This window comes from Polaribacter porphyrae, assembly GCF_002954685.1.
In the GTDB taxonomy this organism is placed as follows: domain Bacteria; phylum Bacteroidota; class Bacteroidia; order Flavobacteriales; family Flavobacteriaceae; genus Polaribacter; species Polaribacter porphyrae.
Genome location: NZ_MSCN01000001.1, coordinates 1,599,456 through 1,657,126, shown reverse-complemented (window position 1 = coordinate 1,657,126; position 57,671 = coordinate 1,599,456). Strand labels below are relative to the sequence as shown.

Genomic DNA, 57,671 nt, shown 5'->3' with positions numbered 1-57,671 from the left:
GGGTGTTGAAATGGTTATGCCAGGTGATAACCTAACAATTACAGTTGATTTAATTCAGCCAATTGCATTGAATGTAGGTTTACGTTTTGCAATCCGTGAAGGAGGTAGAACAGTTGGTGCAGGTCAAGTAACTGAATTATTAGACTAATTTTAATTAGTTTATTAATTGATAAATAAAAAGGGTGTCCCGTTTTTGCGGGATGCCTTTATCAGTGAATAAACGGGTTTAGCTCAGTTGGTAGAGCACTAGTCTCCAAAACTAGGTGTCGGGAGTTCGAGCCTCTCAACCCGTGCAAAAATAAGTAAGATGAACTTTATTCAATATATAAAAGATTCTTTTGATGAACTTAATAATCACATGACGTGGATATCAAAAGAAGATGCTCAAAAGACAACAGTTACAGTAGCTGTTTTTACTATTATATTTGCTTTAGCTGTTGCTGGTATTGATTATGTTTTTCAAACTGGATTAGATAACTTTTTCGAAATGTTTAAATCTAATTAATTATGGCAACTGATTCAGTAATGAAATGGTATGTTGTAAGAGCCATTGGAGGACAAGAGAATAAAGTCAAAAACTATATAGAAACAGAAATTTCTAGAGTAGGATTATCTGATTATGTAAGTCAAGTAATTGTTCCAACTGAAAAAGTTGTTCAGATAAGAAACGGAAAAAAAGTTAATAGAGAAAGAGTGTATTTTCCAGGTTATATAATGGTTGAAGCTAATCTTTCAGGAGAAGTTCCTCACGTTATTAAGGCAATTACAGGAGTTATCGGTTTTTTAGGAGAAACAAAAGGAGGAGAACCTGTTCCAATGCGAAAATCAGAAGTAAATAGAATGCTAGGTAAAGTTGATGAGCTTTCTGTACAAGATGAAAATGTAGCTATTCCTTTTAATATTGGAGAAACTGTAAAAGTTGTTGATGGACCATTTAATGGTTTTGATGGGACTATAGAAAAAGTAAATGAAGAAAAACGTAAGCTTGAAGTAATGGTGAAAATCTTTGGAAGAAAAACCCCATTAGAATTAAGTTATATGCAAGTAGAAAAGATATAATTGTTACACAAATATATATCGATTTGTTTTTGTGCTTCCAACTATAAAACAAATCACTAAACATTTTTAAAATGGCAAAAGAAGTTAGTAAAGTAGTTAAGTTACAAGTAAGGGGAGGTGCAGCGAATCCGTCGCCACCAGTTGGACCCGCTTTAGGAGCTGCTGGTGTTAACATTATGGAGTTTTGTAAACAGTTTAATGCAAGAACGCAAGACAAACAAGGTAAAGTTTTACCTGTTGTCATTACTGTTTTCAAAGACAAATCGTTTGATTTTGTTGTAAAAACTCCTCCTGCAGCAGTTCAGTTACTAGAAGTGGCCAAAATTAAAAAGGGTTCTGGAGAGCCAAACAGAAAGAAAGTAGCATCAGTTACTTGGGATCAAATTAAAGTCATTGCAGAAGATAAGATGGTAGATTTAAATGCATTTGAAGTTTCTTCAGCAATGAGAATGATTGCAGGTACAGCACGTTCTATGGGATTAACAGTAAAAGGTGATGCACCAGCATAAACTTTATAAAAAGTAGTAAAATGGCAAAATTAACAAAAAAGCAAAAAGAAGCTTACAGTAAGGTTGATAAATCTCAATCTTATGATTTAGCAGCAGCTTCATCGCTAGTCAAAGAAATTACGAATGTGAAGTTTGATGCATCAGTAGATTTAGCTATACGTTTAGGAGTTGATCCTCGTAAAGCAAATCAGATGGTTAGAGGTGTAGTAACACTTCCTCATGGTACAGGTAAAGATGTAAAAGTTTTAGCATTAGTTACTCCAGATAAAGAAGCAGATGCAATAGCAGCAGGTGCTGATTATGTAGGTTTAGATGAATATCTTCAGAAAATTAAAGGAGGATGGACAGATGTAGATGTTATTATTACAATGCCTAGTGTAATGGGTAAATTAGGACCTTTAGGTAGAATTTTAGGACCAAGAGGTTTAATGCCTAACCCAAAGACTGGTACTGTAACAATGGACGTTGTAAAAGCAATTCAAGATGTAAAAGCTGGTAAAATTGACTTTAAGGTTGATAAAACAGGAATTGTACATGCTGCAATTGGAAAAGTATCTTTTGATGCTAAAAAGATTGAAGAGAATGCAAACGAATTAATACAAACAATTATTAAATTGAAACCAACTACAGCAAAAGGAACTTATGTAAAAAGTGTTTACATGTCTAGTACAATGAGTCCTTCTATTGAAGTTGATGTTAAAGCTGTTTAATAAGTTAAAACTTAACATTATGACAAGAGAAGAAAAATCACAAGTAATACAAGATTTAACAGCAACATTAGCAGATACTAATACAGTGTATTTAGCAGATATCTCTGGTTTAGATGCACAAACTACATCAAACTTACGTAGAGCTTGCTTTAAAGCTGGTGTTCAATTATCAGTTGTAAAAAATACATTACTTGCGAAAGCAATGGAAGCTTCAGATAAAGATTTTGGAGAGCTTCCTTCAGTATTAAAAGGTAATACTTCAATGATGATTTCTGAAGCGGCTAATGCTCCAGCTAAATTAATCAAAGAATTTAGAAAGAAAACTAAAGATAGACCTTTACTTAAAGGGGCTTTTGCAGAAGAGTCTGTTTATATTGGTGACGAACAATTAGATGCTTTAGTAGATATCAAATCTAGAGAAGAATTAATTGGAGAAATCATTGGATTATTACAATCACCAGCAAAGAATGTTATTTCAGCATTACAGTCTGGTGGACAAACACTTTCAGGTATTATAAAAACATTATCTGAAAAATAATAAAGCGCACAAATAAACTATAATAAAACAAAATTTTAAAAACAAATTAAAATGGCAGATTTAAAAGATTTCGCAGAACAATTAGTTAACTTAACAGTAAAAGAAGTTAACGAATTAGCTACTATCTTAAAAGACGAATATGGTATAGAACCAGCTGCAGCTGCAGTAGCAGTAGCAGGTCCAGCAGCAGGTGGTGAAGAAGCAGCTGAAGAGCAAACAGAATTTGATGTAATCTTAAAAGCAGCAGGTGGTTCTAAATTAGCTGTTGTAAAATTAGTTAAAGAATTAACTGGTTTAGGTTTAAAAGATGCTAAAGGTATCGTAGATAGTGCACCAGCTCCAATCAAAGAAGGTGTTTCTAAAGATGAGGCTGAAGGTCTTAAAAAATCTTTAGAAGAAGCAGGAGCAGAGGTAGAACTTAAGTAAGCTACAACTCCCGATTTTTTGTAAGAATCAAAAAACGGGAAAACAAAATTAGGGTTTAGGTACTAAAAATATTAATTTTTAGGCCTAAACCATTTTGTGTATATATTCGTTCTTTATTTTAATTCAGATTTTAATCAAAAATATATTCTCTTTTGGCAACGAAAAACACCACTAAAAGAATCAACTTCGCAACTTCTCAAATGATTAAAGAATATCCAGATTTCTTGGATATTCAGGTTAAATCTTTCCAAGATTTTTTCCAACTTCAGACTAAAGCAGAAGAAAGAGGTGAAGAAGGTTTGTACAAAACCTTCATGGATAACTTTCCTATCACAGATACAAGAAATCAATTCGTTTTAGAATTTTTAGATTACTTTGTTGATCCACCAAGATATTCAATACAAGAATGTATAGAAAGAGGTCTTACACACAGTGTTCCTCTAAAAGCACGTTTAAAACTGTATTGTACAGATCCTGAACACGAAGATTTTGAAACTATTGTTCAAGATGTGTATTTAGGCACAATTCCTTATATGACAAATTCTGGGACATTTGTTATTAATGGAGCAGAACGTGTTGTTGTATCTCAATTACACAGATCACCAGGTGTATTTTTTGGGCAATCTTTCCATGCAAATGGTACAAAATTATATTCTGCAAGAGTTATACCTTTTAAAGGATCTTGGATAGAATTCGCTACAGACATCAATCAAGTTATGTATGCTTACATTGATAGAAAGAAAAAATTACCAGTTACAACATTATTCAGAGCTATAGGTTTTGAAAGAGATAAAGATATTTTAGAAATTTTTGATCTTGCAGAAGAAGTAAAAGTTTCTAAAGCTGGATTAAAAAAAGTTTTAGGACGTAAATTAGCGGCAAGAGTATTAAAAACTTGGCATGAAGATTTCGTAGATGAAGATACAGGAGAAGTTGTATCAATTGAAAGAAATGAAATTATTTTTGATCGTGATACGATTCTAGAAAAAGAGCATATTGATGAAATAATAGAAGCAGGAGCTAAAACGATTTTACTTCATAAAGAAGATAATCAAATGGCTGATTATGCTATTATTCACAATACACTACAAAAAGATCCTACAAATTCAGAGAAAGAAGCAGTAGAGCATATCTATAGACAATTACGTAATGCAGAACCGCCAGATGAAGAAACCGCAAGAGGTATAATAGATAAGTTATTCTTTTCTGAACAACGTTATAATTTAGGTGAAGTTGGTCGTTTTAGAATGAATACTAAACTTCAGTTAGATGTTGATATGGATCAAAAAGTATTAACAAAACTAGATATTATTACAATCATCAAGTTTTTAATACAATTGATTAATTCAAAAGCTGAAGTTGATGATATTGATCACTTATCTAATAGACGTGTAAGAACAGTTGGCGAACAATTAGCAGGTCAATTTGGTGTTGGTCTAGCACGTATGGCTAGAACAATTCGTGAACGTATGAATGTGCGTGATAACGAAGTGTTTACACCAATTGATTTAATTAATGCGAAAACATTATCATCAGTAATTAACTCATTTTTTGGTACAAACCAGTTATCTCAATTTATGGATCAAACAAATCCATTAGCAGAGATTACTCACAAACGTAGATTATCTGCACTTGGGCCTGGAGGTTTGTCAAGAGAAAGAGCAGGTTTTGAGGTTCGTGATGTTCATTATACACATTATGGACGTCTTTGTCCAATTGAAACACCTGAAGGACCAAACATTGGTTTAATTTCTTCACTTTCTGTATTTGCTAAAGTGAATAATTTAGGATTCATTGAAACACCATATAGAAAAGTAAATGATGGAGTTGTTGCCCCAGAAGAACCAATTTATTTAAGTGCTGAAGAGGAGGAAGGTATGAAAATTGCCCAATCTAATTTAGAATTAAATGAAGATGGAAGTTTTATCTCTGATAGAGTAATTGCTCGTGAAGAAGGAGATTTCCCTGTGGTTACTCCACAAGACATTCAATATATGGATGTTGCACCAAATCAAATTGCATCAATATCTGCATCTTTAATTCCTTTCTTGGAGCATGATGATGCAAACCGTGCTTTGATGGGGTCTAACATGATGCGTCAAGCAGTTCCATTATTGAGACCAGAATCACCAATTGTAGGAACTGGTTTAGAACGTAGAGTAGCAAAAGATTCAAGAATTTTAATTAATTCTGAGGGAGAAGGAGAAGTTACTTATGTAGATGCAAATAAAATTACAATTAAGTATGATAGAAATGATCAAGAAAAACTAGTAAGTTTTGATTCAGATGAAGTTTCTTATAACTTAATTAAATTTAGAAAAACGAATCAAGGTACATCTATCAACTTAAAACCTATTGTAGAAAAAGGAGATAGAGTAGCTGAAGGTCAAGTACTTTGTGAAGGATATGCAACACAAAAAGGAGAATTAGCTTTAGGTAGAAACATGAAAGTAGCCTTTATGCCTTGGAAAGGGTATAACTTTGAGGATGCAATCGTAATTTCTGAAAAAGTTGTTCGTGAAGATATATTTACTTCTATTCATATAGATGAGTACTCTTTAGATGTTAGAGATACAAAATTAGGAACTGAAGAGTTAACTAATGACATTCCTAACGTTTCTGAAGAAGCTACTAAAGATTTAGATGAGAATGGAATGATAAGAATTGGAGCAGAAGTTAATCCTGGTGATATCTTAATAGGTAAAATTACACCAAAAGGAGAATCTGATCCAACTCCAGAAGAAAAATTACTGCGTGCCATTTTTGGTGATAAAGCAGGTGATGTAAAAGATGCTTCACTAAAAGCCTCACCATCATTAAGAGGTGTAGTAATTGATAAAAAATTATTTAAAAGAGCTGTAAAAGATAAGAATAAGAGATTGAGAGATAAAGAAGCAGTAGCTACTTTAGAACAGTCTTTTGTTTCTAAATTCGAAAACTTAAAAGACCAGTTAATTGAGAAATTATTTACTTTAATTAGTGGAAAAACTTCACAAGGAGTATTTAATGATTTAGGTGAAGAAGTATTGCCAAAAGGTAAAAAATATACACTTAAAATGTTAAATTCTGTTGACGATTATGTTCATTTATCTGGTTCTTGGACAACTGATACAGAATTAAACAAATTAGTTGGTGAATTAGTTCACAATTATAAAATTAAAGTAAACGATTTACAAGGTTCTTTACGTCGTCAAAAATTTACAATTTCAGTTGGGGATGAATTACCTGCAGGAATTTTAAAACTAGCTAAAGTTTATATTGCCAAAAAGCGTAAATTAAAAGTAGGTGATAAAATGGCTGGACGTCATGGAAACAAAGGTATTGTTGCAAGAATTGTAAGAGCAGAAGATATGCCTTTCTTAGAAGATGGAACTCCTGTAGATATTGTATTAAATCCATTAGGTGTACCATCGCGTATGAATATTGGTCAGATTTATGAAACTGTTCTTGGTTGGGCAGGTCAAAAATTAGACAGAAAATATGCAACACCAATTTTTGATGGAGCATCTTTAGATGAAATCAACAAATATACAGACGAAGCTGGTGTACCAAGATTTGGTCATACTTATCTGTATGATGGAGGTACAGGAAAACGATTTGATCAGCCTGCAACAGTAGGTGTAATTTACATGATTAAGTTAGGACACATGATTGAAGATAAGATGCATGCGCGTTCTATTGGACCTTACTCTTTAATTACGCAGCAGCCATTAGGAGGTAAAGCACAATTTGGAGGTCAGCGTTTTGGAGAGATGGAAGTTTGGGCACTTGAAGCGTATGGAGCATCAAGTATCTTAAGAGAAATCTTAACAGTAAAATCTGATGATGTTATGGGTAGAGCTAAAACTTATGAAAGTATTGTAAAAGGAGAAGCAATGCCTGAACCAGGGTTACCAGAATCGTTTAACGTATTGATGCACGAACTGAAAGGTTTAGGATTAGACGTTAGATTAGAAGAATAATTTTAATAGTAAGCAGTAAAGCAGTCTGCAGTTTGCAGTAATCTTTACAGAATTTTTGCAAACTGAAGACTGCTAACTGAAGACTGAAGACTATAAAAGAAACATGGCAAGAAGACAAGAAAAGTACACTGTAAAAAAGTTTAATAAAATTTCAATTGGTTTATCATCACCAGAAGCTATTTTAGAAGTTTCTAAAGGTGAAGTATTAAAACCAGAAACTATAAATTACAGAACCCACAAACCAGAAAGAGATGGTTTATTTTGTGAGCGTATTTTTGGTCCTGTAAAAGACTACGAATGTGCTTGTGGAAAATACAAAAGAATTCGTTACAAAGGAATTGTTTGTGATAGATGTGGTGTTGAAGTTACTGAAAAAAAAGTAAGAAGAGACAGAGTAGGTCACATTAATTTAGTGGTGCCTGTTGCTCATATTTGGTACTTTAGATCATTACCTAACAAAATGGGTTACCTTTTAGGTTTACCTTCTAAAAAGTTAGACATGATTATTTACTACGAACGTTACGTAGTAATACAACCAGGTATTGCAAAAAATCCAGAAGGAGAGCCATTACAGAAAATGGATTTCTTAACCGAAGAAGAATATTTAGATATTGTTGATGAGCTACCACAAGAGAATCAATATTTAGACGATTCAGACCCTAATAAGTTTATTGCTAAAATGGGTGCTGAATGTTTAATTGATTTATTAGCTCGTATCGATTTAGATGAGTTATCATTCCAATTAAGACACAAAGCAAATACTGAAACTTCTAAACAACGTAAAACTGAAGCATTAAAGCGTTTAAATGTAGTTGAAGCATTTAGAGATTCTCAAAAAAATAGAGAGAATAATCCTGAATGGATGATTATGAAGGCTGTGCCTGTAATTCCACCAGAATTACGTCCTTTAGTACCTTTAGATGGTGGTCGTTTTGCAACATCAGATTTGAATGATTTATACAGAAGAGTTATTATTAGAAATAATCGTTTAAAAAGATTAGTTGAAATAAAAGCTCCTGAAGTTATTTTACGTAATGAAAAACGTATGTTACAAGAATCTGTAGATTCATTATTTGATAACACGCGTAAATCATCAGCAGTAAAAACTGAATCTAACAGACCTTTAAAATCTTTATCAGATTCATTAAAAGGTAAGCAAGGTCGTTTCCGTCAAAACTTATTAGGGAAACGTGTTGATTATTCTGCACGTTCTGTAATTGTTGTTGGACCAGAAATGAAATTGTCTGAATGTGGATTGCCAAAAGATATGGCAGCTGAATTGTACAAACCTTTCGTAATCAGAAAGTTGATTGAAAGAGGAATTGTGAAAACAGTAAAATCTGCTAAAAAAATAATAGATAGAAAAGAACCAGTTGTTTGGGATATTTTAGAAAATGTAATTAAAGGACATCCTGTTTTATTAAACAGAGCTCCAACGTTACACAGATTAGGTATTCAAGCTTTCCAACCAAAATTAATTGAAGGAAAAGCAATACAGTTGCATCCATTATCTTGTTCTGCATTTAATGCGGATTTTGATGGGGATCAAATGGCAGTTCACTTGCCATTAGGACCAGAGGCAATTTTAGAAGCACAATTATTAATGTTGGCTTCTCATAATATTCTAAATCCTGCAAATGGTGCACCAGTAACTGTACCTTCTCAAGATATGGTACTTGGTCTTTATTACATGACTAAAGAAAGAAAGTCAACTAAAGATGTGCCAATTAAAGGTGAAGGATTAACATTCTATTCTCCAGAAGAAGTAACAATTGCTTTTAACGAAGGACAGGTTGACTTAAATGCAGGTATTAAAGTAAGAACTCAAGATTTAGATGAAAATGGAGAGCAAGTAACTAAAATCATTGAAACTACTGTTGGTAGAGTTCTATTTAATGAAAAAGTTCCTGCTGCTGCTGGATATATAAATGAAGTTTTAACTAAAAAGAACTTACGTGGAATTATTGGAGGAATTTTAAAAGCTACTGATATACCAACCACAGGAGAATTTTTAGATGAAATTAAAAATATGGGATATAAATATGCCTTTGAAGGTGGTTTATCATTCTCATTAGGAGATATTATTATTCCTGCTGAAAAGCAATCTATGATTGATGAAGCTAATAAAGAAGTTGACTTAATTGTAGGAAATTATAACATGGGTATGTTAACGCAAAAAGAGCGCTACAACCAGGTAATTGATATTTGGGGTAGAACCAATAATCAATTAACAGAATTATCTATGAAGCGTTTGCGTGAAGACCAACAAGGATTTAACTCTGTATATATGATGTTAGATTCTGGTGCAAGGGGTTCTAAAGAGCAAATTCGTCAGTTAACTGGTATGCGTGGATTAATGGCAAAGCCTAAAAAATCGACTGCAGGTGGTGGAGAAATTATTGAAAACCCAATTTTATCTAACTTTAAAGAAGGGTTATCAATTCTTGAATACTTTATCTCAACTCACGGTGCTCGTAAAGGTTTAGCAGATACCGCTTTAAAAACAGCAGATGCTGGTTACTTAACACGTAGATTAGTAGATGTTTCTCAAGATGTAATCATCAATGAAGAAGATTGTGGTACATTAAGAGGATTAGAAGTTACTCCATTAAAGAAAAATGATGAGATTGTAGAATCTATATCAGACAGAATTGAAGGTCGTATCTCTTTAAACAACGTTTACCATCCAATTACAGATGATTTAATTTTAGAAGCAAACCAACCAATTACATCTCAATTAGCTGAAGAAGTAGAAAAATCTGGTATTGATCGTTTAGAAGTTAGATCTCCATTAACTTGTGAGTCTGCTAGAGGTATTTGTGCAAAGTGTTATGGTCAGAGTTTATCTACTCGTAACAAAGTGCAAATTGGTGAAGCTGTTGGTGTAATAGCTGCACAATCAATTGGAGAACCAGGTACACAGTTAACATTACGTACATTCCACGTTGGTGGTGTTGCTGGTAACATATCCGAAGAAAATAAATTAATTGCCAAGTTTGATGGTAAGGTTTCTATAGAAGATTTACGTACTGTTAAAGGAAAAGATAATGATGGAAACGAAGTTGACATTGTAATTTCTAGAACTGCAGAAATCAAAATAAAAGATAAGAAAACAGATATTACTCAAAGTACTAATATAATTCCTTATGGTTCTATCATTTTTGATAAAGATAGAAAATCAATAAAAAAAGGAGATGTTATTGTACAATGGGATCCATTTAATGGTGTAATTGTTTCTGAATTCTCTGGTAAAGTGAAGTTTGACAATTTAGAACAAGGTATGAACTACTCTGTTGAGATTGATGAACAAACTGGTTTCCAAGAAAAAGTAATTACTGATTCTAAAAACAAAAAAATCATTGCTTCTTTAATTATTGAAGACAAAGATGGTAATGCTTTACGTTCTTATAGTTTACCTGTTGGTGCACACTTAATGGTAGATGATGGAGAAACTGTGGAAAGTGGAAAAACATTAGTAAAAATACCTAGAACATCTGGTAAAGCAGGTGATATTACAGGAGGTTTACCACGTGTAACAGAATTGTTTGAAGCACGTAACCCATCTAACCCATCTGTGGTTTCTGAAATTGATGGTGTCGTTTCTTTTGGTAAAATAAAAAGAGGTAATAGAGAAATTATTGTTGAGTCTAAAACAGGAGATATTAAAAAGTATTTAGTTAAACTTTCTAATCAGATTTTAGTACAAGAAAATGACTTTATCAAAGCTGGTATGCCATTATCTGATGGTGCTACAACACCTTCAGATATTTTAAGAATTAAAGGGCCATCTGCTGTTCAAGAGTATTTGGTTAATGAAATTCAAGAAGTATATCGTTTACAAGGTGTAAAGATTAATGACAAGCACTTTGAGGTTGTAGTTCGTCAAATGATGCGTAAAGTTAAGATTATTGACTCTGGTGATACATTATTTTTAGAGAATCAATTAATTCATAAAATTGATTTTATCAAAGAAAATGATGCTATCTATGGAATGAAAGTAATTGAAGACGCTGGAGATTCTGAAAACTTAAAAGCAGGTCAAATTATTTCTGCACGTCAATTAAGAGACGAAAACTCTTTATTACGTAGAAATGATAAAAATTTGGTTGTAGCAAGAGATGCACAACCAGCAACTGCAGAGCAAGTTTTACAAGGTATTACAAGAGCATCATTACAAACAAAATCATTTATATCTGCTGCTTCTTTCCAAGAAACAACAAAAGTGTTAAATGAGGCTGCTGTAAATGGTAAAATAGATACATTAGAAGGATTAAAAGAAAATGTAATTGTTGGTAAGAAAATTCCTGCTGGTACTGGTATGAGATCTTATGACAATGTTATTGTTGGTCCTAAAGATGAGATAGAAAGAAGTTTCTAATTATACAAACGTGTAAACGTTTAAAGTTTAAAAAGTTGAATTGTTTACTGTAATTGTTATTGCATTATCCAATTCAACTTTTTTATTTTAGACAATTGCACAATTCAAGAGTTTAAAAGTAAAACAATATAACTTATGGAAGAAAATCAAAATAAAGATGGTCAATTAAATATAGAATTAGATCAAGAAGTAGCAGAAGGAACTTATTCTAATTTGGCAATAATTAATCATTCAATGTCAGAATTTATTGTAGATTTTATAAATATAATGCCAGGTGTACCAAAAGCAAAAGTAAAATCTAGAATTATCCTTACTCCACAACATGCTAAAAGATTAACCAAAGCTTTAGCTGATAATGTTCGAAAATTTGAACAACAACATGGAGAAATTAAAGATTATGAACAACCACCAATCCCAATGAATTTCGGACCAACTGGTCAAGCTTAAAATATAAATCAAAAGGCGAAACAATATGTTTTGCCTTTTTTTATAAGATTGTTTATTATAAAAAATATTTATATAATACATTAAAAACATATATAAAAATATATGAATAGTATTTTAGATATTTGTATCAACTTAAAATAGGCAATCATGGAAAATATACAAGTACAAGAGCAATCAAAAAATAAAAAGCAACAAGAAGTTACAAAAGTAGCTGTAGCTTATGGTGATGGAATTGGCCCTGAAATTATGGAAGCCACTTTACGAATATTAGATGCAGCAGGTGCTAATATTCGACCAGAAAGAATTGAGGTTGGAGAAAAGGTATATGAATCTGGTAATTCAGCAGGAATAGAAAAAAGTGCTTGGGAAGTTATCAATAGAAATAAATTGATTTTAAAAGCTCCAATTACCACCCCACAAGGTAAAGGTTATAAAAGCTTAAACGTAACTTTACGTAAATCTTTAGGCTTGTTTGCAAATGTACGTCCTGTAACAGCTTATTCTCCTTATGTAGAAACTAATTTTGGAGGAATGGATGTCGTAATTGTTAGAGAAAATGAAGAAGATTTATATGCAGGTATAGAACATCAGCAAACACAAGATGTTGTACAGTGCTTAAAGTTAATTACAAGACCAGGTTGCGAAAAAATTGTACGATATGCTTTTGAATATGCAAAGGCTTATGGACGTAAGAAAGTAACTTGTATGGTAAAAGATAATATTATGAAATTAACAGATGGTTTGTTTCATAATGTGTTTAAAGAAATTGCGTTAGAATACCCAGAAATTGAGAGTAATTCACAAATTATAGATATAGGTTCAGCACGTTTGGCAGCAAGTCCAGAAAATTACGATGTTATTGTTACATCAAATTTATATGGAGATATTATTTCTGATATCGCAGCAGAAATAGCTGGTTCTGTTGGTATGTGTGGTTCAGCAAATATTGGTTCTAATGTGGCTATGTTCGAAGCTATTCATGGTTCTGCACCAGATATTGCTGGTCAAAAAATTGCAAATCCATCAGGTTTGATTAATGCTGCTATTATGATGTTATCTCATTTAGGCAAAACAGAAATTGCTGATACTATTAAAAATGCATGGCTAAAAACTATTGAAGATGGTTATCATACAGCTGATGTTTATCAAGAAGAAATTACTAAAGAAATTGTATCTACTAGTGAATTTGCAACAAGAATCATTGAAAACCTAGGGCAAGTGCCTACAAAATTACCAGTGAGTAAATTATCATCAGGCAATGGAGAGATTGTTATACCAGTATATAAGAGAAAAGAAGAAAAGCAAGTATTGGTTGGTGTTGATGTATTTATTAACTGGAAAGGGAATAATCCAAAAATTATTGGCGACGCTTTAGATAGTATTGATTCTTTTAAGATGAAGTTAAAAATGATTACAAACAGAGGTGTGAAAGTATATCCTGAAGGATTAGCAGAAACCTACTGCACAGATCATTGGAGATGTAGATTTGTGGATGTAAATTCTAAAACAGAAGGAAAATTAGTATACAATCCAGTAGATTTTGAAAAAGTAATAGCACTTTTATCAAAATTACACAATGAAGGATTTGAAGTAATAAAAACCGAAAACTTGTATGAGTTTGATGGTAAAAGAGCTTTCTCTCTTGGGCAAGGAGAGTAAGAATTTTGTTTAATTTGAGTTATTAAAAAGTGAAACCGAAGTTTCACTTTTTTTATGAAAATAGACTTAATTGATTTGTCTGTAAAGGATCAAAAATCTTAAAATTTAAAGAAGGTAATTTGCTATCTTTTAAATACATTTTTCTAGCCAATTTAAATTGAGTAGCAATCTGTTCAGCAATTTTTCCTTCTCCACGACTTCTTGTTCCAAATCTACTATCATTCAAATTTCCATTATGGCATTCTTTAATTTGATTTAGAATTTTATCAGCTCTATCTGGATAAGTTTTCTGAACCCAATTTGTGAAGATTTTTCCAATAGCACCATTTAATCTTACTACTGTAAAACCTACTGATTTAGCTCCTAATTCACTTACTTTTTTTACCAATTTAAAAATTTCGTGATTATTAATGGCAGGTATAATTGGAGCCATCATCACATTTACAGGAATTCCGTTTTCAGATAATACTTTTACAGTTTCTAACCTTTTCTTTATAGTAGTAGTTCTAGGCTCTAAAATTCTTCTAGTTTCTTCAGATAAAGAAGTGATAGAAATACTTACGTTTACCAAATGTAATTTTGCCATTTTTTTAAGGATATCTATATCACGTAAAATCAAAGCATTTTTTGTTATCATACTCACAGGATGTTTTAATTTTAGCAAAACTTGCAACATTTTACGTGTAATTTTTAACTTCTTTTCTATAGGTTGATAACAATCAGTATTGCCAGAAAACATGATATTTTCTACTTTCCAATTTTTATTTTTTAGTTTCTTTTCTAATAATTCAGCAGCATTTGCTTTATATAATATTTTACGCTCAAAATCTAAACCAGCAGAATAACCCCAGTATTCGTGAGTATTCCTAGCATAGCAATAGATACAGCCATGTTCACAACCTTGATAAGGATTCATAGAATACTTAAAACCAATATCTGGACTATCAACTTTGTTTAAAATGGTTTTTGGGTAAATTTCTAAATATGAAGTTTTGTTATTCTCTGCACTTTCTTGTTCAGCTTCACAATAATTTAAAAAATCATCTCTAATAACATGTTCTTCTTTAAAAAATCGATTATGGATATTTATTTGTGCACCACGTCCTTTGATGTAATTCATTGTAAAAATAATTGTGATAAAAGTAGTTTCATAATAGATTTTGAAACCACTTAAAATTACATCAGAAAAAAGGAAAAAGTGTTAAATGTTGATAAGTTTAAGATGAATTTTATCAACAAAATAAATCTAAAATTAGATCTTTCTAGTTTTATTTAATAACCAAAAATCTGCTAAAACTAAAGCAGTCATGGCTTCTATAATTGGCACAGCTCTAGGTACAACACAAGGATCATGTCTTCCTTTTCCCATAATTTCGGTTTCTTCTCCTTTAGAGTTTATAGTTTGTTGATTGGTCATTATTGTAGCAACAGGTTTAAACGCTACTCTAAAGTAAATATCCATACCATTACTTATTCCACCTTGTATACCACCAGATAAATTAGATTGAGTTGAACCATCCGCATTAAAAATATCATTATGTTCAGAGCCTTTCATTTTTGCACCACAAAAACCGCTTCCAAACTCAAATCCTTTAACTGCATTTATGGATAACATAGCTTTACCAAGCTCTGCATGTAATTTGTTAAAAATAGGTTCACCTAAACCCACAGGCATATTTTTCGCCACACAAGTAATTGTTCCACCAATTGTATCTCCAGCTTTTCTAATTTCTTTAATTTTTTCAATCATTTTTTCTGCTGATGATTCATCAGGACAACGTACAATATTAGATTCAGTTTTAGAAAAATCTAACTCTTGATATGGTTTGTCTATAAAAATATTACCTACAGAACTTGTAAATGCATTAATGTTAATACTAGCAATTAGCTGTTTAGCCAAAGCACCAGCTACCACCCAGTTTGCAGTTTCACGCGCAGAACTTCGTCCACCACCTCTATAATCACGTAAACCGTATTTTTGATCATAGGTGTAATCTGCATGAGAAGGTCTATATACATCTGTATTGTGGTTGTAGTCTTTACTTTTTTGATTAGTATTTTTAATAATAAAACCAATGGAAGTGCCAGTAGTTTTACCTTCGAAAATGCCAGATAAAAATTCCACAGTATCTGGTTCTTTACGTTGAGTAACAATTTTTGATTGCCCTGGTTTACGTCTGTTCAATTCTTCTTGAATAGCATCAAAATTAACTTTAAGACCAGCAGGAAACCCGTCTATAACTCCACCAATTGCAGTTCCATGAGATTCTCCATACGTTGTAACTCTTAATAAATTTCCAAAAGAATTGAAAGCCATAATCCAAACTATAAGTTAATTAACAAATATACTAAAGTAGTAGAAAGTAGTTTGCTGTATTTTTATTAAATACCGATTTCTAATTAATTAAATTTTTATATAGATACTGATAATTAATAAGATAGCATTAGAGTTTACATATATTCAAAAAAAAGAAATTTTAATTGTTTTTTGTTTCAGAAAATAAAAAAGCTTTCTATATTTGCATCCGCATTCAAGGAATACTTGATGAGACTCTTGGAGAAATGGCAGAGTGGTCGAATGCGGCAGTCTTGAAAACTGTTGACTGTAACAGGTCCGGGGGTTCGAATCCCTCTTTCTCCGCTCAGAGAATCACAATTCTCATAAAAAGCCCATAAACATTATGTTTTTGGGCTTTATTACTTTCTTAGATAATCAATCAAAATCATTAAAAAGTAATCAATAAGGTGCGTATTAGGTGTCACTTTTAGATAGATAAAAATCGACACCTAATTGATTTAAATTACTAATTATTAGTTGTTTATAATATGTTTTTTCATTTAATTTGTGTATATTTATTCAGTAATACCAACTGACACCTATGAAAAATTTATTCTCATTCATTTTTTATATCAAACGTAGTAAAGCAGATAGTAATGGTAAAGCCAATATTTATCTAAGAATTACCGTAAATGGTAAACGAGCAGAACTGAGCATATCAAGAAAGGTAGATGTATATAAATGGATTTCCTCATCAGGCAAAATGAAAGGAAATTCTATTGAAGCTCAACAATTAAATAGGTATATTGATAGTATAACTAATAAAATTTATAAAATTCATCAAAAATTAGTAGATGAAAATGAAACGATATCAGCAATAAGAATCAGAGACATTTATAATGGTAAAGAAGAAAACCATAAAATGTTGCTTAAAATATTTGAAGACCATAATATCCAAGTTGAGAAATTGGTAGGTAAAGATTTTGCTCCAGGAACATTAGAAAGATACAAAACAGCAAAAAAGCACTTAAAAGCCTTTATAAAACTAGAGTACAGGTTAAATGATATAAATATAAAAGAAGTAAATCATAAATTTATCAATGGTTTTGAGTACTATTTAAAAACGGTAAGAAATTGTAGTCACAATACGGCAATAAAGTACATCACTAATTTTAAGAAGATAATTAGAATAGCGTATGCGAATGATTGGATAAGTAAAGACCCTTTCTTTAATTGGAAAGCAAGACTTAAAACAGTAGATAGAGAATTTTTGTCAAAAGAAGAAATTCAAAAACTAATTGAAAAAGAGTTTTCAATAAAACGATTAGAACAAGTTAAAGATGTATTTGTTTTTTGTTGTTTTACAGGATTGGCATATGCAGATGTGAAAAAACTATCAAAAAATGACATTGTAATAGGTATTGATGGAGATAAATGGATAAAAACGAAAAGAACAAAAACAAATACGCGAAGTAATATTCCATTACTTAAAACTCCAGAAGCTATTATAGAAAAATACAATGAGTATTCAAACCTTGTTAATGGCGAGTACCTTTTACCAGTTTTAAGCAATCAGAAAACAAATGCTTATTTAAAAGAGATAGCAGATTTATGCGAAATAAATAAAAACCTAACTTTCCATTTAGCGCGTCACACTTTTGCTACTACTATCACACTAAGCAATGGGGTTCCGATAGAATCAGTAAGTAAAATGCTAGGTCATAAATCTTTAAAAACAACGCAGCATTACGCCAAAATTTTAGACAGAAAAGTAAGTGAAGACATGCTATTGTTGAGAAAAAAATTAAATATAAATAAAATAATCTCTTTAAAAGAGGTTGATTAGTAAGTTAGAGAACAAATAATTTTTCTTATCATATAGTAAGTTTTCTTTTATCAATTTTCAGATTTTAATAATCCATTTTGTTTATTTCAGAATTTCTCACACTCATCCTTCTATGTATTAAAATATTTTTAATTTTTAAAAACAGACTAGGGTTTTTTTTATTTTAAGTGTTATATAGATAACTAAAGAAATGATAAGCGCATAATGATATATGTTTTCTATTTAGTTATTTGAATTATTTAAAAGTTTTTAAGGGCGGTATCCCTTACAATCTTTGGAAGAATCCGTCTCATAATTAAATTTGAGGCGGTTTTTTATTTATAGCTTTTAAGATAGATTTGATGTAATTATTTTTTTATTTTAAAATTAGATGTTAATTTTTAGCATTATTATGCAATCATTTTCTTTAAATTATGAGCAAAAGCATGTAAACCAAATTCTAATGATGCTTTATCTATTCCTTTATGAGTAAATCTTTTAAAGTTTCTGTTTGATTTAATATGTGTAAAAACAGGTTCTACATCAGCAGTTCGTTGTCTTCTTTTTTGAGTTCCTAGTTCACTATTGAGTCGTCTTCGGGTAATTTCTTTGTAACGTTCAAGTTTGTGATTCCGCTGTACAATTCTATTACCTTTAGCTTTATGACATAAGGTTCTTAAAGAACAACCTTTACAGTTTTTTGCTTTGTAAACGCTAATTTTTTGTAGATATCCAGATGTGGTTTGCTGCTTCTTATCATACTTGTTTTCCATTTTTTGTCCCATAGGACATACATAGTAATCTTCCTTATCATTGTAGTGCAATGTATCTCTATGAAAATCTTCTTTACCGCTTTTCTTCTTCTTAGGTTTATATGTTTGGTTTTCCTTATCAAAAGTATTGTATTTCACATAAGCTTCAACATCGTTTTGTTCTAAGTATTCGTAGTTTTCTTCACTTCCATACCCTGCATCAGCAACAATTATTTCTGGTAGGGTTTTATATAATTTCTGATAGGAGACAAGATGTGGTTTTAAAGTATGATAATCTGTGGTTTGTTGATGTAATGAATAGTGAATTATAAATTGTGATTGTGAGCTAATTTGAACATTGTAGCCTGGTTTAAGCTGTCCATTTTTCATATGATCTTCTTTCATTCGCATAAAGGTAGCATCTGGGTCTGTTTTACTGTAACTATTACGATTGGCTAATATCTTTTCTTGTTCTGCATAACGATCTAAGTTGTTGGAGAAGTTCTTTTCTATGAAACGTAATTTTGCTTTTTGTTTACTGCCTGCTTTTGGATTATTGGAGAGTATCTTATTTATTTTTTGAGCAGTTTGTGCTACTTTTTCTTTACCTACCTTGGTGAAATCAGGTGGAGTAGGATCTTTATCTTCATGATCAGCAATACTTTGTGCGTATTGCCAAAGTTGTTCTAACTGAGTTGCCATTTTTTCTTTTCTAGTCTTAATAGCATTACCCCATACAAAGGTGTAACGTCCTGCTACAGATTCTATCTTTGTTCCATCTGTAAAGACTTCTTTTAAAGATACTAAGCCTTGATCTGCCAAAAACAAAACAACCTGCTTGAAGATGTCTTTGAAAATTGTTTTCAACTTTTTACTTCGAAACCTAGCAATGGTGTTATGGTCTGCAACCTGTTTGCCTGATAACCACATGTAGTTAATGTTCTCTCGCATTGCTTTTTCTATCTTACGAGTTGAGTAAGTATTATCCATATAAGCATAAACCATAACCTTTAGTAACATCTTTGGGTGATAACTTGGTTGTCCATTTTTTTTGTATTCTGAAAGTAATTGACTAAGGTCGAGTTGTTCTACAACTCCATTAACCAAACGAACTGGATGCTCAGAGGGAATCAACTCTTCTATACTTGGTGGAAATAGCCAATTCTGTTGTTGATTGTAATCTTTAAAATTAGTATTCATAGTGCTGATTATTAGTATGTAAAATACTAAAAAACTACAAGAATATCAAAATAAAATTAAAAAAACCGCCTCAAATTAATGAGACAGCTTCTTTTTAAATATTAGGTCTAATCTATACATTCTGTTTATTCAGAAATTTCAACTCTCTTTTTGTAGCTTTTAAATATTTCTTAATCTCATTAAGCTCTGCTTTAGTAGCTAACCTAAAGTCTTCCTGTAATCTACCTAATAAATTTTTACAATAGACTTTTCTCTCCTCATTAGAAAACTGGGAGACAGTTTCCCTATAAAAAGAATCTAATTCTACAAGAGTTTCATTTGGTTTTAACCAAGCTAAAAATTTATTTCGTTTTTTCATGGTTCTTTCTTAATTATTTTAAGCTTCATTTTTAGAAAATACCTAATACTTCAATCAACAACACAAAAAATATTTTTTTCATTGTAGAAATATTAAGTTAAATAAAATTAGTACCTAATGCATAGGCACAATACCCCAGCCAAAAAGGTGAGGTTTAAAAATGATAATATGTTTAACTTAACATTTGGGAGGTGGCAACGTTGGCTTTAAAATAATTGAAAGATAAGATTCTGAATAATGAAAAATTAGAGCGTATTTTACGAATCTTGTTGAAAGACTCGAAGAATTTATGTCGTTGTAATAGAGTGAATTATAAAAAGAAATAAGTTGATTTTCTTTTTGTGCTTTTTGTGGACTATCGTTGAAGAGATTTGTTACTAATTCTGTTAGTTCTCTGTTCAATCTTGTTTCTTCATGATCCCACCAGCACCAGTAGTGTATTATATTCCCAATTTTTTCAGTTTTAACAATGTCATACATTTCTCCTTTGTACTCAAATTCTTTTGAATGTTTCCATTTCAGCTCTTTCATGGCTTCTTCTTCTGAAAACTTTAATAGCACAAGCTCCTCTTTATCTATACCCCTCATTATCATGCGTTTTACTTGATGGCGAACAACAGACCTTTGATAGGTAAGCCAACAGAAAGTACTTATAGTAGGAATTATAAGTGCTAACAATAAGACAATGGATGTTATTTTTGCTTTCAACAGTATTGTAATAAGCTATAAATATACAGATTAATAAATATCATTTTATTTTTACAGTATTATATTACTGTATCAAAAAAGTCAAAGCTTGTATAATGACTAAATTGATGTTAAAATGTAAAGATTTTTTTATCCATGTAAGTATAAACATTGTAGTATAATAAACTGATATTTTTATATGTTCCTAAAGTTTACAATTTTATTTTCTTTTAGTAATAATAAACACAATAAATCTTATAGAGAAATTTTTGATAGAATAATCAATAGAGCAAGAGTAAAAAGCTAGTAATACTAACATTTTCCAATAAATTGTTAAAACAATGTTTTTATTATACTAAATCAAGAATATTTTATGATGTAGGCCATATTTAGGTTTTAATAATGAGATAGAATATAAAAAGGATAATGAAGATTTTAGCTTGTTAAATTGGAACAAATCGACAAAAAGAGATTATTCTACTTCAACAATGCCTGAAAACTGTTGTCTAAATTTAGTGAAGAATTCTTTTCTCAATTCTTTGTTATGTGTAGTGTCTTATTTTCAAAACATTCTCAAGTCCCCATTCACGCATTGCAATGATTAATGGTCGTAAACTTAAACCACGTTCGGTTATGGTATACTCAACTTTTGGCGGTACAACAGGAAACACCTTTCTATGTATGATTTTATCTGCTTCTAATTCTCGTAGTTGACTCGTAAGCATCTTTTTGCTAATTCCGTCAATCATTCTGTGCATTTCGCCAAATCGTTTCACATCGTGGCTAATTAAATATAAAATAATTGATTTCCATTTACCACCTATTACAGACATAGTTGCCGCTACAGGACAAGAATTATGCTCTAGGTATGTTTTTATCATTTTTTGATAGTCTTCAGATTTATTTTTCATTTATTATCATTATAACATGTTGATTATCAATAATTGTATCAAAATATAAACTACCTTACTTTAAAGTAACTACTTGACTTTTATAACTATTGTCCTCAAATTTGCATCATTAGTTTTAAAAAAGCAAATAAAAATGAAAAATCGAATTTTAGTAACAGGATCAAGCGGAAATATTGGAACCCAAATAGTAAAACAATTAGAAACATCGCAGGCAAATTTTTTGATAGGTGTTTCTTCTAACAAAGAAGACTTGAGTAGTAATCAAGTACACGTAGATTTTAATGACAAAGCATCATTAGTAAAAGCTTTTAAAGATATCGACACGCTATTTCTTTTATTCCCAATGATAGAACCGATGATTGATTTTGCTAAAAATGCAATAGAAGCTGCCAAAGAAGTAGGCGTTAAGCATATTGTACGCTCAAGTGGTGCTGGTGCAGATAGTTCTTCAACCTTTAAAATGCCAAAAGTACAAGGCACTATTGATGATTTAGTGAAGCAAAGCGGTATGAATTACACCATAACAAAGCCTACCAGTTTTATGCAAAACTTTGTCAATTTCTTTGCAAATGATATTAAAAACGGTACGCTCTATATGCCTGCAGGTCAAGGCAAATTAGGTTGGGTAGATGTAAGAGATATTGCTGCTGTAAATGCCGAAATTTTAAAAAATCCAAACGCGTATGTAAATCAAGAATTAACCATTACAGGCGCAGAAAATTTATCTTTTGAAGATGCTTTATCCATTGTTTCTTCTGTTTTAGATAAGAAAGTAAATTATGTAGATGTGCCAGAAAATGCTGCTATACAGGCAATGAAAGACTATGGTATGCCAGATTTTGTTATTGAAATGACCAGAAGTCTAAATCAAATTATAAAAGCTGGTTATGCAGAAGGCGTAACAGAAACTGTTGAAAAGATTACAGGAAAACAGCCCATTTCTTTTAGGCAGTTCGTAGAAGATTATAAAGAAAACTGGCAATAAATCTTAAAATTATTCAAGATGAAAAAAATAATAACTATTACTTTTCTGACGCTATGCATTCTATCGTGCAAAGACAAACAGGATGCTAGAAATGAAAAACAAGTTAAAGTTCAAGCTAAAAAAGAATTATCCATAGAGGATATTATAAAAGAGGATGCCGAAATAGAAGAACTAGCATCTGACTTTCAGTTTTTAGAAGGTCCTATTTGGGATAAAAACAACAATCGTTTAATCTTTAGTGAAGTGATGGCAAATAAATTACATCAATGGTCACCAAGCACAGGCGTAGAGCTGTTTTTAGAACCCAGTTGGTATGCAGGCGGCAATACATTTGATGCCTACGGAAACATCATTTCTTGTCAAGGTGGTGCAAGACAAATAGCAAGAATTAAACCCGATAAATCTTTTGAAGTCATTACCAATAATTATCAAGGCAAAAAGTTTAATAGCCCAAATGACGTTGTTGTAAAATCAGACGGAACCATTTGGTTTACAGACCCAGATTATGGTCTGTTGGCGACTTATGGTGATAAAGCCAATGATTACAAAGAATTAGATGCCTATCACATTTTTAAATACGACCCAAAAACCAACGAGACCGTTTCGGTAAATGCAATACTTTCAAAACCAAACGGATTGGTGTTTTCAAAAGACGAATCAAAGCTCTATGTGGGCAATTCAAACGAAGGCGACAGAAAATTAGTCGTGTTTGACGTTACTGCCGAAAATACACTTTTCGATATGAAAGTCTTAAATACCATTGATAGTAAAACTTGGGGAATAGATGGTTTAAAAATTGATAAAGAAAGTAATCTCTATGCTGCGTGTGGTGATGGTGTAACTATTTTCACTTCGGAAGGTAAATTAATAGGAAAAATTAAAACCAATTTTGAAGTCACCAATCTGTGCTTTGGTGGTACTGATAATAAGACGCTTTTTCTAACAAGTCACACAAGCCTATATTCAGTACCAGTTTTAATTGCTGGAAATTATTAGAAGATGTTAAAATCTTTATTCTTTCTACTTATAATTTGTTGTTCTAAACCTCTGCACGCACAAAATATAAGAGTTGAAACTTTTATTGGAACAGAAGCACCAGTTTTAGATGTCTTTTGGTTAAAACGGGTTGCCAAAAATTCACAATTCTTGTTTTTGAGTAGAAATACATATAGCATTCCAGAATACAAAGAAGGAACAGACCAATTTTCAACCTTAAATATTTTGGCTTATCAGATAAAAAAAACTGGTTTTGGTTTTGCAGTTGCTGCTACAGCAAGAACAAACTCATCTTTCCAGGCAAGGTCAGGTATTCAATTTTTAAAGGTTAAACCCAATGAATGGTTACTATACACAATTATTTCAAGCAAATTAGGAGAACAAGCAGATGTAAGATGGCTTACTATATTTCAATTTACGCCTAAAATAAATGAGAACTGGCAACTTTTTACAAGAGCAGAATGGGTTTCATCTGTCGGTTTTACCGATGCACATAGATTTAGTTCAGGTATGGTTAGAATAGGTTTGCAAAGAAGTAAATGGCAGTTTGGTTTGGGTAGTGATTTTCTTTGGTTAGGTAAAGATTTTAAAGGAACAGATACTAATTACGGAATATTTCTCACTCACTTATTTTGAAAATTGTCAGCATTCATAGGGTTTTCTGAATGTTATACACAACGCAGGATTATCCTCCAAAGACTGATAAGTTGTGTAGCCACGTTTTGGATTTTTTAACTCACACAATTTAATGCGTAAAAATTTATAAATACAGAGTAAACATGGACAGGTTGCATATAGCTGTTAATATGCACAGTTTACCCTCGATGAGCACCTAAAGGTGATAGTTAGCCACTGGCATTTCTTCTACGTTATGTTGTATGTCTGTTATTTTCAATTTTAACCAAGTCCATTTACCTTTTTCTAATTTCCAGCTTGCTTCGCATTCAATGGGTATTTTAATTCCATTTCGCTCTTCTGTTCTTGTTGAAATCACAGTCCACTCAGTAGGTTTAATTGCATTTGAATCTTGATAACGCATTGCTACGAATTTTTCAAAATTTCCATTTTGGTCAAAATGAAAAACGCCTGCACCTTTAGTCCCTTTAAATTCCATTGTTGCTCTGGCAGAATAGTCATCTATAGTCTCCCATTTTATATATTTACTTAAAGCGGCTGAAGGAAACCAAACTATTTCAGCTAAATATCTTTGTAAAGTTGCTTGATTTACCTTTTCGTTATTATTTGCGCCTGCAACTGGAATAAGTGAAAGTAGCTTAATTATCATTTCACCTTTACCATCTACAAATTTGTCTCTACCAACAATATTCAATAATGGGTTCATTTCAGTTTTGATATTCCAGTTGAAAGCTGGAGGGTCAACAGTAAAATATTGTTCTGTCATACCCTTGTTCCAGTTTGCTTGTTCAGGTTTTAATTTGAGCTGTAGTTTTTGAACCAAATACACATTAGAAACCCGTTGTTTTCCAATTAATCCACTCTTAGTCAACCATTTTTGCACAATTGGTGGTAAACCAATCCATTCTCCATCTGTAATGATGTCTTGGTTTTTTGCTTGCGCACCTTCAAACAGACTTATTTTTTCTGTTTTGACTTTCTGCTTGAAATTGAAACTTGAATAACCAATAATTATAGCGATGAGAATAATTATGTTAGCTATGGTGCCAAATTTAGCGTCAGACCAATAGTTAAGAATCAGCACCTCTGAAATAATCACAGCCAAAAATCCACTTAACAACCAATAATTAGAATGAATAAGAATTAAAATGACTGAAATAGTAAAAAGTATAAATGTAAAAAACCAAAATATTCCATGGGCTTTTGAAATCGCGTTGAATTCAGATATTCCGAGTGCTTTGAAAAACTCAAATAAATGGAGAATTCCGTGTATTACAATTAGTATGATTAAAGCTATTCGCATTGTTATTTTATGCTTGTGGCCAAAGGTTTTATGTATGATATCATTGCATGTGTTAGCGACTAATTTAGCAAATAAAAGCCGAATAGAATATTCTGTACGAATATTCGTATGTAAGCAAGTAATAGCAATCGCTTTATGCTGTTGTAACACGTTTTTATTGCGTTAAATTTTTCATTCTATTCAACTTCTTTTTTCAATTCCATATATCGTATCAATTTTCTGTCCGAATATTTTGCTCCAAAAATTTATCTTTATAAAGTCATATAAGTAGCTAAAATCCGAGTCAAATTAAGCAATATAAAGTTTCGATTTTAAGATTCTCTATATTTCACACACTATATTTTCATAAGTTTTACTGTCATCGCTAAAATCGTGCTGATAGAAATATTCTCCTCCCACATATTTATTATAACTTTTAATTTATCACATTTTTATATTATATGGTAGGATTAAAATTTTAAAGGTATTTTTATTTTTTAATGATTTTAATTGTTTTTGAATCCTCAATTCTTAAAAAATAAAATCCAGGATTATAGTTATACAAATTTAACGAAGCACTATTTCCTTTTTTAATAACTTGCCCCAAACTGTTCGTTAACACCCAGTTGTATTTTTTTGAAAGGTTTAGTATATCAGTTGTAGGATTTGGATAATAATTAAATTTAAAATACTCATCTGTTTCAATCGCCAAAACATTGTCTGATTTCCATAATGCCGTATTATTTGCATTTTGCGCTCCTGCTTTAGAAAAATTGCCCCCGGCAAATATGTTTTCTTTACCATTGACATGAGAAGAGAAACTTAAATCATTTATTTTGATATCAACACCTACTTGAGTATTTTTTCCTAAAGCTTCCCAACCCTTTGCAGCACTCCATCTGGCTATATGATTAACAATACTATTTTGGCTCGTATTAAAAGCGATACTAAAAGCACCACCCACATATAAATAGGTGCCATCATGTAACAATGCATTTACATTATTATTGACACCTTTGCCAAGAGTTGACCAAGATGAGGTAGTTTTATTCCATTTTGCGATTCTATTTACTGTTTTAGTACCTGCAATTGCAAAATTTCCACCCAAAAAAACATCTGTAGGAGTAGATACAATAGCATGTACAAAACCACTAGTTCCAGCTCCTAATGTACCCCAATTTTTTCCATTCCACGTAGCAATTCTACTGGCATTTTTATCACCTGCTTTGCTAAAATTACCTCCCACATACAAGATGCCATTACTATCAAGATGCAATGATCTTATTTCATTGTTTGTTCCTGCAGTTGATGTTGTGGCATCGGTTAAAGCACTCCATGCAGCACCATTCCAAAACCCAATATTTTTGACTGTAGTCCCATTAATCGTTTCAAAAACACCTGCGGCGTAAATTTTGTTATTTCCATCTGTTTCCAAAGCTAATACAGAACCCTCTATTCCTGTACCTAATGCTGTCCATGCAGTACCATTCCATACCGCAATGTTTTTTGCTGCAACTCCACCAATTTTTGTAAACGAGCCTGCTGCATACAAATAACCATTAGGTGTAATTTTTAGTGCATTTATTGTTCCATTTGCACCACTTCCTAAAGCACTCCATCCTGTTGTAGAATTCCAAACCGCTATGTTATTAGCTGTAATGTTCCCTGCTTTATTAAAAGTTCCGCCATGATATACATTACCGTTTGCTCCAGTGGCAATAGCGTTGACTTGACCGTTAATAACACCCTTATCAAGGGGTTGCCAATCCCCAATACCATTTACAGCAACACCTTGTGGAGGTGTAACACCATCTTCTAATTTATATAGTTGAGCATTGGGTTTATAATCGCTAAAATATATTTCTCCATCTTTGTCAACACCAAACGATGAGACATATTCTCCGTTTGTTTTAAAGAGTAATGTACGGCTTGCGGCTCCTTTAGAAGAATTATAATCTAATGCCCATACTCGTCCACTTATATAATCTCCAAAAATATATTTAGAATTTATACTTGGAGTAAGACTGGTTATTTTAGAACCTCTGTATACATAACCCCCCGTAATTGATTTATCGCCTTGGGTTTGATTGTAAAAGAATATGGGAGAAGTAATGGTTTCATTAATTACTATATTTGGATTGGCTACAGAATTTGCTTCAAATCTACTCCATCCATAATTTTTTCCATTTTCAATAAGGTTTATTTCTTCAAATGCATTTTGGCCAACATCTGCCCCCCAAAGTCTTCCTGTGGGATTATCAAATGAAAATTTCCAAGTATTTCTAATACCATAAGCATAGATTTCATCTAGACCAGTTTTTCCGACAAATGGGTTATCGCTAGGTATTTCATACCTACCATTAGGTAGAATTGGGTTGGTTTCAATAGGGTTACTTCCATCTAAGTCTACATCAATTCTACAGATACTTCCAAAGATGGTATTTTTATTTTGTCCATTTCCTTGCGGATCGTTTCCTCCACCTCCATCTCCAAATGAAATATATAAATACCCATCAGGACCAAATGCTATTTTACCACCATTGTGGTTTCCGTTATTTTGATTTTTATCAAATTGGAAAATGATGTACTCGCTATTAGCATCGGCTACATTATTGTTGTTCGAATGAATAGAAAAACGAGATAGTACCATTCTTACTTCTACTCCAGGAATAGGACTGTTAGTTGTATAATATACATAAAAGTAACCATTGTTTGCATAATCTGGATGAAAAGCTAAACCCAATAAACCTATTTCTTGACCATAATCTCCGTCATTATAGCTAACGCGATTTGAAATATTTAAAAATGTAGTTACGTTGGTAGAAGTAACATTGGGATCTCTAGGGAAAACTTTAATACGTCCAGGTTGCTCAACCACAAACATACGATCTGAGCCATCTGGTGGAGATAGTAACTCTACTGGAAATTCAAAATTTATGTTAGGAAATGCTGGCTTGTATGTAATTTGATTGTAAGTGGTGTGTGCTAATGCTAGAAAGAAAATAATTAGAAATGTTCTCATAAAATAACTTATTTATGTATTGTTGTAGTAGATATGAATGTAAAAAAATCTTTAAAATTTGAAAATCAATTCAAGTAAACTACTATTGTATTAAATGAGACTTTCCCTTTTACGGTTTTACATATAGCATTATAACAAGCTACTTTCAATTTACCCTAATTTTAAATAAAAATAAATGAGAGCATTTTTTGCTCTCATTTATAACTTTTCAATGAAGTAATTTTATTTTAAAATTGTGTAAGCAACAACGAGGTTTTCTAAAGTTACACTTCCTCCAGCTTTACCATCTTCTTCTTTAATAGTATTTTTGGTAAGCTTTCTTGTTAAATGTATTTTAGCTTTGCCAGCCTTTAAATCTTTCAAATCTTCTTTTTTAATGGTTATAGATGTAGCACCTATTTTACTGGTTGATGGAATTGCACTAGTTTTTCCACGTTGATAAACAATAACATAAACTTCTTCTCCAGCTTTAATGGGATTTCCCTTCCATATTATGGTATTATCTTTTTTGAGCTCTAGTTTATCATGTCCAGATTTAAATTCTATATTTGATATATCTTTTGAGCTAAAGGTGTTATTAAATTTTTTAGTTCCATTTTTAACATATGTAAATTTTGCATTTAATAGTCCTTTTTGATTTTTCCAGCTATAAAAATAACCATCAATCACAGCTGTACTAAAAGCATCTTGCTTTTTCCCATTAAGCATAATACTTGATTTCCCTTTAAGAACAAGTCTTGTACCTGTTTTATCAATTGTTCTAAAAGTTGCTTTGGCTTCAGTTTGTTTCGTGGTTAAATTATACTTCACAAAATAATTTTGAAAAATAGGGTTTTCTGGCAAAATCATGTCAGAATCTCTACTTTCGCATCCAGTAAAAATAGCACTTATAGCTATTATCGCAATTATTAAAAATCTTTTAATTGTTTTCATTTCTTTAAATTTAAAATTGTTATTAATGTTGTTATATCAATAACAGATTAAACTTTAAAAACCCTAATTTAAAAAGGAAAATACAAGAAATTAATAGTAATTTACTTAATAATCAATAAGTTGTGATTTTAAAATGTGTATATAGATAGTATTACTTTAAGTTGAAAATTTTTTAAAAACTAGCTCTAAAAACGAGGTTTGGTGTAATCCCTAGTCCAAATTGATTGTTTTCAATTAAATTAATATCTTGGGTATTAGGGTTCTGTGAGATTACGTAGGAGGTATGTAATCGATTTTTTTGATTATATAGATTCAGTAGAGATATCCCTATTTTTCCTCTCCAAGTATTAGATTTCGAAAACTGAAATTGGTAAGTTCCAGAAAAATCTAAGCGATGGTAAACAGGTTGCCTACTACCATTAATCTTATCATAACTGATAGTGTTATCTTTGTCTATATTTAACTTTGTATAGGGTTTTCCTGTTCTGTATTTCCAACCCAATGACAAGTTAAAGTTTTTTAGTTTTAGAGAATGTACCCAGTTAAAACTATGACGTATATCAAAATTTCCACTATACTTTTTTTGTTCGCCAGAAATATCAAAGTGTAAATCAGCATTTGCAAGTGTATAGGAAACCCAAGTATTATAATTGTTAATCCTTTTTTTTATAAGAAAATCGACACCATAAATATGGCTATCTCCAATTGAAAAACCTTCAATAGTATTAGAAAAGCCCCTTGTAAAAGTTGTAAGTCCTTTTAATTTTTTAAAATAATTATCTACATTTATGCTCCAATTATTTTTTTTAAACTGTAAGTCAAAGCTAATTTGCTGGTTGTTTAAGACTGGGAAATCTTTTCCGTCTGCTAACGCCCAAATTTGATTTTCTAATCCAAAATCTGAAGTTATAAATTCTATAATTTGACTTATAGGTTGATTCTTAATTTCACCAGAAATCCCTATACTTAAATTTTTATTTAAATAAGATTTTAAATTAATTCGTGGTTCAAAAAATAATTCTTTGGTTACAGAAAAATGATGAACTCGCATGCCTAAATCCAATAAAATTTTTTTAGAAGACTCATAAGTATATTCTGTATAAAATGCGTTAGAAATATTATTTAGATTTTCTGTAATTATATAATCAGATTCTGGATTATATGATGTCTTATTTTCAAATAAAAAAGACACATTATTTTTAGAATATTGGTACCCCATTTCCAAAAGGTGCTTTTCTCCAAGTTGTATAGTATTGGCTAATTTTACTTCCGTTTCTTTAATATGATTTTCTTTTTTTATAGTAAGCATACCCACTTGATCAAAAGAGTCTTGACTTGTGTAATTTAAATGATAATTAGAGGTACTCAAACTTATATTTTGAGAAAACTTCTCATTCCATTGCCTTTTCCATAAAGTCAAAAAACCTAAGTTGTTAATCTTTAAATTATCCTTCTCTCTATCTTTGTAGTCTTCATTCGAAAATAGGGCACTGTAATCTAATCTATTTTTTACACTAAGGTTGCTAAAAGTAAATTTATCTTTTGGGTTAGGCTTAACTATAACTTTAATATTATAATCTGTAAAGTAAAATTTATTGTTAATTTCAGAAGTTTTTAAAGAATAGATATTTTCTGAAGCATTAATTCTAGAATTTTGAAAAACTTTTTTTGTTAGATTTTGATAAGTAAATGTATTTATAAAATCCGTATAAGATTGCCTGAATGAAGTAATAAATCCAACTTTTTTATTAAAAAGAGGAACTTTTAAAAAAGCATCTGCATGTGTCATGTTAAAACCGAATCCCCCAGTAGCTTTCTTTGGAATATCTTTTTTAGTATGTATATCTATAACACCAGAAACTCTATTGCCGTATTTTGCTTTTGCACCATTTTTATAGATGTTTATTTCATCGGTAATATAGGGATTAAAAGATGATATCATTCCAAATAAATGACCAGTTTGATACACCTTAATACCATCCCAAAGAATTAAATTTTGATCTGGTGTACCTCCTCTAATATGCAATCCAGATGCGGTTTCATTCGGGCTCTCAATACCTGGTAGATATTGTAAAGTTTCTAGAACATCTGGTTCTGTTAATCCAGGTAGTACCTCAAGCCTTTCTGGAGATATTTTAATTGTACCATCATTTTTTTGTAAGAAACCTTGTGTTATATACTCCTTAAGTACAATTTCATGAAGTATTTCATCAAATGTATGTAATGCAATATATTTACACTTAGAAGAAGTAAAATATTTAACAGGTATTTTCTGAGTCAAATAACCCAAATAACTAATGGAAAGTGTATCAGAGGCAAACACATTTAATAAATTAAAGTATCCTTTTGCATCTGTATTAGTTCCAGTACCTTGATTTAGGTTAATTATAGTCGCATCTTTTAATTTATCATTTGTTAACTTATCCAACACAAACCCACAAATAGTTATGGGTAGTTTTTTGTTTTTTTTTATAATGTAGTACCTATCGTTAATTTTCTCAAAAACAAAACCAGTAATTTCTTGTATTTTGCCAAGTATTTTTTGCAGTGTAGTTTTTTTGCTTACAATCGTAATCTTTCTGTTTTTTATAAGGTTGTCTAGATAAGAAAAGCGTAAATCAAATTTTTTTTCTAACTTTTTTAAAACAGCAGGCAAAGGTTCATCTTCAAAATTTATAGCAATTGAATCTTGAGAATAAATTTGAGTCTGAATCGATAGGAGTAAAAAAAATACCCAACACTTATGTTTCATTAATCTTTTGTAAGAATAATAGATGTATTATTTTTAAATTGATATTGTATTTCCATAGATGAAAAAACGGTACGTAGAGCAATATCTAAATTTTTATGACTAAAACTACCAGTAAAGCGTTTATTAGTATCAACACGATTAAAATTAATGTTTACATTATATTGCTTTTCAATCGCTAAAATAACAAGATACAAAGGAGCACCTTTAAAAGTACTTTCTCCTCTTATCCACGTTGGGTTTGTTTCTGTAAAATTAAATTTTTCAATTTCTTTATTAAAATCTCTATAAGCCAATCCTTTTGTAAGAAAAACGCTATCATCTAAGTTTTTTACTTGTACTTTACCTTCAAAACAAAATACCTCGTAAATATTATTTAAAGCGTTAACACTAAATTCTGTACCTAATACTTTAACTTCTTTGTCCTTCGAAATCACATAAAAGGAAGAACCCTTTTTAACTTTAAAATAGGCTTCTCCTTCAAGATGCACTTTTCGGTTTTGTTCCCATTTCTTTTCATCATATGATAAAGTAGATTTGGCATTTAAAATTACTTCAGATCCGTCTGGGAGTAGCAAGCTTAATTGTTCACCAAAATTTGTAGAATGTGTAACAGATGGGTTCAAATAATAGAATATACCAAATAGTATCGCTATAGAGGCAGCAGCTGCATAACCCCAATAAGGTAAAAATTTCTTACGTTTTGAGATTTTAGCAGTTTTATTATTTATATTCTTATAAAGTTTTTCTTTATCAAAATCAGGTACAGAAAATCTATCCATAGCAGCTAAAATTTCCTTATATTCTTTACAAGCTTCAGAAAATTCAAATTGATTCCTTTCTTCTTCGGTAAGCTTACCATCGAGCCATCTAGCTAAAAAAGGGTCATCATCATTTTTTCTCATAAGTATCTTTTATAATATAACCATTAACTATTAATATACCCTAATTATATTTTAAAGTTTATTTTTTGGCGTAAACCTAGTAACGCTTTATGCATCCTATATTCTACAGTTTTTACAGAAATTCCTAAAATTTCAGCAATTTCATGATATTTTTTTTTATCAATTCTGTTGAGTAAAAACACTACTCTTTGAGAATCTGTTAAGCTATTTATAGCATCTTGTAGCTTCTGCATAAATTCTTTCTCTTCCATAATAAAATCTGGACTCTCATAATCGAAGTTTGTAGCACTACTTTTTTGATAATTTAAAACTACTTTTTTGTGAGCCACATCGTTAAAAAAAAGGTTTTTAACAACTTTAAATAAAAAAGACTTAGCTTTCTCATAAAATACCTTGCTACAATTTTTCCAAAGCTTAACAAATGCTTCTTGTGTTAAATCTTCAGCTTGCTCAAGATTTCCACATTTATAGTAAATAAAATTACGGACTGTTTCCACGTGTTCTTCATATATACTTTTAAAAGTTTCAGAATCACAAACAGAAAGTTTTTTTTCAGACATCAGCAAGATAATCTTTTTAGTATATCCAAAACTACCATATTTTTTTAAAATATAAAACTCTTAACTTTTACTTGCTAAGAACTTAAGTTTTTTAGATGTTAATTAAAATTTTCATGTTTTAGTAACCTGTATAAAAACCTCTAATTCTAGAGGTTTTTATACAAGAATTTTAGCTTCCATTTTTGTAAAATATTAATAAACACTTTAGGTAAGTTTATCTCTTTATAATAAACCAAATTTTCCTGTTTTTTGTGCTAGTTAATTTTACTTGTCTAGGATTAGCTATAGGGGTAGGTTCTGTTTTATAAGGTGCATTTTTTGCAATAATATCTACCATAGGTAACAAATGCGTATAAAAACGCCAATTAAAGAGTCCAAAAAGTTTTTCAATATGTAGTTGATCTGCTTTTCCAGGCACTCCTTGGTAACTAACTACAAATTGAGAAGGATATCCACCTGTAGCAGTATTAGATCTAAAATAAATTCCTGGTAATGCAACACCTCTTATTCTTGCTGTACCTATACGAATTTTTTCTGATAGTTTTTCTGTTGGGTAACGTGTAGTGTTTGCCGCTTTTACCTTGTTAAATTCTGCTAAAAAAAGAGGAGACACATTGGGGGCTTTGGCTTCTATTGTCCAAAGTAAATTCATGTTAATAGGGGGGGAGAGTATGTAAATTATAAATTTTCCATCTTCAGAAACGAGTTGCCTCTTGTCATTACTTAATTTAAATGTATGATACTGCTTTTCACCAACTTTAATACTAGGTTTAATTAAGATGCCAGTAGCAGAAAATCCAACAGCAAAATTATAGGCATTACTTTTATCTATATTTGTAGCAAATCTTCTAGCATTGTTATAAGAAAATTTATAGGTTTTGTCTTTTATAATAAAAGATAATGTTTCACCGCTAATAGCTTTTTGTATTTCTTTATGTTTACTTAAGTTCTTCCAATCATCTGCACTTGCTTTTTTAAAACGTAACTCTATAAAACTTCTATTAGTTCTAAATATTAAGTCTTCACCGTCTTTACCATAATATAAAAATTCAAAATCACCTTTATATCCCTGACCTATAAAATCACTATCTGGGTATAAATCTGAATCTGATAAATCATGGATAACGTTTTTGGTTGTAAAACTTAATTTAATTGTAGAACCAACAACAATATCATACTCACTTTTTTTAGCCGTAAGATTATTCTTAAAGTCAGATGCCATTTTTACAATTTTATCATCTTCAAAATCAAATAAAAAAGTATATCCTCCTAATTTTGTACTATCGGTAAAATAAGTAACTTTCCAACCATCTTTAGAAGCTTTTAATAAATTTCTTACTTCTTGTTCTTTGCTATTTAGTCTTTTTGTTGGAGGTTCTGTAAATAATTCTTCAGGCGTATTTTCTTGGCAAGAAAATACAAATGATACTAATATAATACAAAGCCATGCTTTTAATAAATTATTTTTAATGTGGTTTTTCATAATAATATTATTTAGTTAAGTACTCTTTCTATGTTTCTTGCAGCAACACTTTGTAATTCGTATATGTCTATATCAAATTCTGTTTTAAAATAACTAGCTACAATAGCTTCTTTTTTTCGTATGGCTTCTTTTGCCTTTTTACTTTTAATAGCGTCTATAATAGCATTATAGTCTGTATTATTGTAAGATAAAATAGTGGTAAGCATTTCTGCAAAGTCTTCTATAACATTTGCTCTAGCATAATCTGTAATAAATCCTAACTCTCTTGCATCCGGAATACTGGTTTCATACCATTGTGCCGTATAACCAGAAGGGGTAATTTTTCGTATCGCTTCTTCGTCAAAGGGTACAGTTTGGTTTATAATGTGGCAGTATTCATGTTGAATCGTACTAACAAAACGTATCAAATTAGGTCTGTTTTTAATATTTAAAGTGTTTGTATTAAAAAATGTTATTCTTTTACCACCTTCTGCCAAGCCTAAAGTTACAGTTCCAGATGCATTTCTATTCACTCCACCAACAAGCAGTATTTCTCTAGGGGCTATCCTTTTAACAAAATTTGGTCCAGCAACTTCATTATACGTTTCTAGCCAAATGGTCTTTATAGCTTCCATAGCTACCTTTACAGAATCTTTAATAGGCGGATGCAAATACCTATTTAAATCTACTCTATTTTCATTCCAATGGTAAGACACTTCTATATTATAAGGATTAGTATAGTTTTCTCTTAACCATGTATCTAAAGCACTTAATGTAGGTTTTTTAATATCTAATTCACTTTGTGTTAAGGGAGATTCATTATCAGAACAGGCAAATACTAACAGAAGTACACCCAATACAATAAAAATTATTTTTTTCATAATAAACTTGTTTTTTAATAGTTATAATTATTTCGGATTTTGTTGCAGGCCAAATTGTATAGCAGAGGCGGGTATTTGAAGAACTCTTCTATTATCATCTTTATTAAGAGTAAGCGTACCACTGCCTTCTAACTCATGCTCTACTTTTAAATTAAATCGCTTTACATCAAACCAACGTAACCCTTCATGATAGAACTCTCTTCTTTTGTATTCGGCAATTCCTTTAATATAAGAGGTCTGGGTAGCATCAATAGTATAAAATGGGGTAAATTCATCTGCCACAACAGGATACTTGTTTTTTACTATAGTTTCTGTAAGATTATCTGTGGCTGCATTATAACCTCTTGTTTTAAAACTTAAAAATATATTTAAATCGCTTAATGCGCCAGCATAATTCTTCTTCATAACGTAGGCCTCAGCTCTATTTAATAAAGCTTCATCTTTAGTAAACAATACAATTCCTAAAAATGGTAGCCCAATACCTGCACTAGCATTGGTAACTTTAAAATATTCTAAAAACTTAGCTCTAAAACGTACACCATTAGAATTATACCTAAAAGTAGGATAACTCCATCTTTTATTAAAAGGATTTGCAGTTTCAGAACTACCAAAAAGTTCTGGGAGTTTACCATTAGGGTCTAGACCAAACCTCGATGTAGAATGTGTTCTAGCATATAAAGAAGAAGTAGAAACAATAAGTAAATTACTATTATCTGTAACACTAGCATAACGTTGTCGCTGTTCACTAAATGAAAGAGCTCGGTATTCACCTATATTTCTTATTTGCGAGCCATCACTTATTGCTTTAGAAGAGTGTTCAATCACTTTATCCCAGTCCCCTTTATGCAAATAAAATCTAGAAGCAAAGGCATGAGCTGCTTCATTGTTAAAATGAAACTTTGGTTTATTATAATTGTTGGTAACCAGTTGTAGTCCATCTACTAAATCTTTTTCTATAAAATCATATACTTCTTGTATGGTATTTCTTTTATATTCCTTAATTAAAACAGTTTCTGGCTCTAATACATAAGGTACTCCCAAATCTGTGCTAGCTGTCGTAGGGTTGTATCTTTTACTCCAAAAACTAACCAACATAAAATGAGCGTATGCTCTTGCAATCAAAGCTTCTCCTTTTTGGGCTTTTAAATCAAACCCTCCTTCTAATTCTTTTATAGATTGTAATGCTTGATTGGCCTGAGAGATTGCTTCATAACAACTATTCCAATAAGATACAGGGGTATCTCTATCCTCTAGGTTTGTATTTTCCCATTTGTACAAAGCCATATCTAGGGGATTGGTATTTGTTATATTTTTGGTATCACCAACATTATCAGACATAAATTCTGCCATCATCATGTAATTGCCATCTGGATATGCATTTACCAGTAAAGATGATATTTTATCTGGTGTATCTATAAGAGTTCTATCATCAGGTAGCTCAGATAAGTAATCATCACATTGTGTTAAAAAAAGCACCAATGATAAGGTATATAAAGCTTTAGTAATCAGTTTTTTATTCATTGTTATTGTTTTTAAATTCCTAAATTTAGAGATAATGTGTACTGCCTTCTTATAGGTAAAGCAACTCCCCCTGCTTGGTAAAATTCAGGATCTTGGCCATTTAGTTTTTTGTCAGAATACAGTAAGAAAAGATTAGTTCCCTGCAGACTTACTTTAAAATATGATAAACCCAATTTTTCTACAAAACCTTTATCAAAATTATAACCAAGAGATATGTTTTTCATCCTAACAAAAGAACCATCAGCAACTCTAGCAGTAGAATTATTATATGCATTATAGGTCTGTACCAAAGTACTTCCATATTTTTGCTGTAATCTTCTACTAGCAATTACAGGAATATTGGTAATATTTTCATCCCCTGGAAGTAGCCATCTGTTTTTAAAATCTTTCGAAAACACATCTAAATCAGAGTAAGAACTCTTAAATCTAGGGTCTAACCTAATTTTATTACCACCAGAACCCGTAATTAAAAAATTAAGATTCCAGTTCTTATAGATAAATGTATTGGTAAAACCGCCACTTATATTTGGGTCTACAGAACCTTCAAATACAAGATAATCTGTAATATTTTCTAAATCTTGAAAATCAACGTTGTTTTTGTCTTTCGCCTTCGATAAATCAAATTTTGGTATACCTTCATTAGTAAGTCCGTCAAACTTAAAAGAAAATAAAGAATTAATAGGATAACCCTCCGCATTACCTCCTGTACCTCTTACAAGACCAAATACATTAGGTCTATTCTGTAGCTTTGTTATTTTTTGATTAAAGTAAGAAGCATTTAAAGAAGTAATCCATGAAAAATTGTCAGTTTTAACGTTTGTAGTTGAGAGAGAAAATTCTATACCATTTGTCTTTACACTCGCATTATTACCTTGTTTTATAAACTCTCCTCCAATTCCAGAAGTTCTTACAAAATCTACATTATCAAATATATCTCTAAAATACACATCTGTAGTTACTGCTATTCTATTGTTAAAGAGGCCTAAATCTAGTCCCAAATTAAGTTCATATTGTTTTTCCCAAGTAAGTTCAGAATTTTGTAATGAAGCTATGTTTAAAGCAGATTCTCTGTCAGAACTATTTAACCTGTCGGTAATTTGAGTTCTAAAGATAGGCAATGCGTTGGTTGCAGCACCAGGGGTAGCAACCAAACCATAAGACGCTCTTAATTGTAAGTTGTTTATGGTTTCTTCTATATTTTTCATAAAATCTTCACCGCTTAAATTCCATTTTGCACTTATTGTTCCTGTGGGCAACCATCTAGAACTAGCACTTCTTCCTTGTTTGTTAGAACCATCATACCTTCCTGTAATGGAAAAAATGTAACGGTTGTCAAAAGCGTAAGTAGCTTTTCCAAAAAAGGCAACGGTTCTTTCTCTCTCTTGTGATACTGAAAAATAATTACCCCCACCTTCTATTATTTTTTCTAACAGCCTTGGGTCTGTAAAAGGGGTGTAGCCATTATCAAATTGCAAACCATAACCTGTCAAACCATTTCTGTTACGATCAACATATCTCATCTCCTGTCCCAATAAAAAATCAAACTCATGTTTTTCATTTACTTCTGCAGTATAGCTTAAGCTATTCCTTAAGTAATAGGTTGTTAAATAATTATCATTTTTAGTGTAAATACCACCTCTTGGAAAAACGGGTACAGGGATAGCATTTAAGTCATTAGGGTCTGTATATAAAAAAATATTAGCGTTTCTTACAATAGTTGTCTCGTCTGCATTATACGCTTTTACAACATTAGAATTTCTTTTAACGTTGTGTTCAATAGTACTATTTACATATCTTGTAGAAGCATTAAAATTGTAAGTTAATTGGTCTGTTAATTTGTATTCAGCATCAATTTGTAAACGAAGATCTCTTAAATTTAAATCTAAATAATTATTGTTTATTTCATCAAGAATATTAAAGGGAGCCCAATTATTTCTATAGTATTCTAACTGGCCATTAGAATCTTTTGGTCTTAATGTTCTAGAAGTATTTAAAGCATAACTAAACGGATTAATATCAAAATTTCTTGTTACGGATCCAAAAAAACTATCGGTTTGTCTGCCAAAAGTTCCAGGAGCTCTTTGTTTTCTAATAGATGCATTTGCAGATACAGTTAAATTAAATGTATCAGAAAAATAAAAAGTATTTTTAAGGTTTGCAGTCAATCTAGTTATTTTCTCAGATATAGACCACCCAGGGTCAGTAAAAAAACTCAAAGAAGAATAAAAAGAATTGTTTTCACCTCCTCCAGTAAAACTTAACGAATGATTTTGGGTTAAGCTTTGTCTAAATAAAGTTTTAAACCAATTGGTATTTGCCAATTCATACTGTTGCAAAAATTTGTTTTTAGCTTCTGGTGTGTTAGCTAGTAAAAAGGAATTTGTAGACGGGTTAAAGGTATTTATTTTATCAGCCATTATATAATAAATTCCTCCATATCTAGCTTGTGCAACCTGCGGCAATTCCAAAAATCCTTTTGACTCTAATTCTTTTAGTATAGATAAGTTTTCTTTAGAGTTAAGAATATCGTAGTTAGAATACTGGGGGATATCTCTTATCGTTTCTTCTAAAGAATAAGATATTTTAAGAGGGGTAGATTTTCTTCCACTCTTGGTGGTAATAACAACCACACCATTTCGGGCTCTTGCACCATACAATGATGTTGCAGAGGCATCTTTTAATATATCAATTTTAGAAATATCATTAGCACTAATACCTGCAATAGAAGAGCTTATTAAGGTTTCTGCATTTCCAGAAGTAAGTTGAGAAAAATCCGCTTCAACAATATCTTCTTGCACCACACCATCAATAACATATAGAGGGGTGTTGTTTCCAAAAACTGATGAAGATCCACGAATAGTAATTTTTGGTGCAGCTCCAAATGTTCCAGAGATGTTCTGTATATTTACCCCAGCAGAACGTCCTTCTAACATCCTAGTTACATCAATAACACCATCTAATTTTAAGTCAGCTATTTTTATAGTCGATGTGGCTCCTGTAAATTTCTTTTTAGATACCTTGTCATAACCTGTAGTAATAACAATCCCTTCCAAGTTCTCAGAAGATTCAGATAGTACTACATTAATAATAGTAGAAGTAGTAACCCTTATTTCTCTGGTTTGAAAACCTAAAGATTGAAAAATTAAAACATCTCCTTCTTTTGCGTTAATAGAATAATTTCCATCAAAGTCAGAAGCAACACCTTTGTTTGTCCCTTTAATTAAAACACTTACACCCCCAATAGGTTGGCTATTAGTGTCAGTAATAGAACCCGTAATTTTTTTCTGAAAAATGTTTTTTCCTGATGTAAAATTATCAATAGAGAGTAATGTATTTAATGATATTTTAGGAGTAATTAAAGAATAATAGGGGGGAGATAAAAGGCAGAAAAGCGCTACTGTACTGACGGAAAATACTTTTTTTCTCGGAAGAAAAAAATCAATGAATTTAATTTTCATAAATTTGTTAGAGTTAAATTAATTTAATTACATAGTGATAGAATGCAGTTTATATATTGTGGCGATGTATAAAACTGCATTCTTTTATTTTCAAATTTCTATTTCACAAATCATAATGTCAACAAAAAAATTCTATTAAAACATCATAAGAGTATAATACTCGATTGATAATTTTGTAGTAGAATTTTTTGATAGTTTTAATAAAGAACAGTTAAGAAAAAAAATACCCTAAAGTTTTTTTGCATTTTTTTAACTTTTTAATAACATTTTTTTTAAGGGTCAAGATTAAGTATTGTAAATTCTTAATAACAAAGAAGTTAGAAAAAAAAGTTTTTTTTAAAAAAAAAGTATTAAAATAAAGTTAACAGTATTATTCCATCAGAGGTACTACGAGAAATTTCATAATTGTAATAGCAAAAAATAGTAAAGAATCATGTCACCCTGAACATGTCGAAGGGTATCATCAAGAAAAAAAGTATAAAATAATAAATATGTCAGTTCGAGCATTGGTTCTAATGAAAAGAAAGTTTCATTAGAAGTAGCCAACGAAGTTGTCGAGAACCTTTCAAACGCCAACAAAAAAACCTGTCAGTTCGAGTACTCTAAGCTCGCGAAGAGTGTATCGAGAACCAAAAAGAGTAAGAATTAAAAAAGCAAATCACTATCCAAACTGCCATAGAATCTGGCAGACGAGTGTCTTATGTTTGAAAATCAAGTAAAATGAAATGCTGTCTGAGAATTGCCGAAAAACAAAATGCATTTTGTTTTGAAGGTAGCAAGCGAAGCTTAGTTCATTTCATTTAGTGATTGAAAACTAGAAAGACCGTCGAAGATTCAAGGCTTGATTTTTTGTTACTTTTTTATCAAGAAAAAAGTATAAAATAATAAAAAGAAATATTAACCATGTCAGTTCAATTACTCTAAGCTTACAAAAAGTGTATCAAGAACCACAAAATGAAAAGCTAAAAATTATAAAATGTATTACAATTTAAAATTAAACCGCCATAGAATCTGGCAGACGAGAGTCAATAGTTTAACAATTATAAAGTAAGTCACAATCTAAACGCCATAGCATCTGGCAAGCGAGAGTCAATAGTTTGAAGGTGGTGTAAAAAGGAAAGCTGTCTGACACTGACTAGAAGGAAGTGGAGTTCTTTTCTTTTAGCCATCGAAAAAGTAATTGACCGCTGAAGATGCAAGGCTTGAACTTTTGGTTCGTTTTGTTTCAAGACAAAATGAACATAAAAAAATAAAAAAAACCATGTCAGTTCAATTACTCTAAGCTTACAAAGAGTGTATCGAGAACCATAAAACACCCAAAACTTAAACACAAGTAGCCCTCCCAAACAATAAAAACAAAATCCCATTCATTTTCTCACCAATAGATTTTCGCAGAATAGAAAACGCTTTAGTAATATGCGCTTCAACCGTTTTAATCGATACATTTAGATGTTCAGCAATTTCAATATTTGTCAACCCTTCTTGTTTACTTAACAAAAAAGTTTGCTTGCATTTAGGCGGTAATTTTTCAATTTCACTTTTCATTAATGTAATAAGTCTTTCCAAAGAACTAGGATCCTCTTTTACAATAGAAGAAAGCTCATCAATATAAGTTTTCTCAAAAGGAAGCATTACTTTTTGTTTTCTATAATAATCGATAAACGCATTATAGACAGACTTGTATAAAAAACCTTGTAAAGAAAATGCATCTTTTAGTTGGTGGCGTTTTTTCCAGACCTTAATAAAAACATTCTGCACAATATCTTCAGCATCGTTGTCATCGCGTGCCAATCCTGTAGCGTATATACAAAGCTTATGGTGGTACATATCCATAAGATAAGTATAGGCTTTAGCATCTCCATTTTTTAGAGAAGAAATCAAAAAATGCTCATCAGAATAAGAAGAATTCATAAAGAATACAAAATATAAATAACACTAATTGAATGCAAAGTATAAAAAAAAGTTATAAAAAAGTTAGGGTTAGGTTAATTTTTTGCGTAATAAAGATAAACAAGAGCAAAATTAATGAGTACTCAAAACATCGAAAAGCTAATAATTAAGTACCTCAACAGCAACGCCTCAAAAGATGAGCTGGATGCCTTAGCCCTAATATTAGAAAAGGAGAAAAACATAAAATTATTTAAAAGTTATATCAAAACCAACTACGCAATAGAATACAATATGAAGAAGTTCAACACAGATCAATCCAAGAAAAATTTATTGGAAATGATTAACAAAGAAAAGAAAGTAATCCGAATGCGTAAGTTTCAAAAATTCACAAAATATGCAGCGGCATTAGTGATGCTGTTAACAACAGGCTATTTTTATTGGTTTGGTGGGGTAGATAAAAATGAAGACTTAACAATTCCTCAAGAAAATATAGTACTAACATTAAGTGATGGTCAAACAAAGATTATCAATCCAGAAGAAGAAAAAGAAGTAAAAGACAGCAAAGGCAAAGTACTAGGTGTACAAAAAGGGGAGAAGTTAACCTATGCTAATAATACAGAAACTCAAGAAATCGTATATAACAAGCTAACAGTTCCTTATGGCAAGAGATTCAAACTAGAATTATCAGACGGCTCACAAGTCGCTTTAAATTCAGGAACATCAATTCGGTATCCGGTAAAATTTATAGAAGGCAAAAACAGGCAAGTATACATTACAGGAGAAGCATTTTTCGAGGTAGCAAAAGATAAACAGCATCCATTCATTGTAAATGCACAAGATTTAAATGTACAAGTATTAGGCACACAGTTCAATGTAGCTGCCTATCCAGAAGACAACAGCACAGAGGTAGTTTTAGTAGAAGGGTCGGTGGGCATGTATAATAAAAACAAAAAGTTTAGTAAAAATACAACTACTGTGTTAAATCCAGGGGTAATGGGTACCTATAAAAAAATAAACAAAGAGACAACAACCCAAGAGGTAAATACAAGTATTTATACATCATGGGTAAAAGGCAATGTAGTATTTAGAAATGCAACATTCAATAATATCAGTACAAAATTAGAACGTTTGTACAATGTAACCATCATTAATAATAACAAAGAAATAGCAGTAGAAACATTCAATGCAAGCATCAATGTCGATAAAGAACCGATAGAAAAGGTCTTAGAATATTTCAACAAAGTATATGAGATAGAATACCAAATCGTCAACAATAAAATAGTAATAAAATAATAAACATGTCGCCCTAAGCTTGTCGAAGGGTCTGAGCTCGCGAAGAGTGTATTAAGAACCATAAAATGAAAAGCTAAAAATTATAAAATGTATTACAATTTAAAACGCCATAGGATTTGCAGACGAGCGTCAAATATTTGAAGATTTCGTTTAAAACAAATGCTGTCTGAATCTGACTAAAAGGAAGATGAGTTCATTTGTTTTAGAAATCGAAAATAAATTTGACCGTCGAAAATCCAAGGCTTGAACTTTTGGTTCGTTTTGTTTCAAGACAAAATGAACAAAAAAAAATAAAAAAAAACCATGTCAGTTCAAGTGCTCAAAGCTTGCACAGAGTGTATCGAGAACCATAAAATGAACATAAAAAAAATAAAAATAAAACTGTCACCCTGAACATGTCGAAGGGTCAATAATATCATTCCAACACCAAGTACTAAACTAGTTTCAGTAAAGAAGGAATGAATCTAAAAAAAACAATAACAACAACGCCTATGTAAACAAAAACAATAAACTCAATCACCAAAAAACTAGAAATCAAAGAGTTCAAAACAAGAACCAGAGATAAAAAATCGGAAAATGCTGGCACATCTCCCGATCGGTTAAAAGTGATTAAAGTAAATCAGTAACCACTTAACAAACACTTAAAAATATGAAAAATCTTTTTACTTGTAAAGAAAAGGTTGTACCAATTCTTAAAAAGAACTTAAAAATGAAGTTATCAGTACTTTTTACATTCATCATGGTTTTTGCATTGCAGGCAAACACAAGCTTTGGGCAACGCAATGTTACCCTAGATGTTAAAAAAACAACGATTGCAAAAATAATTGACGAGATCGAAGCCAACACAGACTATAAATTTATTTTTAAAACCTCTGTTGTCGATTTAAAGAGAAAAATATCGATAAAAGTCAAAGAAGAAAAAATAGAAAAAGTATTACAAAAGCTCTTCAAAAATACTGCAACAGATTATGAGGTAATGGACAATAAAATTTTACTATCCGTTACAAAACAAAAAGCGAGTGTTAAAAAAACAACACGTAAAAAAGCACTCCAACAACGAATAAAAATCACAGGTAAAATTACCGATGAAGCAGGTCAACCACTACCCAATGTAACAGTCCGTATAAAAGGCACAAATAGAGCAACAGCTTCTACTTTCGACGGTTTATATACAATAAATGCAATAAGTTCAGACAACACATTGGTATTTACATCTATAGGTTTCGAAAAACAAGAAGTGGTTATCGGTAATCAAACCACAATCAACATAACACTAAAAGTAGCCGTAGGGCAATTAGACGAAATTGTTATCAATGCTGGGTACTACAATACTACTAAAAAAGAAGCAACAGGGAGTATCTCTACAATAACTGCTAAAACAATAGAAAAACAACCTGTAAACAATCCTTTAGGAGCTATGCAAGGACATATGACTGGAGTAAATATTACACAAAATTCTGGACTTCCTGGTGGTGGCTTTTCCATAGAAATAAGAGGGCAAAACTTTTTAACAGGTGGCACAGATCCTTTATATATTATAGATGGTGTGCCTTATGGCTCTGAATCATTAGAACTTGTTGGTGTCAATTATAATAAAGCCAATCCTTTAAACATGATCAATCCAGCAGACATAAAAGATATTCAGGTATTGAAAGATGCGGATGCCACTGCTATTTATGGCTCTAGAGGTGCTAATGGAGTGGTATTGATTACCACTAAAAAAGGAAAAATAGGGAAACCAAGAATAGATGTAACTGTAAGTAGCACTATTTCTCAAGTCTCTCGTAAGTTAGATCTAGTAAACACGCAACAATATTTAGAACTATATCAAGTAGCTCTTGACCCTGCTTGGCTTGCGAATCCTGCATTCGACCCATACTTTCCTGAACTTAAACTTTGGGATCAAAACCGTTATACAGATTGGCAAAAAGAGTTGCTTGGAGGTACTGCCTATCGAAATAATGCGAACCTTTCCTTTTCAGGAGGGAGTGACCAAACCCAATTTTTAATTGGTGGTAACTTTGGTAACGAAACAACGGTATTGCCTGGAGATACTAATTATAAAAGAGGATCTATTCGCAGTAATATTAATCACCAATCCAAAGACCAACGTTTTAAAGTCAGTCTTACAATGAACTATGGCTTTTCAGAGAACAATCTTTCTGGAGGAAGTGGTAATATCATTAAAGCAGCCTACAATTTGGCACCCAATGCACCAGCTTTGTATGATGCTGAAGGAAACTTATTTTGGGGAGAAAATCAAGAGTGGAATGTAAATCCTTTAAGACTGTTAAAGGAAGAATATCAAGGTAAAGAGCATACAATCAACATAAATTCAAACGTATCTTATAAACTCAATCCAAGTTTAGAATTAAAAATGAATATGGGCTATACGGACTATCAATTAAGTTCCTATAAAACCTCACCAAATACGATATACAACCCGGCATTTAATACCACAGCCAGTCTCTCAAGAATAACTAATAACAGCGGTAGTAGAAAATCTTGGATTGTAGAACCACAATTAAATTGGAAACAACAATGGGGAGAAGCTGGTTTAAATATTTTAGTAGGTAGTACTTTTCAAAAAGATAGAACTACAAAATTTTCACAAAGTGCAGAAAATTTTTCTTCTAATATTTTGATTCATAACTTATTAGCGGCACAAAAGATTACTACCACTTTAGACAGTGATAGCGAGTATGCTTATCAAGCTATCTATGGACGAGTTAATTTTAATTGGAAAAAGAAATATATTTTGAACCTTATAGGGCGTAGAGACGGATCCTCCCGTTTTGGTCTTGGTAAACGATTCGGAAATTTTGCAGCAGTAGGTGCAGCTTGGCTATTTTCAAAAGAAGATTTTTTAAAGGATAATGAAGTAATAAGTTTCGGGAAATTAAGAGGGAGTTACGGTACTACAGGAAGCGATAACATAGGAGATTATCAATTTTTAGACACCTATGATCTTGCTGATGGTAACTATGGTGGTGTATCTATTTTACAACCTACAGGAATTTTTAACAAAAACTATGCTTGGGAAGAAAACAGAAAATTAGAGTTAGCTTTAGAACTAGGTTTTTTAAAAGACCGTATTTTACTAAATACTGCATGGTATCAAAACCGTTCTTCCAATCAGTTGGTTGGTATTCCTTTAGCAGGAACTACTGGTTTCACCTCACTAACAGGTAATTATGATGCTGTTGTAGAAAACACAGGTTTAGAAATAGATTTCAGATCAATTAACATTCAGAAACAAGATTTTAAATGGTCTACTACTTTTAACATTAGCTTACCAAAAACGAAATTGGTAGCATATGACGATATAGAAAACTCGGTTTTTAGCTACAGAAGAGTTGGTGAATCTTTATATGAAAAACAGGGGTACCATTATTTAGGGGTAAACCCAAATACAGGAGAACATGAGTTTGAAGATTATAACAATGATGGTGTCATAAATAGTTTTGATAGAAAACATTATGTAGATATGGGCGTAAAATTTTATGGAGGCTTGGGCAACAGTTTTACCTATAAAAATTTCTCTCTAGACTTCTTTTTTTTACTTTAAAAAGCAAAAAAACTTCAACTACTTTCGTCATATTAATAATTATAATGACAATAAACCTCTTGAGTTTTATACCTTTTTTAAAGAAACTGGAACGTCACCTGAACTTAATAATAAAGTCAGTGAAAGTGATTTTGCAATATCAGATGCCTCTTTCATTAAATTAAGAAATGTTACAATAAACTATAAAGTTCCAAAATCTTGGAGTAAATCTTTAGACCTAAATCTTTATGTACAAGGACAAAATTTGTTAACAATTACAAATTACAAAGGAGTGGATCCGGAAATAGCAGCTAATCAAGCTTTACCATCTTTAAGACAATTCACTTTAGGGGCCCAATTAAGCTTTTAATCATAAAAACGATATTATGAAATTTAAAAACAATACATATTATTTAAGAGCATTAAAAGAGAATGCTTTTAGTAAAACAGCAACGTATATAAAAATAGGAATACTTTCTTTTTTGGCTTTTTATACCATTTCTTGTGAGTCTTTTCTAGAGATAGAGTCTCCAAAAGATAAATTAATTTCCGAAACCGTATATGAAGATAAAGGAGTCATAAAATCGGCTTTAGCTAATATTTATTATCAAATGATAAATGAGGGTATTCAACAAGGAGCATTTGGAACAAGTACATATATGAGTATTTATGCTGACGAATTGGATTATCTTGGAGTTACGACTTCTGGCGCAGCTCGTATTATATATGAACACAATATACAAGGAAACAATGTAACTGCTTCTACTTGGTGGAAAGATTCTTACAGAATTATATATTCAATCAATCATTTTTTAGAAGGCATAAACAATTCAAGTATTTTAAGTACAGAAGAGAAAAATGATTACAAAGGGCAAGCGTTATTTGTTCGTGCTTTTTTACATACTTTATTGGTAGAGGTGTACGGTGACGTTCCCTATATCAAGACCAGCGATTATATAGAAAATGGTTCCGTAAGTCGTATGCCTGTAAATGAGGTGTATGAGAATATTAGAGAAGACCTTACGATTGCCTTACCATTATTAGATAATACGAAAGGTGAACGCACATATGCCAGTAAATCGGCGTCATACGCATTGTTAGCAAGAACCTATTTATATACCGAAAATTGGGATTTGGCTGCAACTGCTGCAACCCAAGTTATAAATAAACATACTTTAGAATTAGATTTAAGTAAGGTCTTTTTAAAAGAATCTCCAGAAACAATTTGGCAATTAGAAAATGGTAATAATTTACATACCACACAAGCAAGTAATTTTATTGGCAGGAACTCCACTTCTTTTTCTTATGTTCTTACAACTGGTCTTCTTGGTGTTTTTGAAAATAATGATGCTAGAAAAACAAATTGGGTAGGAATCAATACAAATGCTAATACAGGTAATATAACGTACTATCCTTATAAATACAAAGACAGAGATGGTATCAATAACCCAAATTCTGAATATAGTATTATTTTTAGATTAGCGGAGCAATATCTAATCCGTGCAGAAGCTAGAGCACAATTGGGCAACATAACAGGTGCACAAAATGACTTGAATGCTATTAGAAACAGAGCGGGACTTGCAAATACATTAGCTAATAACAAAGATGCAATGTTAGAAGCTATTATAAAGGAACGTAGAATAGAACTGTTTACAGAACACGGTCATCGCTGGTACGATTTAAAACGAACGGGTAAAGCTGCCGAGGTAATAAAACCTATAAAACCAAATTGGCAAGATCACCATATTCTATTTCCAATTCCAGAAAGTGAGATAAGAAAAAACCAAAACTTAACGCAAAACCCTGGTTACTAACTAGTATTTAAAATATAATAGTTAGTTCCTACTTCAATCTAACCCCCTCCAATATGGAGGGTGGTAGGATTGTACACTTCTTACTGTATTTTTTTTATAAAAAATGTAGTATTTAACTCGACCATATACAAATTTGTTCACAACTAAAAGTTTATAAAACATTATGAAAAACAACTTTAATAAAACGTTCATAATACCGCTGTTATTAATCGGTTTAAATTTCTCAACTACAATATGGTCTCAAAACAGTGCAGATAGCGTATTAAAAGTAGAAGCTGACAAAGATTGGAAAGAACTAGAAACAGTTGGAAGGTCTTATGTAGCACCTAAAGAAACGTTCACTTTTTTAGAAAAACGAAGATTTCAAGACAGTATAGCATTATACAAAAGTAAAAAAGCAGCAGCTTTTTTGAATAAATACCCAGAGAGCCCTCATTATAATATCGCTTTAAATATGTACTTCCATTCAAATTTTCAGCCTTATTTCATTCAAGATAAAATTCAAGACAGTATCGTAACTGTTATTAATAATATCGATATTCAAATTAAAGAAACAACGTCTAAAGAGTTGAAATCTAAATTGTTTCACAAACGAAATCGCATACTTCCAATAGATACTAATGCTTTAGAAGAATGGCTGCAAGACGGGGAAAAAATAGTGGAAAAAGTAATCAAATCAACTAACGATGCAGAAATTAAAAAAAATATGGAAATCCGTTTGTTGAATAGAGACCTAAAACTGGCTTATAATCGTTATTTAGATTTGTACAAAGATCCTTCAGAAATTTATTATTGGGAACAATTTGATATGCATTACTGGAAACCCTTACAAATACGTGTTATTACACTATTAAACACCTATTCAAATATAGAATCTACAGCAACCTATGTTAAAAGATTTATTGAATACGTCTCAAATCATTCTCCATCTATTAAAGAACCGTATTGGAAAGACTTTCTTAAAATAACCAACAGCAACAGTCCATTGGCAAACCAACCAGCTTTTAAAGCCTTGCACAAAATGGCTATAGATAACCTTAAAGCTATAGAAGCTTTAAAGCTTTTTGATGACTCTAAACCATTAAAAATGTCTTTTACAGCTATGGATGGTACAAAGATAAATTTGGCTGATATGAGAGGAAAAGTAGTTTTACTTGATCTATGGTCTATTGGTTGCCCAGGTTGCATTCAAGAAATGCCACATTTTAAAGCAATGTATGATAAATACCGCGACCAGGGTTTCGAAATTTTAGGTATTGTAAGAGAGGGAGATGCAGCTAAAAAAAGAGTACAGAAAATCCTTAAAAAATCGGGTGCCAATTGGCCACAACATTTAGACAAAGGTGCTGGCGCTAGTGTTAGCTATCATTCTTTATATAACATAACTGGATATCCAACGGTTTGGCTATTAGATAAAGAAGGTAAAATTGTAGACAAACACGCTCGCGGCACTAGATTAGAACCTCTAATACGTAAATATTTAGGACTCAATAAGAAAAAATTTGATTATAGAAACCCTTCATTCAACTAACTATAGAATCAATAATTATTTATTAATAAGAGCCAGTAGTTTTTTTAAGACTTATCGGTGAATGGCTGTGATAAACAAATAAAATTAATGGAAAATACAAAATTAAAAATACAAAACCTTTCTCATCAATATACATCGCAATGGGCGGTTAAAGATGTGAGCTTTGACATTATAAAAAACGGAGTTATTGGGCTTTTAGGTTCTAATGGTGCAGGAAAATCAACTTTAATGAACGCTATGTGTGGTGCATTGTATCAAACAAAGGGAGAAATTTTTATCAACGGTATTAACATTCGAAAAAATCCAAAAGAAGCAAAAAAACAACTTGGGTTTTTACCTCAAAAAGCACCACTTCATTTAGACCTAACAGTAGATGAATATCTCTTGCATTGTGCAAAGTTAAGGCTAATAAAAAAAGAAGAAATATATGAGGCAATAGCAGAAGCTAAAACAAAATGTGGCATTATGCACTTTAGTGACCGTCTTTTAAGAAATCTTTCTGGCGGATATCAACAAAGAGTTGGTATTGCCCAAGCAATTGTACATAAACCTCCTTTTGTAGTTTTAGATGAACCAACTAATGGTTTAGATCCTAATCAAATTCTTGAAGTTAGAAATTTAATTAAAAATATTGCAAAAGAGTGTTCTGTATTAATATCAACACACATCCTATCAGAAGTTGAGGCAATTTGCGATCATATAAAAATGATAGAAAATGGAATTATGGTGTTTGAGGGTACTATGGAAGAATTTCATAACGTCATAGAAAGTAATGCCATTTTAGTAAAAATGAAAAGCCCACCTGCAGAAAGTGAATTAGAAAAACTGGAAGGAATTGATACTGTTGAATTGTTAAATAAAAAATCTGGATTGTACCGTTTTAAAGTGGACAATGACGAAAACTTGCTTGAAAACATCATAAAGCAAAGTATTAAAAGCAACTGGCGATTGTATGAGATAAATTACGAAAAAGCATCTCTTGAAGAAACATTTGCAACATTATCTAAAAAAGAATTTATTAATAAGTAATTAGAATAACTTTATGAATACGATCTTAAATATTACAAAAACAGAGTTAAAGACCCTGTTTTATTCACCTATTGCTTGGCTTATACTTGTCATATTTACCATTCAAACGAGTTCTGCTTTTACAAATATTTTTGGAATGCTTGTAAGATCCGCAGAATCTGGACAAATACAACCTAACCTTACTGAAAGAATGTTTTCACAGATGAGAGCCGATTGGGCAATCTTTAATGTTATTCAAGAGAATCTCTATCTTTATATTCCTTTACTAACTATGGGCTTAATGAGTAGGGAAATTAGTAGTGGCTCCATAAAACTATTATTTTCTTCACCTGTTTCTTCCCTTCAAATTGTATTTGGTAAGTATTTGGCAATGCTATTATATGGCATAATTCTTATTTGCATTATTTCCATTACTGTCATATTTGCAAATACAGGGGTTAACAATCTAGATATTCCTCATCTGCTTTCAGGCTTACTAGGTATCTATTTATTAATATGTGCGTATGCAGCTATCGGCCTATTTATGTCTTCACTTACCTCATATCAGGTCGTAGCAGCAATTAGTACATTAGCCGTATTAGCAGTTTTGGCTTTTGTTGGAACCATCGGACAAGATTATGAAGTCACTAGAGAGTTAGCCTATTGGCTATCTATAACGGGGCGTTCGGATACATTTCTTTCTGGATTAATTACGAGTGAAGATGTAACTTATTTTCTTGTAGTAATTATAATGTTTATAAGTTTCACCATTGTAAAATTAGAGGCAGGAAGAATCAAAAAGAAATTTGTGAATTTTAAAAGATACACACTTGTTATAATTACATGTATTTCTATTGGGTTTGTATTTTCAAGGCCAACTATAAAATCGTATCTAGATGTAACTGCCACCAAACGGAACACATTAAGTAAAGAAAGCCAGGAAATAGTAAAAAACTTTAATGGTAAATTAAAGATTACAACTTATGTAAATATTCTTGGTGATAAAGTGTTTTACGGATGGCCAAGTCGTGTTAAGAGTGACATGAAAAGATTTGAACAATACGTCCGATTTAAACCAGATATCCAATTCGAATATGTTTATTATTGGGACAAGCCAACAAACAATTCTAAAATTTATAACAAATACCCTAACAGTTCTGATAAAGAAATTACGGAAAAAATTTGTAAGCTGTATAATTTAAACTTTAAAAAAGTTTTAAGTCCGGAGCAGATTAAAAAAATACACTTATCAGATGAAGGAAATGTATTTGTAAGACAAATTGAACATGAAAACGGTCAGAAAACATTTCTACGAATTTTTAATGATATGAGGGTAATGCCGGATGAAAGAGAAATTTCTGCGGCACTTAAACGAATCTCACAAAGAACTATAAAAGTTGGATTTTTAATTGGGCATGGAGAAAGAGAAGTGCTAAAGTCTGGTGATAGAGACTATAGTAATGTTACAGTCTTAAAAAATAAGAGAAGTGGTTTAATTAATAATGGGTTCGATATTGAAAATGTAGACTTGACCGTAAGTGACATTAGAGAAGATATGGATATCTTGGTATTGGCAGATGTAAAAACACCATTGTCTGAAATAGAAACGCAAAGGCTGAATAACTATATTGAAAGAGGAGGTAACATCCTTATTGCTGCAGAACCCAACAGCAGGGAAGCAATGACATCCATAGTCGAACCATTAGGAGTTGGGTTTAAAGATGGAACCATCGTTGAGCGTAGTAAAAACTTTGCTCCCACGCTTATTCAAAATAATTTAGCACCAAAAGCGGTTGACAAGATTTCATTACTATTTGGCGGAATAGTAAGAAGAAATCAAAAAATCACAATGTTAGAAGGAATGGGGTTAGAGTATTCTATGGCGCAACAATATGGTTTTGAGGTAACACCACTTTTGCAAACCAAATGGAGAGGTGTTTGGAACGAATTAGAAACTACAGATTTTGAGAATGAAAGTGTGAAGCTTAATACAGAAATAGGAGAGATTGCAAAACCTTATGAAATGGCTATTGCTTTAAATAAAATGAAAGCGGGTAAAGAGCAACGTATAGTTATTTTAGGAGATGCAGATTGTTTTAGTAACACTGAAATTTCTATGCGCAGAGATGGTTTAAATGCAAATAATTCTGCATTCTTTACAGGTATTTTCCATTGGTTGTCAGAAGCTAAATATCCTATTAGCGCTCGTAGACCACCACTTCAAGATACTGGGTTTAAGGTAGACATTCCTACATTTAAAATATGGGAAATTATCTTAATCTGGTTACTCCCATTGAGTATTATTAGCACATATTTCTTAATCTGGTTTAAAAGAAGAAAAAAATAATAACAATCAGCTTGCTCTATACAAGTAGAGCAAGCTAAATTTATACTAAAATATATGAAAAATATAAGCTTAATCTTAATGTTTCTATGCTCAATCACTATATTAAAAGCACAAACAGCAGAAGAAATTATCGAAAAACACATAGAGAAAATAGGAGGAAAAAAAGCTTGGAGTAACATTCAATCTATTCAGTTAAGAGGAGAATTCATTTCTTCTCAAGGATCCGAAGAAATTCTTTCTATAAGTAAGAAAGGAAAACACAAAGGACATAAAAAAATAAATGGAAAAATGGTTGTTCAATATACATTCGATGGTGTAAATTTTTGGGATTTAGATCGTAAAAGCGGAAAGCTTATAAAAAGTAGAAAAGATGTATCGTTTAGAGCAAAAAAAGAAGCAAATGAGTTTCCTTCAATGCTTGTGGTGGCAAAAAAACTGGGCTATACAGTAGAGTTAGTCGGCGAAGAAGATATCATGGGGATTAGTTGTTACAAACTAAAAATTAAAAAAGGAAAAACCTATATAATTGGAAAAGAAGTAGATGACATAGCGATACTATTTCTAAATAAAGACACCTATTTAGAAGTATTAAAAGAAGAAAAACATGTCAGAGGAGGTAATATGATTTACACGTACTATAAAGATTTTCAAAAAGTTGAAGGAGTTTTAATGCCATTTACAATTAATTGGTTTAATGAGGATAGACAAAGTTCAATTAATGTGAAGGCATATATTGTAAACGCTAAAATTGATGATGCAATATTTAAAGCAAATAAGTAATACCGTAAAAAATGAAACGAAAATTTGTAACACTAATTATAGGTCTGTTATTCAGTTTGTCTATAACTGCACAAATTATGACGCCAGCTAAATGGAGTTGTAGTATCTCTAAAAAACAGCCAAAACAAGGTGAGATTATTGATTTAATATTTACAGTAAAACTAGAAAATAATTGGCATTTGTATAGCAATATACAAAATTATGAAATTGGTCCTTTACCAGCAACTTTCGAATTTGATCTCAATAAAAGCTACAAATTAATAGGCAATGTTATTCCAGTAAATACAAAAAAAGTATATGATGAAGTCTTTGAAGTAGACGTCAATTATTTTGAACATACGGCAGAATTTCGTCAAAAAATAAAAATTATCAAGAAAAGTGCAATCATAGAAGGCACATATAATTACCAAGTGTGTAGTACTAAAGATGGCAAATGTATCTTGGGAGATGACGGCTTCGAATTCAAAATAAACTAAAATATCTTTCAAAAACGTCATTGCCAGAAAAGAAGCAATCTCATGAATAAAAAAAATGTCATTCCTGTAAAGGTTAGGTAATTCGAGGACATAGAGAAGAATGAACGACGAGGAATCTCATAATTAAAAAATAGAAATAAAAAAATGCAAGAACTTTGGTCTTTTTCAATACTAGCATTCGGTTCAGGATTAGCGGCACTACTTACCCCCTGTGTATTCCCAATGATACCATTAACAGTTAGCTTTTTCGGAGATAAAAACCCTCAAGATAAAGGAAGGTCTAACAAAAAATCAGGAATCAAAAAAGCATTGTTATATGGTTTTTTCATCATTCAAATATATGTAATAGCAGGCACAATAGTGGCCAAAATAAATGGCCCTGAATTCGCAAATTGGTTAAGCACTCATTGGATACCGAATGTATTATTTTTTGTCATATTCGTCATATTTGCAATGTCTTTTTTAGGAATGTTCGAACTAACATTGCCTAATAAATGGATCAATAAAATGGACGGATTAAGCAATAAAGGCGGAATCTTGGGAGTCTTTTTTATGGCATTCACATTAGTACTTATTTCTTTCTCATGCACGGGGCCAATAGTTGGAAGTGTTTTAGTTCTCTCTGCAGGAGGAGCAGTTATCAAACCAATTGTAGGTATGTTTGCCTTTTCCTTGGCATTAGCCCTACCCTTTACCCTATTTGCAGCCTTTCCAAAATGGTTAGAAAAATTACCAAAATCAGGAGGATGGTTACAAGAAATAAAAGTTATACTAGGCTTTTTTGAATTAGCATTGGCATTAAAATTTTTAAGCATTGCAGATCAAGTATACCATTGGGGCATTTTAGACAGAGAGGTTTATTTAGCAGTATGGATTGTTATTTTCTCATTATTAGGCTTCTATTTACTAGGCAAATTAAGGCTACCTCATCATGCAGAAGATAAAATAACTTCGGTACCAAAATTATTAATGGCAACATTGGTATTTAGTTTTGTCGTGTATTTAATCCCAGGAATGATTGGTGCTCCGTTAAAAGCATTGTCAGGCTATTTACCACCATTAACTACGCAAGAATTCACATTAAACACTTCATTTCGAGAAGGAACGACGAAGCAATCTCATCAAGATAATAATTCATCTGGAAGTGACAACTGTCCAAAACCAAAGTATGCAGATATGTTACAACTACCACACGGATTAAAAGGGTATTTCGATTTAGAACAAGCAAAACAATGTGCAAAAGCACAAAACAAACCCATTTTTATAGACTTCACTGGTCACGGTTGTGTCAATTGTAGAGAAATGGAAGCTAGAGTTTGGAGTGATAAAAGAGTACTAGAAATCCTAAAGAATGAGTATGTAGTAGTCGCATTATATGTCGATGAAAAAACAAAATTACCAGAAGAAGATTGGTATGTTTCAGAATACGATGGAAAGACAAAAAAGACAATAGGCAAACAAAATGCAGATTATCAGATAAGAAAATTTACCAATAATGCACAACCGTTTTATGTATTAATGGATAGTAAAGAAAAAGTACTAACAAAGCCTAAAGCCTATGATTTAGAAGCAAACAATTTTATAGATTTTTTAGATAAAGGTATTAAGAGTTTAAGAAAAAAAAAGTATAACCAAGTTCAAAATGAGTCCAAATCTAGTATCATCAGATGTTCTAAATAATAACTTCATAAAAGAAAGAGAATTTGAAGCGTTATTGTATGAATTTTACGTGTTACTAATTTTTTATAACATAAAAGATGAACATAAAATTTGGGAATCCCCTGTCATTCAACCAGAGGAACGACGAGGAATCTCATAGTTATAAAAAAGTAAATAATAAAAAATGAATATGTCATTCCTGAGACTTGTGCTGAACTTGTTTCATTAAGGCAAGAA

General features: G+C 31.3%; 41 protein-coding genes and 2 tRNA genes (1 of these 43 only partly in view). 26 read left to right on the top strand and 17 right to left on the bottom strand.

Annotation, left to right across the window (positions count from 1 at the left end; translation table 11 throughout):
* The 12 genes from tuf to BTO18_RS07335 form a co-directional block, all read left to right on the top strand.
* Positions 1-148, top strand: the final stretch of a protein-coding gene (gene tuf / locus BTO18_RS07390) for an elongation factor Tu (RefSeq protein WP_105015611.1). It extends 1,040 nt beyond the left edge of the window; 148 of the gene's 1,188 nt are visible here — the last part of the coding sequence; its start codon lies beyond the left edge, outside the window; it ends in the stop codon at positions 146-148.
* A gap of 72 nt (positions 149-220) precedes the next feature.
* Positions 221-293: transfer RNA gene (locus BTO18_RS07385), tRNA-Trp, on the top strand.
* Positions 294-307: 14 nt separating this feature from the next.
* Positions 308-505: a preprotein translocase subunit SecE gene (secE, locus tag BTO18_RS07380; RefSeq protein ID WP_105015610.1), complete on the top strand. Its 198-nt coding sequence runs from the start codon at positions 308-310 to the stop codon at positions 503-505.
* 2 nt (positions 506-507) lie between these two features.
* Positions 508-1,059: a transcription termination/antitermination protein NusG gene (gene nusG, locus BTO18_RS07375; RefSeq protein WP_105015609.1), complete on the top strand. Its 552-nt coding sequence runs from the start codon at positions 508-510 to the stop codon at positions 1,057-1,059.
* A gap of 71 nt (positions 1,060-1,130) precedes the next feature.
* Positions 1,131-1,568: a 50S ribosomal protein L11 gene (gene rplK, locus BTO18_RS07370; RefSeq protein ID WP_105015608.1), complete on the top strand. Its 438-nt coding sequence runs from the start codon at positions 1,131-1,133 to the stop codon at positions 1,566-1,568.
* Positions 1,569-1,588: 20 nt separating this feature from the next.
* Positions 1,589-2,278, top strand: coding sequence for a 50S ribosomal protein L1 (gene rplA, locus BTO18_RS07365; protein ID WP_105015607.1), 690 nt, complete (start codon positions 1,589-1,591; stop codon positions 2,276-2,278).
* Between the two features lie 19 nt (positions 2,279-2,297).
* Positions 2,298-2,816, top strand: a complete 519-nt coding sequence (gene rplJ / locus BTO18_RS07360; RefSeq protein WP_105017529.1) for a 50S ribosomal protein L10 — start codon at positions 2,298-2,300, stop codon at positions 2,814-2,816.
* A gap of 51 nt (positions 2,817-2,867) precedes the next feature.
* The gene (gene rplL, locus BTO18_RS07355; RefSeq protein ID WP_105015606.1) at positions 2,868-3,242 is read left to right on the top strand and encodes a 50S ribosomal protein L7/L12; all 375 of its coding nucleotides are present in this window, start codon (positions 2,868-2,870) and stop codon (positions 3,240-3,242) included.
* Positions 3,243-3,394: 152 nt separating this feature from the next.
* Complete coding sequence (gene rpoB, locus BTO18_RS07350; protein ID WP_105015605.1) at positions 3,395-7,204, top strand: DNA-directed RNA polymerase subunit beta; 3,810 nt, start codon at positions 3,395-3,397, stop codon at positions 7,202-7,204.
* 103 nt (positions 7,205-7,307) lie between these two features.
* Positions 7,308-11,582, top strand: coding sequence for a DNA-directed RNA polymerase subunit beta' (rpoC, locus tag BTO18_RS07345; protein WP_105015604.1), 4,275 nt, complete (start codon positions 7,308-7,310; stop codon positions 11,580-11,582).
* Positions 11,583-11,717: 135 nt separating this feature from the next.
* On the top strand, positions 11,718-12,029 hold the full coding sequence (locus tag BTO18_RS07340; RefSeq protein ID WP_068357663.1) for a DUF3467 domain-containing protein: 312 nt from the start codon (positions 11,718-11,720) through the stop codon (positions 12,027-12,029).
* A gap of 147 nt (positions 12,030-12,176) precedes the next feature.
* Positions 12,177-13,688: an NADP-dependent isocitrate dehydrogenase gene (locus tag BTO18_RS07335; RefSeq protein ID WP_105015603.1), complete on the top strand. Its 1,512-nt coding sequence runs from the start codon at positions 12,177-12,179 to the stop codon at positions 13,686-13,688.
* A gap of 52 nt (positions 13,689-13,740) precedes the next feature.
* Here BTO18_RS07335 and BTO18_RS07330 read toward each other — a convergent pair whose 3' ends face one another.
* Entirely contained in the window at positions 13,741-14,808 is a 1,068-nt protein-coding gene (locus BTO18_RS07330; RefSeq protein WP_105015602.1) for a PA0069 family radical SAM protein, read from the bottom strand.
* A gap of 132 nt (positions 14,809-14,940) precedes the next feature.
* Positions 14,941-16,005: a chorismate synthase gene (gene aroC, locus BTO18_RS07325; protein WP_105015601.1), complete on the bottom strand. Its 1,065-nt coding sequence runs from the start codon at positions 16,003-16,005 to the stop codon at positions 14,941-14,943.
* Positions 16,006-16,244: 239 nt separating this feature from the next.
* On the opposite strand from aroC, the gene BTO18_RS07320 reads away from it, so the two are divergent.
* Together BTO18_RS07320 and BTO18_RS07315 are read left to right on the top strand one after the other, a co-directional pair.
* Positions 16,245-16,329: transfer RNA gene (locus BTO18_RS07320), tRNA-Ser, on the top strand.
* Positions 16,330-16,567: 238 nt separating this feature from the next.
* Positions 16,568-17,812 (top strand): site-specific integrase, encoded by a 1,245-nt coding sequence (locus BTO18_RS07315; RefSeq protein ID WP_105015600.1) that lies wholly within the window; start codon positions 16,568-16,570, stop codon positions 17,810-17,812.
* Between the two features lie 389 nt (positions 17,813-18,201).
* Here BTO18_RS07315 and BTO18_RS07310 read toward each other — a convergent pair whose 3' ends face one another.
* The 4 genes from BTO18_RS07310 to BTO18_RS07295 form a co-directional block, all read right to left on the bottom strand.
* Positions 18,202-19,752, bottom strand: a complete 1,551-nt coding sequence (locus tag BTO18_RS07310; RefSeq protein ID WP_437438438.1) for an IS1182 family transposase — start codon at positions 19,750-19,752, stop codon at positions 18,202-18,204.
* Positions 19,753-19,855: 103 nt separating this feature from the next.
* Positions 19,856-20,101: a hypothetical protein gene (locus tag BTO18_RS07305; RefSeq protein ID WP_105015598.1), complete on the bottom strand. Its 246-nt coding sequence runs from the start codon at positions 20,099-20,101 to the stop codon at positions 19,856-19,858.
* A gap of 177 nt (positions 20,102-20,278) precedes the next feature.
* Positions 20,279-20,689: a hypothetical protein gene (locus tag BTO18_RS07300; RefSeq protein ID WP_105015597.1), complete on the bottom strand. Its 411-nt coding sequence runs from the start codon at positions 20,687-20,689 to the stop codon at positions 20,279-20,281.
* Between the two features lie 641 nt (positions 20,690-21,330).
* Positions 21,331-21,621, bottom strand: a complete 291-nt coding sequence (locus BTO18_RS07295) for a winged helix-turn-helix transcriptional regulator (RefSeq protein ID WP_226789114.1) — start codon at positions 21,619-21,621, stop codon at positions 21,331-21,333.
* A 211-nt stretch (positions 21,622-21,832) separates the two neighbouring features.
* Here BTO18_RS07295 and BTO18_RS07290 point away from each other — a divergent pair, with 211 nt between their 5' ends.
* Genes BTO18_RS07290 through BTO18_RS07280 form a run of 3 tightly spaced genes read left to right on the top strand, consistent with a single transcriptional unit; the run spans position 21,833 to position 24,316 of the window.
* A complete protein-coding gene (locus BTO18_RS07290; protein WP_105015595.1) occupies positions 21,833-22,684 on the top strand; it encodes an SDR family oxidoreductase in 852 nt (283 codons plus the stop codon).
* Positions 22,685-22,702: 18 nt separating this feature from the next.
* Positions 22,703-23,680 carry an SMP-30/gluconolactonase/LRE family protein gene (locus BTO18_RS07285; protein ID WP_105015594.1) on the top strand — a complete coding sequence of 326 codons (978 nt, stop codon included), beginning with the start codon at positions 22,703-22,705 and terminating at the stop codon, positions 23,678-23,680.
* 3 nt (positions 23,681-23,683) lie between these two features.
* A complete protein-coding gene (locus BTO18_RS07280) occupies positions 23,684-24,316 on the top strand; it encodes a hypothetical protein (protein ID WP_105015593.1) in 633 nt (210 codons plus the stop codon).
* A 196-nt stretch (positions 24,317-24,512) separates the two neighbouring features.
* On the opposite strand, the gene BTO18_RS07275 is transcribed toward BTO18_RS07280, so the two are convergent.
* The 11 genes from BTO18_RS07275 to BTO18_RS07220 all read right to left on the bottom strand — a co-directional run bounded on the left by BTO18_RS07275 (position 24,513) and on the right by BTO18_RS07220 (position 43,000).
* Entirely contained in the window at positions 24,513-25,769 is a 1,257-nt protein-coding gene (locus BTO18_RS07275) for a DUF6920 family protein (RefSeq protein WP_244905138.1), read from the bottom strand.
* Positions 25,770-26,088: 319 nt separating this feature from the next.
* A complete protein-coding gene (locus BTO18_RS07270) occupies positions 26,089-28,620 on the bottom strand; it encodes a PQQ-dependent sugar dehydrogenase (RefSeq protein ID WP_105015592.1) in 2,532 nt (843 codons plus the stop codon).
* A 222-nt stretch (positions 28,621-28,842) separates the two neighbouring features.
* Complete coding sequence (locus BTO18_RS07265; protein WP_105015591.1) at positions 28,843-29,553, bottom strand: hypothetical protein; 711 nt, start codon at positions 29,551-29,553, stop codon at positions 28,843-28,845.
* A 172-nt stretch (positions 29,554-29,725) separates the two neighbouring features.
* Complete coding sequence (locus BTO18_RS07260; RefSeq protein ID WP_105015590.1) at positions 29,726-32,305, bottom strand: carboxypeptidase-like regulatory domain-containing protein; 2,580 nt, start codon at positions 32,303-32,305, stop codon at positions 29,726-29,728.
* The gene (locus BTO18_RS07255) at positions 32,305-33,207 is read right to left on the bottom strand and encodes a FecR family protein (RefSeq protein WP_105015589.1); all 903 of its coding nucleotides are present in this window, start codon (positions 33,205-33,207) and stop codon (positions 32,305-32,307) included. The genes BTO18_RS07260 and BTO18_RS07255 overlap by 1 nt, the downstream gene beginning before the upstream one ends.
* A gap of 44 nt (positions 33,208-33,251) precedes the next feature.
* Positions 33,252-33,767, bottom strand: coding sequence for an RNA polymerase sigma factor (locus BTO18_RS07250; RefSeq protein ID WP_105015588.1), 516 nt, complete (start codon positions 33,765-33,767; stop codon positions 33,252-33,254).
* 214 nt (positions 33,768-33,981) lie between these two features.
* The gene (locus BTO18_RS07245; protein ID WP_105015587.1) at positions 33,982-35,250 is read right to left on the bottom strand and encodes a DUF4302 domain-containing protein; all 1,269 of its coding nucleotides are present in this window, start codon (positions 35,248-35,250) and stop codon (positions 33,982-33,984) included.
* Positions 35,251-35,261: 11 nt separating this feature from the next.
* Positions 35,262-36,110, bottom strand: a complete 849-nt coding sequence (locus BTO18_RS07240) for a substrate import-associated zinc metallohydrolase lipoprotein (protein ID WP_105015586.1) — start codon at positions 36,108-36,110, stop codon at positions 35,262-35,264.
* A gap of 27 nt (positions 36,111-36,137) precedes the next feature.
* Entirely contained in the window at positions 36,138-37,631 is a 1,494-nt protein-coding gene (locus BTO18_RS07235) for a RagB/SusD family nutrient uptake outer membrane protein (protein ID WP_105015585.1), read from the bottom strand.
* Positions 37,632-37,642: 11 nt separating this feature from the next.
* Positions 37,643-41,089 (bottom strand): SusC/RagA family TonB-linked outer membrane protein, encoded by a 3,447-nt coding sequence (locus BTO18_RS07230; protein WP_105015584.1) that lies wholly within the window; start codon positions 41,087-41,089, stop codon positions 37,643-37,645.
* 1,323 nt (positions 41,090-42,412) lie between these two features.
* Entirely contained in the window at positions 42,413-43,000 is a 588-nt protein-coding gene (locus BTO18_RS07220; protein ID WP_105015582.1) for an RNA polymerase sigma factor, read from the bottom strand.
* A 270-nt stretch (positions 43,001-43,270) separates the two neighbouring features.
* Between BTO18_RS07220 and BTO18_RS07215 the strand changes: the two genes are divergently transcribed.
* From BTO18_RS07215 to BTO18_RS07180, 9 genes are all read left to right on the top strand, one after another.
* Entirely contained in the window at positions 43,271-44,272 is a 1,002-nt protein-coding gene (locus BTO18_RS07215; protein WP_170063242.1) for a FecR family protein, read from the top strand.
* A gap of 649 nt (positions 44,273-44,921) precedes the next feature.
* Positions 44,922-47,840 (top strand): SusC/RagA family TonB-linked outer membrane protein, encoded by a 2,919-nt coding sequence (locus tag BTO18_RS07210; protein ID WP_105015580.1) that lies wholly within the window; start codon positions 44,922-44,924, stop codon positions 47,838-47,840.
* A gap of 365 nt (positions 47,841-48,205) precedes the next feature.
* Positions 48,206-49,633 (top strand): RagB/SusD family nutrient uptake outer membrane protein, encoded by a 1,428-nt coding sequence (locus BTO18_RS07205; protein ID WP_105015579.1) that lies wholly within the window; start codon positions 48,206-48,208, stop codon positions 49,631-49,633.
* 163 nt (positions 49,634-49,796) lie between these two features.
* The gene (locus BTO18_RS07200; protein ID WP_105015578.1) at positions 49,797-51,164 is read left to right on the top strand and encodes a TlpA family protein disulfide reductase; all 1,368 of its coding nucleotides are present in this window, start codon (positions 49,797-49,799) and stop codon (positions 51,162-51,164) included.
* 87 nt (positions 51,165-51,251) lie between these two features.
* Positions 51,252-52,193 carry an ABC transporter ATP-binding protein gene (locus BTO18_RS07195; protein WP_105017527.1) on the top strand — a complete coding sequence of 314 codons (942 nt, stop codon included), beginning with the start codon at positions 51,252-51,254 and terminating at the stop codon, positions 52,191-52,193.
* A gap of 13 nt (positions 52,194-52,206) precedes the next feature.
* Positions 52,207-54,519: a Gldg family protein gene (locus BTO18_RS07190; RefSeq protein WP_105015577.1), complete on the top strand. Its 2,313-nt coding sequence runs from the start codon at positions 52,207-52,209 to the stop codon at positions 54,517-54,519.
* 54 nt (positions 54,520-54,573) lie between these two features.
* Complete coding sequence (locus BTO18_RS07185) at positions 54,574-55,299, top strand: LolA-like protein (protein ID WP_146106892.1); 726 nt, start codon at positions 54,574-54,576, stop codon at positions 55,297-55,299.
* Between the two features lie 11 nt (positions 55,300-55,310).
* Entirely contained in the window at positions 55,311-55,775 is a 465-nt protein-coding gene (locus BTO18_RS17840) for a protein-disulfide reductase DsbD domain-containing protein (RefSeq protein ID WP_211295585.1), read from the top strand.
* 144 nt (positions 55,776-55,919) lie between these two features.
* Positions 55,920-57,455 (top strand): protein-disulfide reductase DsbD family protein, encoded by a 1,536-nt coding sequence (locus BTO18_RS07180; RefSeq protein ID WP_211295584.1) that lies wholly within the window; start codon positions 55,920-55,922, stop codon positions 57,453-57,455.
* Positions 57,456-57,671 lie beyond the last annotated feature (216 nt).

What these genes read in the sequence shown, in the direction of transcription:
- secE (WP_105015610.1), top strand. Translation starts at nt 308, where the DNA reads ATGAACTTTATTCAATATATAAAAGATTCTTTTGATGAACTTAATAAT.
- nusG (WP_105015609.1), top strand. Translation starts at nt 508, where the DNA reads ATGGCAACTGATTCAGTAATGAAATGGTATGTTGTAAGAGCCATTGGA.
- rplK (WP_105015608.1), top strand. Translation starts at nt 1,131, where the DNA reads ATGGCAAAAGAAGTTAGTAAAGTAGTTAAGTTACAAGTAAGGGGAGGT.
- rplA (WP_105015607.1), top strand. Translation starts at nt 1,589, where the DNA reads ATGGCAAAATTAACAAAAAAGCAAAAAGAAGCTTACAGTAAGGTTGAT.
- rplJ (WP_105017529.1), top strand. Translation starts at nt 2,298, where the DNA reads ATGACAAGAGAAGAAAAATCACAAGTAATACAAGATTTAACAGCAACA.
- rplL (WP_105015606.1), top strand. Translation starts at nt 2,868, where the DNA reads ATGGCAGATTTAAAAGATTTCGCAGAACAATTAGTTAACTTAACAGTA.
- rpoC (WP_105015604.1), top strand. Translation starts at nt 7,308, where the DNA reads ATGGCAAGAAGACAAGAAAAGTACACTGTAAAAAAGTTTAATAAAATT.
- BTO18_RS07340 (WP_068357663.1), top strand. Translation starts at nt 11,718, where the DNA reads ATGGAAGAAAATCAAAATAAAGATGGTCAATTAAATATAGAATTAGAT.
- BTO18_RS07335 (WP_105015603.1), top strand. Translation starts at nt 12,177, where the DNA reads ATGGAAAATATACAAGTACAAGAGCAATCAAAAAATAAAAAGCAACAA.
- BTO18_RS07330 (WP_105015602.1), bottom strand. Translation starts at nt 14,808, where the DNA reads ATGAATTACATCAAAGGACGTGGTGCACAAATAAATATCCATAATCGA.
- aroC (WP_105015601.1), bottom strand. Translation starts at nt 16,005, where the DNA reads ATGGCTTTCAATTCTTTTGGAAATTTATTAAGAGTTACAACGTATGGA.
- BTO18_RS07315 (WP_105015600.1), top strand. Translation starts at nt 16,568, where the DNA reads ATGAAAAATTTATTCTCATTCATTTTTTATATCAAACGTAGTAAAGCA.
- BTO18_RS07305 (WP_105015598.1), bottom strand. Translation starts at nt 20,101, where the DNA reads ATGAAAAAACGAAATAAATTTTTAGCTTGGTTAAAACCAAATGAAACT.
- BTO18_RS07300 (WP_105015597.1), bottom strand. Translation starts at nt 20,689, where the DNA reads ATGAGGGGTATAGATAAAGAGGAGCTTGTGCTATTAAAGTTTTCAGAA.
- BTO18_RS07295 (WP_226789114.1), bottom strand. Translation starts at nt 21,621, where the DNA reads ATGTCTGTAATAGGTGGTAAATGGAAATCAATTATTTTATATTTAATT.
- BTO18_RS07290 (WP_105015595.1), top strand. Translation starts at nt 21,833, where the DNA reads ATGAAAAATCGAATTTTAGTAACAGGATCAAGCGGAAATATTGGAACC.
- BTO18_RS07285 (WP_105015594.1), top strand. Translation starts at nt 22,703, where the DNA reads ATGAAAAAAATAATAACTATTACTTTTCTGACGCTATGCATTCTATCG.
- BTO18_RS07280 (WP_105015593.1), top strand. Translation starts at nt 23,684, where the DNA reads ATGTTAAAATCTTTATTCTTTCTACTTATAATTTGTTGTTCTAAACCT.
- BTO18_RS07270 (WP_105015592.1), bottom strand. Translation starts at nt 28,620, where the DNA reads ATGAGAACATTTCTAATTATTTTCTTTCTAGCATTAGCACACACCACT.
- BTO18_RS07265 (WP_105015591.1), bottom strand. Translation starts at nt 29,553, where the DNA reads ATGAAAACAATTAAAAGATTTTTAATAATTGCGATAATAGCTATAAGT.
- BTO18_RS07260 (WP_105015590.1), bottom strand. Translation starts at nt 32,305, where the DNA reads ATGAAACATAAGTGTTGGGTATTTTTTTTACTCCTATCGATTCAGACT.
- BTO18_RS07255 (WP_105015589.1), bottom strand. Translation starts at nt 33,207, where the DNA reads ATGAGAAAAAATGATGATGACCCTTTTTTAGCTAGATGGCTCGATGGT.
- BTO18_RS07250 (WP_105015588.1), bottom strand. Translation starts at nt 33,767, where the DNA reads ATGTCTGAAAAAAAACTTTCTGTTTGTGATTCTGAAACTTTTAAAAGT.
- BTO18_RS07245 (WP_105015587.1), bottom strand. Translation starts at nt 35,250, where the DNA reads ATGAAAAACCACATTAAAAATAATTTATTAAAAGCATGGCTTTGTATT.
- BTO18_RS07240 (WP_105015586.1), bottom strand. Translation starts at nt 36,110, where the DNA reads ATGAAAAAAATAATTTTTATTGTATTGGGTGTACTTCTGTTAGTATTT.
- BTO18_RS07235 (WP_105015585.1), bottom strand. Translation starts at nt 37,631, where the DNA reads ATGAATAAAAAACTGATTACTAAAGCTTTATATACCTTATCATTGGTG.
- BTO18_RS07230 (WP_105015584.1), bottom strand. Translation starts at nt 41,089, where the DNA reads ATGAAAATTAAATTCATTGATTTTTTTCTTCCGAGAAAAAAAGTATTT.
- BTO18_RS07220 (WP_105015582.1), bottom strand. Translation starts at nt 43,000, where the DNA reads ATGAATTCTTCTTATTCTGATGAGCATTTTTTGATTTCTTCTCTAAAA.
- BTO18_RS07215 (WP_170063242.1), top strand. Translation starts at nt 43,271, where the DNA reads ATGAAGAAGTTCAACACAGATCAATCCAAGAAAAATTTATTGGAAATG.
- BTO18_RS07210 (WP_105015580.1), top strand. Translation starts at nt 44,922, where the DNA reads ATGAAAAATCTTTTTACTTGTAAAGAAAAGGTTGTACCAATTCTTAAA.
- BTO18_RS07205 (WP_105015579.1), top strand. Translation starts at nt 48,206, where the DNA reads ATGAAATTTAAAAACAATACATATTATTTAAGAGCATTAAAAGAGAAT.
- BTO18_RS07200 (WP_105015578.1), top strand. Translation starts at nt 49,797, where the DNA reads ATGAAAAACAACTTTAATAAAACGTTCATAATACCGCTGTTATTAATC.
- BTO18_RS07195 (WP_105017527.1), top strand. Translation starts at nt 51,252, where the DNA reads ATGGAAAATACAAAATTAAAAATACAAAACCTTTCTCATCAATATACA.
- BTO18_RS07190 (WP_105015577.1), top strand. Translation starts at nt 52,207, where the DNA reads ATGAATACGATCTTAAATATTACAAAAACAGAGTTAAAGACCCTGTTT.
- BTO18_RS07185 (WP_146106892.1), top strand. Translation starts at nt 54,574, where the DNA reads ATGAAAAATATAAGCTTAATCTTAATGTTTCTATGCTCAATCACTATA.
- BTO18_RS17840 (WP_211295585.1), top strand. Translation starts at nt 55,311, where the DNA reads ATGAAACGAAAATTTGTAACACTAATTATAGGTCTGTTATTCAGTTTG.
- BTO18_RS07180 (WP_211295584.1), top strand. Translation starts at nt 55,920, where the DNA reads ATGCAAGAACTTTGGTCTTTTTCAATACTAGCATTCGGTTCAGGATTA.